Raw genomic sequence first — 42,049 nt, 5'->3', positions numbered from 1 at the left:
AATATCTTCGAGTCTGCATACCACCCATCCGGCAGGCAAGTTCTTATAATGCCCGATACATTCTCTTATATTGTAGCCGTATTCATTATAAATCAATGTAATATGGTAACAACATTCAAAAATTATCTCGCTAAGACTAACTTAGCGAAAAACACCGTTACATCGTATGTATGGACAGTGCAGTATTTCCTCAATCATTACAGGGAAGTAAGTAAAAAGAACCTTTTAACCTACAAAGGGTATTTGGTGGAAAACTTCAAGCCGCAGACTGTCAATTTACGGCTGCAAGGTATTAACAAGTATCTTGAATTTACCAAGCAAGAGAAGCTGAAGGTAAAGTTCGTCAAAGTGCAACAGAAGAACTTTTTAGAAAATGTAATCAGTGATGCTGATTATAAATTTCTGAAAGCTCGATTAAAAACTGATGGTTACGATGAATGGTACTTTGTCGTATGGTTCATGGCTGCTACCGGAGCACGTGTCAGTGAATTGCTTCACATTAAAGCGGAGCATATCCAAGTTGGCCATCTTGATCTTTATAGCAAAGGCGGGAAAATACGTCGTTTGTATATTCCAAAGAACTTGCGTATAGAAGCTACGAAATGGCTCAAAGAAAAAGGTCTTACTTCCGGCTATATATTCCTAAACCGATTTGGGGAACGCATTACAACACGCGGTATAGCACAACAACTGAAACACTTTGCAGAAAAATACGGAATGAATAAGGAAGTTGTTTACCCTCATTCATTCCGTCACCGTTTCGCTAAAAACTTTCTTGACCGTTTTAACGACCTTGCCCTGCTTGCAGACCTTATGGGGCATGAAAGCATAGAAACTACTCGTATCTATCTACGTCGTACTGCAAGTGAACAGCAAAAGATAGTGGATAAAGTGGTCAATTGGTAATCTTATTGCAGACCTTAGAAGTGCAATCATTTACACTCCTAAGGTCTTTTTGAATGTTATCAAGAACAGAGAAAAGTTCCTCTATCTTTTGAACTATACGTCGTTGTTCATTGATAGGAGGAAGTGGAAAATACATATCATTAAAGTCTGTACTATTGAATCCTGCTTGAGCCGTCCTTGAAATTTCTTTTAGTTTACCTTGATATAGGTCAGATAGATAATAATAGTATGCAAACTCCTTGTATATGAGATTATCAAATTTAAAGATGACTTTTGCCATTGCAACATTATAAGCCCCTTGTTCAGCATGAAATACTTTCCCTAAAGAACCACCATAACGTGCTAATAATATATCTCCTTTCTCGGTTTGCTTTGAAGCAAGATTAATTGGGATATAAACAGGTACTGGAGATTCCCCATAATCTCTAATCTGATAAAGCCTAATATAATTTGGTTTAGGTGTTGTTTCAAAATAATTCTTCGCAGGTTGTGACCCACCAGATATATCTAAGATAAAATTATGGCCACACCATACCCATGTCTCAGGTATCTCATAAGGTAACTTCCCACTATGCCCGTTATCAAAAGGTGTGAAGTCTGGATTTATATGCCTCAAGAGTTCAATGGCTGGCTCATCATTCGGGTCTTGCGGCACAAGTTTACCGTGAATGGCAAGGTCGAGGATTTTGTTTTTAGCTTGTTTGATGACAGTCTGCAAATCAGATTTGTCTTGCTCTATTTGGTTTATTAAGGCAAACCAATGCTCGATCTCTGTCACAATGCGTTGTTGTTCTGTAAGTGGAGGAAGTGGAATAACCATTTTATCAAGTTCACCAAGATAAACTCCAGCTTGTGCATTTCCATTACTTTTTTCTAAAAAGAAAGATTGAAAAATTTGATTCTGAAGCAAATAGAAACAAAACAGATTTGAGATACAAGTGTCAATTATTGAAATGCTCCGTTGAGCAATAACAGGCTTGTTATATTCATAAATTCCCACATTGCCTATAGACCCTCCAATAATTCCTAATATTATATCTCCTTTGTTGATTTGAGTTCTAGGATTTTCTTTTTGGAATCCGATTTCATCTGTATATCTATCTTTATCAGTGAAAACGATTCTTCCATTTTTGATATTTTGAGCACTTATAACTGTATATCCTTCTAGTTGTTTGGGAGGGGGATTATGTGATCCATCTGTCAGTTTTTTACAAATTGTTCCAAAAGTTACCCAACACCACCCCTTCGGTATTTCAAACGGCACATTCTCATAATGGGGCGTATGTATAGTAAACAATGGGCCAAACCGAAAGATGGTGTGCTGTAACTTTTTGCTACAACACACCAAAAGAGAATAACTATCTTCTTCGATAACCCCGCTTGTTTCTCATTACAATCATATTCAGAGGAAACACTCCGCCTTATTACCTAAAAGATAAAGGGAAATTGCAGGGAACCTATATTCGTGTCAGCTCGACCAATCGCCTCGCAGATGAAACGATCATTGCAGAATTGGAGCATAGAAAGCGTAATATATCTTTCGACAGTGAGGCTGTTCCGGAAAATTGGCTAAGGAACTGAGAGTCAGTTCAAATTTCAAATAAAAAACATTGGTCTTGTCATTCTGAGCATCGCGAAGAATCTGAAAGCCGTCAGAGCGATGCACTCAACAAATGTAATAGCCCCTGTTTTCAAACGTCTTGGTATCATCGACCAATGGGGTAATGGCTTGAAGTTGATAGCCGATGAACTGAAAGAATATCCTAATATCGAACTTAGATGGAAGGAGGTAGGATTATCATTTCAAGTGCAGTTTGTAAGGCTGGATTATCTACAGAACGCAGAGCGGATAAAGGATGTGCAGCAAGAGTTGCAAAAGGCGACATTATATTTGAAGGTATTGCACTGTATAGTAAATAATACTTTATCAAGGCAAGAAATATCCCTTGCCTTGGGACAAAAGAAAGTTCGGGACAATTAAATAAAGTTATTCAAAATTGATTGCCAACAACCTGATCGAAAGAATTATCCCTGATAAACCTAATCATCCTACTCAGAAGTTTCAACTAACAGAACGTGGACAGTTATTTCTTGGTTTACTTGCAAAATGAAATGACTATGATATATAGCTATTTACATTGAAATAAAACCTCGCTTCGACTATATACGTTAAAGCGAAGTTTTATTATCTCAAAAACTTTTCGAAAAACCGTTTTTAATTCCCATTTCTCTTATTACCAATATTTTATCTTTATAGCATCCTTTTCTTTCCGGAAAGCCGATCATAAATCCCCAATCTTTTTCCGTTTTCCAATTTATTATATACTTTTGCAAAGGTGTAATTAAAGAATCAAATAATCTTATGTCAGATCTTTCCGAAGTCAAGATTTTTACCGGGGAAAACAGCAAATACATTGCTGAAAATATTGCTAAATCGCTTGGTTTAGAATTAGGTAAAAAAATTTTTTTGAATTTCAGTGACGGAGAATTTGCTACCGCTTATGATGAAACGGTGAGAGGAGATCATGTATTTATCGTACAGTCTACATTTCCGCCCAGTGATAATCTCATGGAATTGCTCATGATGATTGATGCAGCTAAACGGGCATCTGCCTATAAAGTGGTCGCCGTTATTCCTTATTTCGGTTTTGCGCGCCAGGACCGGAAAGACAGGCCCCGGGTAGCTATAGGTGCAAAATTAGTTGCCAATATGCTACATGCAGCAGGAGTTGACCGAATTATGACGATGGATTTACATGCCGATCAAATCCAAGGTTTTTTCGATATTCCCGTCGACCATTTATATGGTTCCTCTGTATTAGCACCTTACATCCGCTCACTGAAACTCGACAATTTAGCTATTGCTTCTCCGGATATCGGTGGTTCTAAAAGAGCAAATTCCTGGGCCAAATTTTTCAATTCTGACCTGGTTATTTGTCATAAAACCAGGGAAAGACCGAATGAAGTGTCAGAGATGAAAGCCATCGGAAATGTAATAGGCAAAAATGTAGTGATTGTCGACGATATGATTGATACAGCCGGCACCATTTGTAAAGCTGCCGACATGCTGAAAAACATGGGAGCTAAAACTGTTCGTGCCGTAGCTACTCATGCCGTCCTTTCTGGTCAGGCTTATCAGCGAATTGAGGCATCAGCTTTGGAAGAAGTTATTTTTACCGATTCTATTCCGTTGAAACAACAATCCAGTAAAATTAAAATCATTTCTGTTGCCGATATGTTCGCAGAAACCATCCGGAATGTATACGAACACAAATCCATCAGCGATCATTTTATATTATAATTCCTTTTCATGCGAAGAAAGGATTATCTAAAATTATCTGAAATGACTCTATTGAGGGGACAATTTTATCTCCATCAGGATAAAATGAAAACGTATCCGTCCCCTATAAAGCAATAAAAGACAATTTTTTAGATAATCCCTTCTTTATATTTCGTACCTTTGCAGGAAAATGAGAGAAGGACAACTTTTAATTTAAAGTTTATATGAGTGAAGAGGAAATCCAGCAAATCACCGATTTTCAGGTAAACGAAATTACAGAACATTGCATTTATTCCCGCCTGGCTGCCGTGCAAAAAAAAAGCCATAACCGTCAGGTCCTGTCGGAACTTGCCAGGGAAGAGTTAATTCATTTTCAAACCCTAAAAAAATACACCGGACAAGCACCTGCTCCACGTAAATGGAAGGTGGAAGGTTATGTTTGGATAGCTCGCTTATTTGGTCTGACTTTCGGAATTAAACTGATGGAAAAAGGAGAAGATACCGCACAAAAAATATACCGGCAATGGGAAAATGAAGATCTGCAAAAAATGGCGACAGAAGAAGAAGTACACGAAGCCAAGCTTATTTCCCTCATCGATGAAGAAGGACTAAATTATATGAGTTCAGTTGTTTTGGGACTTAATGATGCCTTAGTGGAATTTACCGGGGCCTTAGCAGGTTACACTTTTGCTTTACAACATCCCCGATTAGTCGCTTTAACCGGAGGAATCACCGGAATTGCAGCTGCACTTTCCATGGCTGCTTCTGAATATTTGTCCACCCGGGCAGAAAAAGATAATAAAAACGCATTTAAAGCCTCCGTTTATACAGGTATTGCCTATATTATTACTGTCGCTGTACTGATCGCGCCTTTCGTATTGATGAATAATGTATACTGGGCTCTGGGAGTTTGCCTGAGCGGGGCTCTCGTTATAATCGCTGTCTTTAATTATTATTATTCAGTGGTTCGAAGCGAAAGCTTTAAAAGACGTTTCGGAGAAATGGCCTTAATCAGTCTGGGCATTGCCGCTATCAGTTTCGGAATCGGATATGCCCTACGCCTGATTACAGGCATAGAACTCTGAAACAGACTCAGTTTTTAGTTTATTTTTAACCCAAATGGCATACTTTTTGCAGAATAAAAACTTATTTTAATATTAATATATAGAATTTTAAACATTAAAGTTCAGGAAATTTTAGAGAAGCAAAGATTAAATCTAATTAAACAAAAAAACGAATATATGCGAAATTATCATATTTATATATTATTAGTGAGTCTGCTGTGCATAACTTCTTGCGAAAAAGTAGACAACCTGAGTGATGAAGCCTCTGTACTCTCATTTAAAATTACCCATGTCTCCGATGGAATTGAGATAGATAATAATAATATTACAATCACTCAAGACAGTAAAGGAAACACGATTTCAATACCTTTATTATTCGGACGAAAAAATTTTCCGTTAAAACTAACTGCCGATATTCAGTTTTCATCTACAACAGACGACATCATTAGTGTAGATGAAAACGCTTTGAATTTGAAAGAATTCACGTTTGAAGATGTTTATACCTCTTATAGTTTTTACATGATTTCAGAAAGCGGGAAGCCTCATTTGGCTACCGTTCAGCTCATTGACAATCCGAATGCTGAAATTCTTTCATTTACACCCGACTTACCCAAAGATAGTTATTCGGTAACGACTCGTGACAACAACATTTTAATTACATTGAAACAATCTCTTTCCTGGCCGATTGTGATCACTCCTGTAATCTCGAAAACAGCAACAGCCAGATATGTAGATTATAATGAAGGTGACTCCTTTACTTTCCAGTCTCCCGCTGACAATGAGAAACAGATTACATTACTGGCCGACAATGAAGACACCAAAACCTGGAACATAAAAATTGTACCTCCTATTGAAAATTGTGATTTTGAACGCTGGATCAAAGAAGGTACTAAAAATGTGAATATCGATCCAACTCCTGGAAAAGGGTTAGGATGGGCGACGGCAAACAATCAGTTTGTAGCAGGTACGACTCCTGTAGAACATAACGGCGGTAAAGCAGCTCAAATGACAACAGGCATCCAGGAATTGAGCGGTATCGGTATAGGGGACTTGATTACGGCAGGAACAATTTTCACAGGTTATTTCCAAATGAACTTGTCGGCTTTAAATGATCCTGCCAAGATGACTTATTTCGGAATTCCTTTTATCATGCGACCTGTTTCCATTTCCGTAGAGGCAAAATACACTCCTGGAAGTAAATTTCAACAATCTGTAAAAGGAGGAGACGGTAAATATAAATTGACAGACATTTCAGGAATAGATGAAGGCCGGATTTGGGTAAAACTGCTGTATTGGGGAGGAAAAGGCGACCTCGAATACCATGATAAGCCGGTGGACGGCCTGATTGAATTAGGAGCCGGAGAATTAATCTTTACGGGAGATGCCTCTTTCCGGAACTGGAGTAACCATATAATTCCCATCGAATACAACTCCACTTATAAATTTCTGGAACCGACTCATATTTCCATTGTCATGACCTCCAGTCGCCAGGGAGATTATTTCATTGGAGCTAAAGGAAGTACATTAACGGTAGATAATGTTACAATAAATTATTAATTACAAGAACATCCGCTATGAAAATCAAACTATATCTCTCAGTTCTATTTTTATGTTGTACGCTACTCGCTCTGGGCCGCTCCTCTAAAATCAGTAAAGACACTACTGACCCGCAGGAAGTTGAATATCGCTTTGCCCTGGGAGTACAACTCGGTACAGATATTGGGGGAGCTATTCCTTTCCCATTTAACAATATTCCCAAACCTTTCAATCCACGCCCGCAATTATCCCCGTCCTTAGGGGTAAAATTAACCTTTCCGTTAGTGCGTCACTGGACATTAGGGACAGAACTCACTTATAAGAAAGTGGCTATCGATGCCGATGCACGTTTCAAAAACCAGCGTTTTAATGATGAAGACCGCGGGGTTGTAGCTCGTTTCACCGGGTCAGCCGAAATGGGAATGGATTTTACAATGCTTGAAATTCCTTTATACGCTAAATATACTTTCCGGAACGAAAAAGACAGAATTTTATTCGGGGGATATTTTGCATGGATGATAAACAGTAAATTTAATATCCAGGTAAATAAAGGGTACATGATGGATGACAACGGAGTTTATTCCGGCCCTATTGTAGACGAACCACTAAAAATTAATTTCAATGATATTCTGAGTAATTGGGATGCCGGTTTAGTTCTGGGATATGAAAGAAGATTATTAACCCGCATGGAAATTGGCCTGAGGGTAAGTTGTGGTTTAAAAGACATTTTTAAGCCGGATAATCAATATTTTGATTATAAAATGCTGAATATGCGAGGGACACTTGTCCTGAGTTATAATTTATTTAATATCAAACCGTCGGGATTAAATCCGTTCCGTCATAAAACCAAAGATTTTAACTATTAACGGGAAAAGAAGAAAAACACTTTTTCAGTGTCTGGCATACATTTTGCAATTTCTTACTATTTGAAAAATTCTTTAAATCAGCCGGATTTAAAGAAAGGGAAAACAATTTTAAAAATCAATTTTAATTAAAAACAACATGAAAAAAGGATTTATTTACCTATTGTTACTTGTTTTGGGAGTAGCTACTTTCGTAAGCTGTGACGATGACGACAATGACGGCTACAAAAGAATTACTGCCCAATACACCGCTGCGAATTTAAAACTGACACTCAACGGTAAAGAAATAAGCGGTAAAACTGTTAGCATTCAGGCTTTGAACGAAACCACAGCTAACCTGATTTTAAAGAGCTTAATCCCCGGAGAGACGAATCTTTACATCAATGCTCTTCTCACCAATACCGGCGGAGATAACTATAGTCTGGAAGGGAAAAGTGAAACCACAGACCGCGTGATTACCGCAGAAGGAAATATTACGGAAGGGGTATTGACCCTGAATTGTACTTTTAAAGTCACTTCTAAAGTTGTAGGTAACTGGAAACTAATCGAACAACAGGAAAGTACGGATCCGAACGAACTTCTGGGGAAAGGCCCTTTGCATTTCAAAATCGCAACAGACATTGATTCCATAAGACTTCCGCTTATTCTTTCAGACGGATCTAAATTGTCGTTCGCTATAAAAGATAATATAGAGAAGCAGGAAGCAGGCTTCGTTAGTTTTACTAAAGCGATTTTCGCCATAATGGTTCCCAATTTTCTTTATAACATTGAGTTGCAGGAAGACGGGGATTTAACAGCTACTTATGCCGTAACAGATGAAAATATGAATCCGGTTGATACGGTTACTTTAGCAGAAGGCATAGCCCGGTATAATGTTAAAGACGGGAAAATTTACATTGCAATTGACGTAGAGGAACTGCTGCCCAGAAGTGTCGCACAGGACCAACAGCCGGTAAACATCCTGACAATACTTTCAGAAGGCTTACCCCTTATTCTCGATTTGAATGGAGATAATATGTTAGCCTATGCCGACAAGACTATGATGGTACCGTTTATGGGTATGATGGATGTTGTAAAAGCATTGGTAAAAGATATGGAACCAATGGATATTGGTTTGGGCATTGTTACTGCAGAAGCTTTACAGACATTCCTGGACGAAGTGGTAACTTTAGTGACGACATCCGAAACAATTGAGATTGGATTAAATCTGGGGAAAAATGCAAATCCTCAGCTAACCTCTCCCATACAAGGCTTTGATTGGAAAAGTGCTCTGAAGTCTTTCAACAAATAATTGAATTACAATTTTCATAAAAAGCCGTCTAAAAATTTTTGGACGGTTTTTTATTTTTACGGAATATTTCTTATGGAGAATATTCCCTGTTCTTCAAAGAAGTTTTAAGCCTTTACATTTCACCTTTTCTTTTTCCTTTATATCTTTGTGCCTCAAAATGAAATCATAAAAAAATCAAATCATGGAATATAACTTCAAAGAAGTCGAAAAAAAATGGCAAAACTATTGGAAAGAACATAAAACATACCAAGTAGAAATAGATCCGGATAAACCGAAATACTATGTACTGGATATGTTCCCTTATCCTTCAGGAGCTGGACTGCATGTCGGCCATCCATTGGGATATATCGCTTCTGATATATATTCCCGTTACAAACGCTTGAAAGGGTTTAACGTCCTGCATCCAATGGGATACGACGCTTACGGATTACCTGCAGAACAATACGCCATACAGACCGGGCAACATCCAGCCCTCACAACGGAAAAAAATATCAACCGTTATCGGGAACAACTGGATAAAATCGGTTTTTCCTTTGATTGGAACCGGGAAGTACGGACCTGCGACCCGCACTATTACAAATGGACACAATGGGCATTTATTCAAATGTTCAACAGCTTTTACAATTACGAAAAACAAAAGGCAATGCCTATAGCCGAATTAGTAAAAGCTTTCGAAACTTCCGGAACAGCAAATTTAAATGTAGCTTGTAGCGAACAGCTCCATTTTACAGCCGGAAACTGGAATGCAAAAACAGAAAAAGAACAACAGGAAATATTACTCAATTACCGTTTGGCCTATCTGGCAGAAACAATGGTTAACTGGTGTCCCCAACTGGGAACAGTACTAGCCAATGATGAAGTAAAAGAAGGGATTTCTGTCCGGGGAGGCTATCCCGTAGTTCAGAAAAAAATGCGGCAGTGGTCTTTGAGGGTCTCCGCCTATGCGCAGCGTTTGTTAGAAGGTTTAGATACGGTCGAATGGTCCGATTCTCTGAAAGATATCCAACGGAATTGGATTGGTCGTTCCCAGGGGGCAGACGTAATTTTTGAAGTGAAGGATTCAGATATAAAATTACAAATTTTCACTACCCGTCCGGATACCATCTTTGGAGTCAGCTTTATGGTCCTGGCTCCCGAAAGCGACTACGTAAAGCAACTGACTACGCAAAGCCAGCGGCATGAAGTTGAAGAATATCTGAATTATGTAGCCAAACGAACAGAACGGGAACGCCAAACGGAAGTTAAAAAAGTTACGGGGGTATTTTCCGGATCTTACGCGATAAACCCTTTTACCCAAGAATCCATTCCTATTTGGATCAGCGAATATGTTTTAGCGGGTTACGGAACGGGGGCCATAATGGCAGTGCCCGCCCATGACAGCCGGGACTATGCTTTTGCCAGGAAATTCAATCTACCTATTGTTCCGGTCATCGACAACGGGCAGGGATGCGATCTTTCTGAAAGTTCTTACGATGCGAAAGAAGGGAAAATGATCAACAGTGGCTTTATCAACGGACTAGACGTCAAAGAAGCCATCAAACAGATCGCTGAAGAAGTGGAAAAACGGGGAATCGGGAAAAGTAAAATCAATTACCGTCTGAGGGATGCTATTTTCAGCCGTCAAAGATACTGGGGAGAACCTTTCCCCGTTTATTATAAGGACGGCATGCCTTATACACTGGATGAATCCAGATTACCTTTGGAATTGCCGGAAATTGACAAATATTTACCTACAGAAACAGGAGAACCTCCATTAGGACGTGCCAAAAACTGGAAAACAGAAGAAGGATATCCCTTAGAACTGAATACAATGCCGGGATTTGCCGGCTCCTCAGCCTATTATCTTCGCTATATGGATCCGCACAATGACCAGGCCCTGGTCAGTAAAGAAGCGGATGAGTATTGGAGAAATGTGGATTTATATCTGGGAGGGGCAGAACATGCCACCGGTCATTTGATTTATTCCCGTTTTTGGAACCATTTCCTTTATGATCTGGGTTATGTATGCGAAGCAGAACCTTTCAAAAAGCTGATTAATCAAGGTATGATACAAGGCCGTTCAAACTTCGTGTATCGTATACAAGGCAGCAATACTTTTGTATCTCATGGGTTAAAAGACCAATATGAAACCACAGAGATTCACGTAAATGTCAATATCGTCCACAACGACATTCTGGACCTGGAAGCTTTCCAAAACTGGATGCCGGAATACAAAGATGCAGAATTTATTCTGGAAGACGGGAAATATATTTGCGGATGGGCAATTGAAAAAATGTCCAAGTCCATGTATAATGTCGTCAATCCCGATGACATTATCGAAGAGTTCGGAGCAGATACCCTACGTTTGTACGAAATGTTCCTTGGACCGTTAGAAGCACATAAACCCTGGGATACCCAAGGGATAGACGGAGTATTCAAATTTTTAAAAAAATTCTGGAGGCTTTACATCAATAACGATAAATTAAATGTAACAGAAGAAATTCCGACCAAAGAAGAATTAAAAATATTACACAAAACCTTGAAAAAGATCGAATCGGATATTGAAAATTTTTCATTTAACACTTCCGTTCCGGCATTCATGATTTGTACAAATGAACTGACTGCTTTAAAATGTAACAAAAGGGCTGTATTGGAACCCCTTACCATCGCCATAGCTCCTTATGCCCCCCACATTGCTGAGGAATTATGGCATCAACTGGGAAATACAGGAAGTGTCACAACGGCAACTTTCCCCCAATGGGATGAACAATATCTGATAGAAGATACTTTTGAATACCCGATTTCGTTTAACGGGAAAGTCCGTTTTAAATTGACAATACCCTTATCAGCCAGTTCCGCTGAAATTGAAACGACAGTAAAAAATGCCCCTGAAACAGATAAATATCTGGCCGGCAAAACCGTGAAAAAGATAATCATTGTTCCTAAAAAAATCGTGAACATTGTAATTTAAACACAAGCTTATTCCTCTATTCAAATAAAGTTTATTTGAATAGAGGAAAATAAACTTGTCAGAATATGCGTAAAATACTCTATATTACTCTAGGTATACTCTCTATTATTTTAGGCATTATCGGGATATTTATTCCGGGTTTGCCCACTACTCCTTTTTTGTTATTGAGTTCCTGGTTATTTTACAAAAGTTCCCGAAAATTACATGACCGGCTGCATCGTTCCAGGTGGTTGGGTAGATATATCCGGCATTACGAATCTAAAAAGGGAATAAGCCTGACTTCCAAATGGATTTCTATACTTTGTATGTGGACGATGATTAATATTTCTGCATTTATCTTTTTTGAAAACTGGCATATGCGGATTCTTTTATTTGCTTTAGGAGTAATCGGAACCGGCAGTATACTATTCTTCGTACCTACAGCGAAAAACAATCTTTTCCCGGAAGAATATAAAAAAGGAAATAAGGATTAAATCTAAAAAATCAAATTCAATATCTCCCGATAATCGTCAATTCTCTTTGCCTTCTGCAATTTTTTTCTCAATTTATAATCGGTCCCCGGCAAAAAATATTCCCAATAGGATTTCATTTTTTGTAACAATAATCTCTCATCCTTCAGATAATCCCGGTAAGCCACAAAAAGTGCCCCTATAAAATCTTTATTCCGGGTAGCGACAACAGGATCCTCCGGGCTATTGTACACATAATTTTCTGCTAAAGCAGGATCAGCTAACAAACCGCGTCCCAACATAACTCCCTTTAAGAGAGGAAATTTTTGCAAGGTTTCCTGTATTTGAGGTACAGTATTCAGATCTCCGTTATACAATAAAGGATGCTGACATTCCTGATAAAAACGCTCAAACATTTTCAGATCAGGTTCTCCTTTATATTGCTGTTTCCCTGTACGTGCATGAAGAGTAATATGAACGAGAGGACAATTGTTCAAAATAGATACCAAATTCAAACATTCCTGTTTATCCGCCCAGCCCAAACGCATTTTTACAGAAAAACGGACTTTCGGAAATTCCGTTACCGTTTCCAACACAGCTCCTACTCTATCCGGATAAGGCAACATACCTGCTCCTTTTTTCTGTCCGGCAATCAGAGGGAAAGGGCACCCTAAATTAATATCTGCCCTGGAATATCCTTTTGCGAGAAGGAAAAAAATAAAATGCTTCAATTCTTCGGGAGAACCCGGTAATATTTGAGGGATCAAATCCTGGACTTTATTATTGACGGGATCTACATCCCGCATATCCCTGTTACGGAAAGTATTCCCTTTCTCCACACGCATAAAGGGAGTATAATAAACATCTATTCCTTTAAAAAAACGGGCAAAAGTATTCCGGTAAATCCAGTCCGTATACCCCTGTAAGGGAGCAAAATGAATCTCATATTTTTTTTCCATAAAACAAAAGTAAAATAAAAAATATTCCGGACAGCAAATTGTATATGAGAAAACAAGTCCATTAAGATAAAACATTTATACAGCCTGATCACAGAGCGTAAAATATTTCTATAAAAGAAAATTGTATTGTTACTCGCAAAACAAATCTTAACTTAGCAACGAAAATAAATTTCAGATCTTTTAAATACTCCGAATATGAAAAATGTAATGTTTCTTTTAGCTTTTACTATCCTTTGTTCCGGCTTAAAAGCACAGAGCGACGACCGTGGTTATCTGGTAAAAACGGGGGATATGGCTCCTGATATCGAAATCCGGTATACGGACGGTACCGTAAAAAAATTATCCGATTTCCGGGGAAAAGTAGTAATGCTTCAATTCACGGCCAGCTGGTGCGGTGTGTGCCGGAAAGAAATGCCTTTTATTGAAAAAGATATATGGCAAAAACATAAAAACAATCCTCATTTTGCATTGATTGGCATAGACCTTAAAGAAAACCGGGAAAAAACCATCCAATTCGCTCAGGATATTAAAATAACATATCCGCTTACTCTGGATCCGGCAGGGAAATCTTTTTATACCTATGCAGAAAAGAATGCCGGTGTTACCCGGAATATTATTATTGACAAAAACGGCAAAATCGTTTATTTAACCCGCTTGTACGATCCGGAAGAATTCCAGCAAATGGTTCAGGTCATTGATCAGCTCCTTCAGCAATAAATTTTTCCGAAGCTTAAGGAGGTTCGATAATTTTCCCTCTGTAGGAGGAAAGCCATTTTGAATTCTGAATTTATAAAAACCGGGAAATTAAATCGTTTAAATAAAACAAATTTAATTTCCCGGTTCTTTAATTATGTATGTATTATTCCTGAAGTGCTTTCTGTAAAGTAGAATCAATCCTTCCTATAACAGGGTACAAACCTTCATTGTCTAAAACATCCCGGGCAATATAGGCTTCCAGATTGACACGAATGATCTCATAAGAATCCCGGATGCCCTTCCGATCTTTTTTTAAACCATGCTTTTCAGCATAATCAGCCATTTCCTCTACTAAATCGAAGTTTTTCAGATAAGCTAATATGGCCTTATAATCTTTCAAGTTTTTCATCTCTTCCCTATGTCTATCCATAAAATCGAAAGTATAGTCATACAATAACATGGTACGACGTAAATCGACCAAATATTTTGAGAAACCGCTTGTATCTGCAGGAACAAATACATCCGGCATAATCCCGCCACCGCCATATACGACCCGGCCTCCTACCGTATGATATTTTAGATTGGGATCGAAATGTATACTGTCTTTTACTTCCAACTCTCCGTGAAGAATACGGTTGTAATAATCGTCATAATATTCTTTTTTCCCTTTATCATAAGGCCGTTGTATAGAACGTCCTGAAGGAATGTAATACCGGGCTACCGTAAGCCGTAAAGCCGAACCATCCGGTAGCATACGCTGCTCCTGTACTAATCCTTTCCCAAAAGAACGGCGCCCCACTATTTTTCCCCTGTCGTTATCCTGAATAGCTCCGGCAAAAATCTCACTGGCAGAAGCACTGTTTTCATCGATCATAACGATCAAAGGCAGATTTTTATACTTGCCTTTCCCATTTGAGAAATAATCAGAACGGGGAGATGCTTTCCCTTGTGTATACAAGATCAACTTCTGGTTCTCTAGGAATTCATTGACCATCTTTAATGCTATAGGCAATATTCCTCCGACATTTCCCCGCAAATCCACAATCAGTTTTTTCATCCCTTCTCCTTCCAGTTGTTGAAGCGCTGCCATAAACTCATCGTAAGTATTCATCGCAAAAGTATTCACTTTCACATATCCTGTCGTATCATTAGCCATATAAGCGACATCCACACTTTTTATCGGAATACTCCCCCGGGTAATTTTCTTAACGAGAGGAGCTTTTTCCCCCCTTCTCACAATGGTCACTTCAACATCTGTCCCAATTTGTCCCCGCATCATTCCCATAATTTTCTGATCGTCCATTTTCACTCCTGCCACAAGACTGTCGTTAACTTTGATAATACGGTCCCCGTCCTCCAAGCCAGCATCCTGAGAAGGTCCGCCCGGTACTACTTTTATCACAGTAACAGTATCCCTGTATTTATAAAACTGTACTCCGATACCTCCAAAATTCCCCACCATATCTTCATTGACTTTTTCCATTTCTTTTACAGGAATATAGACAGTATGCGGATCCAGATCCTTTATAATTTCACTAATAGCATTTTCTTCTATTTTTTGAATATCAACGGTATCCACATAAGAATGCTCAACCATATTCAATACCATATCCAGTTTGCTCCCTTGTACCGGTAAAAACAATTCCTGCCTTTCCCGGAAATCTTTTTTCATGAAAAGAGAATTTACAAACATTCCCACCACAATCGCCAATGCCAAGATCAAAGGCATTAAAATCACCTTCCAATTGTTTTTATACATTTTTGTTCTATTATTTTACAATTAAATTTATTCCATTTCAATTAAATCAACAGTTATACCTGCTTGCTGCAATAATTGAATCCCATCCGCACAATGATAAAGTTCTGAATATACCACCCGGCAAATCCCGGCCTGTATAATGAGTTTCGCACATTCTATACAAGGGGAAGCAGTCACGTATAAGGTTGCACCTTCGCTGCTGTTGCTGGATTTGGCCACCTTTGTGATCGCATTCGCTTCAGCATGTAAAACGTAAGGTTTGGTGCGATTTTCCTCGTCTTCACAAATATTTTCAAATCCCGAAGGGGTACCGTTGTAACCGTCTGAAATGATAGACTTATCCTTTACAATCAGTGCTCCCACTTGCCGGCGTTTACAGTAGGAATTCTCCGCCCATATCCTGGCCATCCTTAAATACCTTTCATCTAATAACCTTTGCTTTGTCTGCTCTTCCATAAGCCTTCATCATTTTTTCCGGTTTCCAAGAAAGTTGATCATCTCGTAAAATCCATTTTTACGTTCTTCAGCAACAGCTACTTTCTGGATAGCCATCCGGCTTTTGTCCAGGTAATTTCCGATTGTCCCCAAAACAAGCTCCGGTATGCCCAAACGATTGTAAATTTCCGTTACGGCCTTTATTTTCTCTAAAACATTAAACTCTTTTTTATCAATCCAAGCCTGCAGCTCAGCCTTCGTCCCTGCATCCGCCAACTCCAAAGCCTTGATCAATAAATAAGTCTTTTTATTTTCAGTAATATCTCCCCCTATATTTTTTCCAAACTCCGCCACATCTCCGTAGACATCGAGATAATCATCCTGCAATTGAAATGCCAATCCCAGGTATCCTCCAAAGTCATATAAAGCATTATATTCGTGTTCAGGCGCTCCGGCAATTAATGCCCCGTGACGCAAACTACCGGCAATCAGAACAGAAGTCTTTAAATAAATCATATGTATATATTCTTCTTCCGTTACATCATTGCGCGTCTCAAATTCCATATCGTATTGCTGTCCCTTACAAACATCCATAGCGACCTGATTAAAACCATCTATTACCTGACGAAGGTACCGGTCTTCACAATTTTCAATGTACTTATAAGCAGTAATAGCCGCAGCATCCCCACTTAAAATAGCTACATTACTGTTCCATTTCTTATGCACAGTCTGTCGTCCCCTTCTCAATGCCGCATCATCCATCACATCATCATGCAATAAAGTATAATTGTGAAATATCTCGATTCCAATAGCTGACTTTAAAGCCTTCTCTATATCATCCCGGTATAAATTATAAGCCATCAAAGTCAGTACCGGCCGGAGCCGTTTTCCTCCATCTTCCAAAATATATTGAATGGGTTCAAATAAAGAATAAGGAACTTCTACATATTCCTTTTTTTCAAATTCAGCTTTGATAATATCCCTTAACTGTTCAATGGTGTACATTTCTTTTATTTTTAATAAAGTGCTAAATTATAAAAAGAAGCCGGAAAATCAGCGTTTCGCCTTGTTTTTTTAATCCTATTCCCAAAATTCCTCAACCCCTCTTATTTCTTTCATTTTAATACATAAAAAAACATTTTGCTGAATAATTACAATAAATAAACCGACCGGAAAAGATTTCCGGCCGGTTATCCATAAAATAATTTTTCAAAATTTACTTACTTACAATTTTCCAGTATTTTCCGTGCCACACTACCTGTTACGTCCTGATCTTCTCCATAAGCAGCTTCTCTTTCATTAAAACGCCTCTCTATTTCTAAAATCGTATTCTCTCCAATCTGAGCTTCGTTTAAACGCGTTGACAATCCTAAGCTCCGGAAAAAAGACTCTGTCTTTTCAATCGCCAATGCCGCACGCTCGGCCTCCGATCCTTCATTTATTCCCCAAATTCGTTCCCCGTACTGTACTAATTTCGCCTTTTTCTTCTCAAAAAGAGTACGCAAAAGTCCCGGCAGGACGATTGCCAAAGTAGCCCCATGAGTCAAACCATGTAAAGCTGTCAATTCATGACCGATCATATGGGTCGCCCAATCCTGACGTACCCCCATGGCAATAAAGCCATTCAATCCCATGGTCGCACAAAGCATAAATTCTGCCATCAATTCATAATTATTCTGTTTACGGATAATATCAGGTGCAATTTCTATAAGCGTATGCAAAATCCCCTCTGCCCAACGGTCCATTAAACGCGATTGGTCAGGAGTGGTCATGTACTGCTCCATAACATGTACAAAAGTATCGGCTATACCGCAGGCCACCTGATGTACAGGTAAGGTAAAGGTAACGGTAGGATCCAAAATAGAAAAAACCGGATACCTGGAATAGAACGGATATTTTTCAGCTGTCTCTTTCCTGGATATAACGGCACCACTGTTCATTTCAGAACCGGTAGCCGGAAGAGTAAGCACTGTACCCATTGGAACAGCTGACGCAGATCTGCCTTTCAAAACCAATTCCCAGGCGTCTCCTTCATACAACAATCCCGCTGCAATCAACTTTGTCCCATCCAATACCGAACCGCCTCCTACTGCAAGCAGAAAGTCCACTTTATTTTCTTTTCCCAATTGAATCGCTTTCCGCAATGTCTCCACCGTCGGATTTGCTTCTATTCCCCAAAACTCCACAACCTCGAACGATTTTAAAGCATCCTTCACTTGCTCATAAACTCCGTTCTTTTTTACACTTCCTCCTCCAAAGGTTACCATTATACGCTTTCCCTGTGGTATCTCTTTACTCAAATGCGCAATCATTCCCTTTCCGAAAATTAATTTTGTCGGATTTTGAAAAACAAAATTTTCCATAAAACTGATTTTAAAGTATTATTAATAACTTTCTGAGATTACCCTTGTATACTTTCCCGTACCCATCATTGCGCGTATGTATACAAATGTATAGGCGGTTTCAAAATATATGGCCCAATAACTGATCTTTATCTTTCTCTCAAAATTAAAAGAAAAGATTTTTTATTCCAAAGATAAGCTAAAAATTAAAACCAAAGTGAAGTTTTCAAAATCAAAATTATTTAAAATCCACTCCTATAAAATAAATAAAAACGGTAAGACAGGAAATAAATAACAAGAAAATTTCGATTTGTAGCCGAGCCGGGAATCGAACCCGAATTTAAAGTTTAGGAAACTTCCGTTCTATCCATTGAACTACTCAGCCAGAAAGCAGGAGCAAAAGTAAAGTAAAATATTTTCAGTTCCAAATATAGCCTTTAAAGATTAACTATTCTATTTTGTGTACATCTGCAACTTTTTTCGTTAAACATACGAAAAACTTTTGGCAGACAACTTAAATCCGGTATATTATAAACCTTTCCTGCATATTATTTTTCATTTTTATTGGATAAAATAAACATTTTAATCTTTTTGGCATATTTTTTGTTAAGAAACTATTCGTTGTTTAGAAACAGTTTTAACAGAACTTAATGAATGTAAATTATTTTAAATTAAACACTTATATTTTTTGAATTTAATAAACATTAATTCCAAAGTGACTATGAAAAAAAATTTATTATTATTATTAACGGTGATTTTTGCCATAAATTTTACATCTTGTAATGATGATGACGATTATACTCCTTTAATTCCGCCCAGCGATATTAGCGTAACGTATGGTTCAGACAACGATAACAAATTAACATTAAGTTATAGTGATGTTATTGTAAGCGGGAAACAAATAAAATTTGCCACCACAGACGGAAAAACGGCCTCATTGACTTTAATGGATATTCTTCCGGGAAAAGCAGAAGCGACTTTGGAAAATATCGCCCTGACAGAAGGGGAAGGAGAATATATTTTCAGTGGTACGTCTCCGGTTGCCCGTTCTACGGAATACAGTGTCGCTTATTCTGGTACTGTAAAGAAAGGAGAGATGACTTTAAAATTAAATGTAACTGTTCCGGATCCACAAGGATGGGCTAAGACATATACTTTAGGAGAATATAAGACGGGAGAATTCGTTATGGGGGAGACAACATATCCGGCTTGGGTGTTAAATAGTGCCTTATATGCATCCTGTACATTTGAAGATGCGGAATTGGGAGAGACTTATGCCATGTTATTTAAAGGTTTGGGTGGACTTGTTTTGCCTCAGGTATTAAAATCTGTTACTTTAGCAACAGACGGAAATATTTGTGCCCAATATTATTCAGGCGAAATTCAGATTGATCAGAATTTGATTTTCCCTATGATTGTCGGACAGGCTCCTAGTGAAGAAGTTGTAAATGCTCTAATTCCGACCAGTGGAGAAATTAGTTCACCTAAGAATTTAGCCTACTGGTTTGAAAAAGATGGCAAATTATATGTAAAACTGAATATCACAGCCATAGTTGCTCAAGCAATGAGCGAAAGCGGTACCAGCGGAGGAGATGAAACCCTGGCCACTATTATTGCTACCGTATTAAATGGAAATGCCAGCACAATCAAACAATTATTGTCTCAATTTACAGGCTTGGATTTCAGTGAAATCAGTGATGCCAGTTTTGAGATGTTATTGGATTGGATTAAAAATGGAGTACCTCTGAATGTAGCTAAAGCTGAAAGCGGGCACACTTATATGTATTTGGACAGAACTGCTTTTGATCCCATTTTTAGAGATACTGAAACCCCAGCAGATGATCCTTCTAACATAGGAGCAAAATCAGATTTATTAAAATTATGGAAATTGCTTTCAGATGCTGGAATCATCCCCGAAGATGCACAACTAGCTGTACTTTTACTGGGTGGACTTCTTCAAGAATGGCCAACGAATACTGTTTTCAACGTAGGATTAGATTTAAAATAAACAGGTAATTATTCCTAATATCAGGTTATTTTAATGAACAAAAACCATCCGGGAAATTGTTTTCCGGATGGTTTTTTATTAAAAAGTAAAACCAATAGAACACCAAATGCTAAAATAAAAGTGAGGAATAGCCTTATTTCTCTTTCTTCTTTTTAAACGAAAAGGATATCTTTGCAAACAGAAAAATAAATCCGATGAAAGTAGTCGTACAACGTGTATCTGAAGCCAGCGTAACTTTAGGTGGAAAATTATACTCTTCTATTCGGGAAGGGATGCTGATTTTAGTCGGGATACAAGCCGATGATACTGAAGAAGATATTGAATGGCTAAGCAGTAAAATCTGTAATCTACGGATTTTCGATGACGAAAAGGGAATAATGAATTATTCCATAAAAGAAAAAGGCGGAGATATTTTAGCTGTCAGCCAATTTACTTTAATGGCCCGGGTAAAAAAAGGGAACCGTCCCTCTTATATCGATGCAGCCCGTCCGGAAATCTCTATCCCGCTTTATGAAAAATTTGTACAGGCATTAGCGAAAGAAATGCAGAAAGAAATCAAAACCGGAGTATTCGGAGCTGACATGCAAGTAAGACTGAACAATAATGGCCCGGTTACTATTTTAATGGATTCAAAAAAAAGAATATAAGTGAAAATTTTCACGGCAACTCATACCTTTACACTCAATTTTAAATTATTACCTATGGATCTCAAAGAACTTCAGGCGAAAGTAGACAGTTGGATCAAAATATACGGAGTAAGGTATTTTAATGAATTGACCAATATGGCCATTTTAACAGAAGAAGTAGGAGAATTAGCCCGCGTAATGGCCAGAAAATATGGGGAACAGTCTTTTAAAGAAGGAGAAAAGGACAACCTGGCAGATGAAATGGCCGACGTTCTTTGGGTGTTGGTCTGTTTAGCCAATCAAACCGGAGTAGATTTAACTCAGGCGATGGAAACTAATTTCGCAAAAAAAACGACCCGGGACGGAAAAAGACATAAAAACAATCCTAAAATACAAGAGCATTAATATATTTCTTACTAAATTTGTTCGTTTAAATAATAAAATTTATTTTTCAAGCTGCAAATTTTCCAAATATTACTAAATGTGGACTAAAATAGCAGGAATTATTCTGCGGAATCGGATTGCGTTTATTATCGGTGTTTTACTAGGAACACTTTTCATGGGATTTCAAATGAGAAATATTCAGATGTCCTATGAAAATGCAGATTTACTCCCTAAGACCGACAATGCTTATCTCGATTATTCCCGTTTCAGGGAAACATTCGGACAAGAAGGGAATGTGATGGTTTTTGCAATTCAGGATTCCAATTTTTATGAATTAGACAAAATTAACGACTGGATAGAGATGGGGGATAGCATAAAAGCTCTGAAAGGAGTGAATGCCCTTATGTCTATCACTCATACGTTCAATCTGCACAAAAATACAGCATTAAAGAAGTTTGAAGTACGCCCTATTTTCCCCAAACATATTCAAAATAAACAGGAACTGGACAGTCTGGCGTTCATTGCTGAGAATCTGCCTTTTTACAATGGAATGCTCATTAACCCAGAGAAACATACTTATAACATGCTGATCACCGTTTCAGCCGATGTTATGAACTCTCCGGCACGGGTACAACTGGTGAAAAATGTTTTAAAAATCACAGACCGTTTTACCGGAAAATACGACCTGAAAATGCATTATTCCGGTATGCCTTATATACGGGTTATCAATGCAGAAAACATCAAAAGGGAAATGTATATGTTCATTGCCTTGTCTTTATTGATTACGGCAGTTATTTTATACTTATTTTTCCAATCTTTCCGTATCGTAGGTTTTTGCGTCGGCATTATCGGAATTAATGTCATCTGGGCAATTGGCTTTATGGCTCTATTAGGTATAAAAATTACCTTATTAACTGCTATGCTGCCCCCTTTACTTATCGTTATCGGCATTCCGAATTGTGTATATATGGTCAATAAATACCATGCAGAATACGTACGGCATAGAAATAAGATCAAGGCTTTACAACGTATGATACAAAAAATAGGAAATGCGTCCTTATTATCCAATCTTACTACTGCTGCGGGATTTGCAACTTTCATCATTACCTCCAGTCAAATATTGGTAGAATTCGGATTGATTGCTTTTATCAGTATCACCACCGTCTTTCTCATCTGTCTGATCCTGATTCCTACCGTTTTCAGTTATCTCCCTGTTCCCGATGAAAAACAGACGAAACACCTTTATAATCCCTTTATCAACAAAGTCATAGACAAACTTGTTTTTTGGGTTATGAACAGGCGCCACACCATTTACTATATTGCCGGAATATTGGTTATTGCAGGTATTTACGGGATTACGCGTATGAAAACAACGGGCTATATGGTAGACGACTTAAAAGAAACAGATCCCATTCGTCAAGACTTGTCTTTTTTTGAATCCAATTTCGGAGGACTGATGCCATTGGAAGTCACTATTGATTTCAAAAAGCCCAATCAGGTATTTAAGCTTTCAAATCTGGAAAAACTAGATCAATTAAATACGGAACTCTCGGAAGATCCGGATCTATCCCGCGCCATATCGGTCGTTGAAGCGGCAAAATTCGCCAATCAGGCTTACTACAATGGGAAAGCTTCTTATTATAAGCTTCCGAACAATATGACAAAAAATTTCATCATGAAATATGTGATGGAATCTACAGGCGGGATAGACGCGATGTCGAAATCTTTCGTCGACTCAAATATGCAGATCGTAAGACTTAGTTTTCGTGTTAAAGATATCGGAACCCAAAAAATGGAAGCCAAAGAAGATTCTTTGTATCAAAAAATCGAAAAAATATTCCCGGCAGATAAACACCAGGCAACAGTGACAGGCTCCAGTGTCATTTTTTTCAAAGGGAACCAATACCTTATTACGAATTTATTTTCTTCTTTAGCTTTGGCGATCATCCTTATTGCAGGTTTTATGGCCTGGATGTTTAAAAGCAAGCGGATGGTACTCATCGCTCTGATCCCCAACGTAATCCCTCAAATTATCACGGCCGCAATCATGGGCTATGCAGGGATACCGATCAAAGCCTCTACTATATTAGTATTCAGTGTCGCTTTCGGTATTTCTGTCGATAATACCATCCATTATCTCGCTAAATACAGACAAGAATTGCAAGCCACAAACTGGAGTATACGTTCTTCAGTCGTATTGGCCCTGAAAGAAACAGGGCAGAGTATGATATATACTTCTATTATTCTGCTCTTTGGTTTCGGTATATTCTGTCTGTCCAGTTTTGGCGGAACATTTGCATTAGGATTACTGACATCCATTACTTTATTTGCCGCTATGCTGGCCAATCTGATTTTGCTCCCTTCTCTTCTTTTGACGATGGAACATAGCATTACAAATAAAACGTTCAGGGAACCCTTATTACAAATTTACGACGAGGAAGAAGATATCGATCCGGACAAATTGGAAATTGAAAATGAAACAAATAAATCTGATTTAAATTAATCTGAAAGTTTGAATGGAATAATACCCAAGATATCTTTTAGTTTTCTGGATTTAATAATTCAGGTCAGGGGAAAATAAGGTTTGCTGATAAATAAACTTTTGGGTTCTCCGATAAAAGATGCATCAGAAATTTTACTATTTCCGCAAAATCTCTGAACAAAAACGAATCGGACACAGACAATCCTTCATCTGTTTCGTTTATAAACAGCTAAAAACTTTTAGAATAATCTGAATTTACTTTTCTAAAGCTTTGATTTCTTTCGTAAGATCATCCATCAGCTGAGAAGCTCCTATACGGAAGTACTGAGGGCTGAGCCACTCTTTTCCTAAAATGTGATTGACAATAGTTAAATAACGGACTGCATTCTGAGCTTTGGAAACGCCGCCGGCAACTTTTAATCCTACCCGTCTGCCTGAAGCAGTGTAATACTGTTTTATTGCTTCACACATAATATATACTGACTCAGGAGTTGCATTTACAGGTACTTTTCCAGTAGAGGTTTTTATAAAATCGGCACCAGCATATGCTGCAATCAAAGAAGCATTAAATATACTCTCTACGTCCTTTAATTCTCCCGTTTCCAAGATCACCTTCAAACGGACCTCACGGCAGGCCTCACGAATTTGCTTCAGTTCCTGAAAAACTTTCTCATAATTTTTTTCCAATATATCCCCTACAGTAACGACTACATCCACCTCCTGGGCTCCAGCTTCTATAGCCATTTTACATTCGCTCAATTTAATTTCAGTAAATGTCTGCGAAAACGGAAAACTTCCTGCTACTACAGCAGTTTGGATATTACTTCCCTTTAACCCTTCCCGTACAACTGATGCAAAATTAGGAAATACACATACTGCAGCTACTTCTTTTAAATCATTTTTTTTCAATTTCTTTAACAGATCAGCCACAAAATTCTGAACGGACTTTTCTGTATCCGTGACTTTCAGGGTAGTGTAATCCATACACGACATACATAATTCTAAATTTTCAATATTGTATGCCTGTTTTATTTCCTTTTCGACCACGCCATCCAGTTCAAACTGAATACGATCTTCCAAATTCGCCCAATTATGAGCTGCTAACTCTTCCGTTATATATTCCATTACTAAAATGTTTAAAATTGATTCTTGCCAGAGACTACAGTCCCCATTGCATTTTTTCCTTTTTTGTCAAACCAGCTACTACCAGTTTATATGATTTCCGGATCCACACTTTTAACATACTGTCACTGATAGACCCGTCTAATAATACGGTATTCCAATAATTTTTGTTCATATGAAATCCCGGACTTACAGCAGGAAACATTTCCCGCATTTCCCGGATTTCATCTGAAGCACATTTTATATTTATCCTTAAATCCCCTTTCAAAAAAACGAAACAAAACCACTTATTGCATACCTTAAAAACCAACACTTCCTCTTCAAAAGGCATAGCTTCCTGTACATATTCCAGAGATAAGCAATATTCCCGCAATTCCTCAATATTCATGAATGCAAAATTACACAATGTTTGCGAGCTTTTAAACTTTTCTCCGACAAAATATTTATATTTGCCTTAATAAACGTGCGTGATAAATATTTGTAACAATAAATTATTCAAACTCATATATGCCAAATAAGGAAAGTGAAGATACCCCGTTAATGAAACAGTATTTTTCGATGAAAGCCAAATATCCGGATGCAATTATGTTATACCGGATGGGTGATTTTTATGAAACTTTTGGAGAAGATGCTGTAATTACGGCTAAAATTTTGGGGATTACCCTGACAAAACGTTCACACGGTTCTCCCGGAGATGTCCCTCTGGCTGGTTTTCCTCACCATGCTTTAGACGTTTACTTACCTAAACTGGTAAGAGCCGGACAACGGGTTGCCATCTGCGAACAATTGGAAGATCCGAAATTAACGAAAAAAATCGTGAAAAGGGGAGTCATAGAATTAGTTACTCCTGGCGTATCTTACAGTGAATATTCCACTGATACCAAAAATAATATATTCCTGGCTTCTGTCTATTTTAATAAAACAGAGGCCGGTCTCACTCTTTTAGATCTTTCTACCGGAGAATTTCTCACAACAGAAGGGCCACATGCAACGATAGATAAATTATTGAACAGTTTTCAGCCCAAAGAAGTCGTTTATCCCAAAGGGCAGGAAGCCCGCTTCCACGAATGGTTCGGAAATAAATTTTATATTTATCCGATTGAAGAGTGGTTTTTTGATAAAGAAACTGCTCAGGATAAACTTAAAAAGCACTTTAATGTCAATTCTTTAAAAGGTTTTGGCATCGAAAATATGAATTGCGGCATCTGTGCGGCCGGAGGTGCTTTGAATTATCTGGAGATCACAAAACACGATATGATTTCCCATATCACCTCTATTTCCCGTATTGACGAATCGAATTATGTCCTGCTGGATAAATTTACACTCCGAAACCTGGAATTACTGTCTTCGCCATATGAAGAAGGAAAATCTCTGGCAGATATCATCGATTATACGACAACTCCTATGGGAAGCCGTACCCTCAGACGATGGATATGTATGCCTTTGAAATCTCCGGAAAAAATCAATGAAAGACTGGAAATCGTCGAAACTTTTACTAAACAGGAAAAGGAACGGCTCGAAATTGAACTTTTACTGAAAAGTATCGGAGACTTGGAACGACTTGCATCCAAAATAGCAGTAGGACGTATCACTCCAAGGGAAATGATACAATTAAAAGTAGCTCTTTCCTGTATACCGCCGTTAAAAGAACAATGTCAAAAAACTCAATCAAATGTATTGCAAAAACAAATAGAAAAACTGGAAGACTGCCAGGCATTGTTCGATAAAATAGACAAGCAAATCAATCCCAATGCCCCCAATCAGGTGAATAAGGGGAAAGTCATTGCTTCCGGGGTAAATGCAGAACTCGACGAACTCCGGGAACTCTCGGAAAATAGTAAAGAATCCCTGCTCCGGATGCAGCAGAGAGAAATTGAGATTACAGGTATCCCTTCCCTTAAAATCGGATTTAATAATGTATTCGGATATTATATCGAAGTGACCAAAACCCATAAAGATAAAGCTCCTGATACCTGGATCCGAAAACAAACCCTAGTAAATGCAGAACGTTATATCACACCTGAACTAAAGGAATATGAAGATAAAATATTAGGAGCAGAAGATAAAATCCTTTCTATAGAAACGGAACTATACAATGACCTGATAGCAGAAGCCGCCTCTTATATTAAAGCGATACAGACCAATGCCAGGATTATAGCTTCTATAGATGCTTTAATTTCATTTACAGAAGTTTCTCTGAAGAACCGATATACACGCCCTGAAATAAATGAATCCGATTGTATCGATATACAGGGCGGACGCCATCCGGTAATTGAAAAACAGCTTCCTCCCGGAGAAGAATACATTGCCAACGATGTCTATCTGGACAACAGCAAACAACAGATTATTATTATTACAGGACCGAATATGGCCGGTAAATCGGCATTACTCCGCCAAACTGCCCTGATTACCATTCTGGCACAGGCCGGGTGTTTTGTTCCCGCAGCATCAGCTAAAATCGGATATGTTGATAAAATATTTACCCGGGTAGGGGCTTCCGATAATATCTCTCAGGGAGAATCCACGTTTATGGTTGAAATGAATGAAGCCGCTAATATTCTAAACAATATATCTGACCGGAGCCTGGTACTTTTTGATGAATTAGGAAGGGGGACTTCCACTTACGACGGAATCTCTATCGCCTGGGCAATTGTCGAATTCTTACACGAGAATCCGAAATACCGGGCCAAAACATTGTTCGCTACCCATTATCATGAATTAAATGAAATGGAACGTACGTTTAAAAAGATAAAGAATTACAATGTTTCCGTTAAGGAAATAGATAATAAAGTCGTATTCCTCCGCAAATTAGTCAAAGGCGGATCCAACCACTCCTTTGGTATACAGGTAGGACGAATGGCAGGTTTACCCCAATCTGTTATAAAAAGAGCCTCAGAAATTTTAAAACAACTGGAAAATGACAGAGATAAGGACAATCAGATACAAAAACATGTAGAAACAATCGCTACGGAGCGCGAAGGTATGCAATTGAGTTTTTTCCAATTAGAAGATCCTGTTCTGATGCAAATACGGGACGAGATCGCCGGACTTGATATCAATAGTTTAACCCCTCTGGAAGCTTTGAATAAATTAAATGAGATTAAAAAAATTACGGGGATTTAGTTGATAGTATAAATTCAAAAAATATTTCTTAAAAAGCCGGCCCATACCTAAAATGCACCTCAAAGGAAGAGAAAACTTTTGAGGTGTTCTTTCTAAATGAAAAGCCGGATTTTCTTTTATTTCATCTTTACGATTACAGCATCTTTCAAAGGCCGGTCCCGTTCGTCCCTTTTTAAGGCAGCAATCTTATCCACAATTTCTTGTCCTTCTATTACTTCCCCAAAGACAGTATAATCCCCGTCCAAATGCGGAACTCCCCCGATTGTCGTATAGGCTTCTCTCTGAGCTGCTGTTAAAGTCAATTTTTCATCTTCAAACAAACGATTTGCCCGTTCACGGATATCCTGGTAAATTAAATCTAAATTTTCCCGATCCTTTATCAATTCGTAAGCCCGGATCTCGACTTCTTTTTCTTTTTTCAAACGGTCCAAAATAGCTTGCTGACGCCTTGTATTGATTTTCACTACCACAGAATCTAATTCCGAAGGACGGAATACTTTGCCCTGGACAATGTAAAAATGAGAACCACTGGACTTTTTCAAGGGATTTACGTCATCTCCTTCCCTGGCAGCAGCAAGCGCTCCTTTTTTATGAAAAAATTCAGGACGGATTTCAGCATCAATTTCATAATCAATACTGTTTCCCCCCAAAGCCTGTCCCGCCTTTGCATGCTTAGAATCAGGATCACCTGCTTGTATCATAAATTGAGGAATAACTCTGTGGAATAATATTCCTTCGTAATATTTTTCTCTTACCAATTTCAAAAAATTATTCCGGTGTTGGGGCGTTTCTTTATATAAACGAACTTTAATATCTCCCAAATTCGTTTGTACAATGACGATATCCGGATCTCTTTTTTCACATCCCCAAAACAGAAGGAGAATAAAACTTATTAAAACACATTTCATTATTTTCAGCTTTAATGGTAAAATATAAGAATGTTTGTAAATCCAGTTGTAAACGTCTAACAGATCTTATAGAAAAGATACTGAATTCCTTATTTATGCAAAAATAAAGGTTCTTATCTAAATATAAATCATTTTTTTACTAAATTTGTAACGTACTGTAACTTATTTGAATCCAAATCAGTTATATTTAGGAATGTTTAAATTCAAGGGAAATGAAAACAATCGCAATCCTTTTTATCTTATCGTTATGTTGCTTTTTCAGCAGTTGTAAAGAAAAGAAGCAAGCAGAACCTGTAGTGGAAAAACCAGTTATGGTAAATGACAGTATCGAACCGTCTCCCCTGACTGAAGTAGAGAAACCCCTTAGAAATGAAGTACAACATTATTTCCTTATCGCCGGTTGTTTTGAATACAAGGAATTGGCAGATAAATTATGTGAAAAGCTTCAAAAAGAAGGATTTGATTCTAAAATTATTCCTTATTATGAAAATTTATATCTGGTAAGTTATACCGGTTATGCTACGCAGCAAGAAGCTGAAGAGGCACTGAATACGCTGAAACACGAAAGTGGAAAAGAAAAAACCTGGATATACCATCCTAAAAATTAAAAACCTATTACATAGAAGGGTTGAAGGTGATTTTTATCGTGTAATTATTCAAAATGTATAGAGTTTTACTTTTATCAGGAATTTGTTGTTGTCTTGCAGGTGGCTGTAATCGTCAGAAAATGGATTCGAAATATTTGACGAATATAACAGTCGTACGGGATTTAAATAAACCTGTACCAACTTCAGTTAAAGATACATTAGAAAATAAAAACAACAGACTTCTGCAGAAAGACTCTATTTCCCCTGAAATACGTTCTCCCAAGAAAGGTCCTTATTATATGATCGTAGCCAGCTATACCTATGCAGAACGAAGTCAGGCTGAAAAATCCACCGAGAAATTAAAAGCCGGGGGTTACCCGGCCCTTCTGTTAGAAACAGGCAACCGTCTACGGGTCAGTATCGATAATTTCTCCACCGAAACAGAAGCAAACCGACAACGCAAAAAATATTGTGAACTGATGAAGCGGGAAGATATATGGGTTTATAAAATGCCAGATTAGTAGAGAATTGCCACCACAAAACTCAATCCGAAAAGAAATCCGGCATAGATCTGCGCCGGGCTATGTTTTTTCAAATACAAACGACAAGTAGCCAAGATTCCGGATAAAATTAAAACAATCATCAAGCTCTCCCGCACTTCTCCCCAATACCGAAACCCGATAATCGTAATAAAACCGCATACAGCCCCTGCTGCTGTCATATGCATACTCATTTTCCAACGGAGCGTAATAATTGAAAATCCGGATAAGACAATAATCAATACTAAATACAATTGCTGTACAATATTGGTGTAAGGCATTTTTCCTATCAGATAAAAACCAAGAAAGGCTGAGAAAATAGCAACTAAGGCAGGATAAACGCGTTCCTGTTTTACAGATAAATGATAATTGCTAATAAAACCCAATTTTTTAAATATAACCATCCCTAATATTGGCATTAATAACAGGGCCACAAAGGTGATGGAATAGCAATACATCTGAACAGAAAAGGGAATAATCAGGGAAAAAACGGAATCAGAATTAAAAATAAAAAATAATCCATACAAAGGAACCAGTAAAGGGTGGAACAGATAAGATATACTTTGAGCTAAAACCTTCATATATTTCGGGGTATTATATTTCTCGTCTTAACCGGGCTACAGGGATATCCAGCATTTGCCGGTATTTGGCAATGGTACGACGGGCAATTTGATAACCTTTCTGATTCATTAAATCCACCAGTTCATCATCCGTTAAAGGCTTCCTCTTATCTTCGGCATCAATAATATCTTTTAATGCATTCTTTAATTCACCTGTACTAACTTCCTCCCCACTATCCATTTGCATACTTCCAGTAAAGAAATCTTTTAAAGCATAAATACCAAACCAGGTTTGTACATATTTAGAATTTGATACCCGGGAAATAGTAGAGACATCCAAACCTGTTATATCCGCAATATCCCTTAAAATCATGGGTTTCAATAAACTCTCATCTCCTGTAAGAAAAAAAGGTTTCTGAAATTGCACAATTGCGGTCATTGTCAGCATTAACGTATTATTCCGTTGCTCAACGGCATCAATAAATGATTTTGCGGAGTTTAATTTATACTTTACAAAAGAAACGACATCTTTTTTATCTTTAGCACTTTGACCATTTTTATATCCATCCAGGATATTTAAATAAGCTTTATTGATTCTCAATTCAGGCAAATTTCCGGAATTAAGGGTCAATTGAAGTTCTCCGTCTACTAAATCCAAAGTGAAATCAGGAATAACTTTTTCTGCATTTCTTTCAAAAGAAGAATCCCCTCCGGTTCCTCCGGGTTTAGGATTAAGTTTTAGAATTTCCTCGATAGCTATTTTCAAATCTGTATCCGAGATGCGCAATTTCCGGGCTATCTTTTCATAATGTTTCCGGGAAAATTCCTCAAAACAATCCGTTAAAACAGCCTGAGCCATTTGCAAAACAGGATTAGCCGGATTTTCTGAAAGCTTATGACGGACTTGCAACAATAAACATTCTCTTAAATCCCTGGCCCCTACACCAGAGGGCTCAAATTCCTGAATAATTTTCAAAAGCTTTTCTACCTCCTGTTCAGAAATTTCTATTCCTGCTCCAAAAGCCAGATCATCGACAATATTTCCGATATTCCGCCGTAAGTAGCCGTCATCATCAATATTGCCGATAATATATTCTGCTACTTTTCTCTCCAAATCGGACAAATTCCGCATCCCTAACTGACTCATAAGATTTTCCCGGAAGGTCGTCCCCTGGGAAAAAATCAAATCCCTGGCTTCATCGTCTTTCGAAGCATTAGAAACAGACAATTTATAATCCGGAATATCGTCTTCATCATTCATATAATCTTCCAGCGTAAAATCATCTTCATTTTTCTCCTGTCCTTCTTCGTCGTCTTCCCCTCCTTCAAACTCTTCTTCATTTTCAACCGTATATTCGGATTCAGGTTCTTCTTGTCCTTCCTCCAGAAGAGGATTAGATTCCAATTCTTCTTTTATTCGCTGTTCTAATTGATAAGTAGGCAATTCCAGCAATTTAATCAACTGTATCTGAAGCGGATTTATCTTCAGCCCCAGCTTTTGTTGCAAACTTTGCTTTAGTGCCATAATGATAAAATAAAATCTTTAATTAATTAAAAATCAGCATTTTTGGGAGTACGGGGAAAAGGTATCACGTCTCTTATATTTCCCATTCCTGTTACAAACAATAACAAACGTTCAAACCCCAAACCAAAACCGCTGTGTACAGCGGAACCAAACCGGCGGGTATCAAGGTAATAAGACATTCCTTCAGTAGAAATACCGACTTCTTTCATCCGGTTAACCAGTTTATCATAGCTTTCTTCCCGCTGGGAGCCTCCGATAATCTCTCCGATCTGAGGAAAAAGTACGTCCATAGCAGCAACTGTTTTCCCATCCGGATTTTGCTTCATATAAAAAGCTTTTATTTCCTTCGGATAACCGGTTAAAATAACCGGTTTCTTAAAATGTTTTTCCACCAGATACCGTTCGTGTTCGCTCTGTAAGTCTACTCCCCAACCCGAAACCGGATATTGGAATTTACCATTTTTATTCTGTTTACTATTCATTAATATTTCAACAGCTTCGGTATAAGAAACCCGTTCAAAAGAATGAGTTAAAACAAAATTTAACTTTTCGATTAACTCCATGGAACGCTCTTCTGCTTTCTTATTTTTTTCTTCTTCCTGTAAACGGGCACTTAAGAATTTTAAATCATCCATACAATGATCCAATGCATACTGAATCAAATATTTCAGAAAGTCTTCGGCTAAATCCATATTATCCTCCAGATCATAAAAAGCCATTTCTGGCTCTATCATCCAGAACTCAGACAAATGCCTGGTCGTATTTGAGTTTTCAGCCCTGAAAGTAGGTCCGAATGTATAGATTTTTCCCAACGACATGGCTCCCAATTCTCCCTCTAATTGTCCACTCACTGTTAAATTCGTCGCTTTTCCAAAGAAATCCTGTTTGTAATCAACTTCTCCATTTTCATCTAAAGGAGGATTTTTCGGATCCAATGTTGTCACCCGGAACATTTCTCCGGCACCTTCACAATCTGAAGCCGTAATAAGAGGAGTATGTAAATAATAAAAACCATGATCGTTGAAATATTGATGAATGGCAAAAGCCATTGCATGACGAATACGGAAAACAGCTCCGAAAATATTCGTTCTGAACCGTAAATGAGCAACATCCCGCAAAAACTCTAACGAGTGCTTTTTAGGCTGTATAGGATATTTTTCCGGATCAGCTTCTCCCAATATGACTAACTCTTGAGCTTGAATTTCATGAGATTGTCCGCTACCGCTACTTTCAACCAAAACACCTTTTACATAAATGGCAGCACCGGTTGTAACTTTTTTCATCACTTCCTCCGGGAAATTAGCCATCTCTACAACGATCTGTATATTGTTTATAGTAGAACCATCATTTAACGCTATAAAATTTACCTGTTTATTTCCCCGTTTGGTCCTTACCCAACCTCTGATTTCCACTTCCTTATTGCAATCTCCCGATTGTAATAAGTCCTTTACTGTTACTTTTTGTGCTTTCATTTCTTTTTAAGTTACAACCATTAAAACAGTTATAATAAACGTCGCCGTTTTAAATTATTAATTGTTAATACAATTTATATTCCGTGAATTTGCAAAAATAAAGAATAAACAGCAAAACGACAAAAAAACCGCATATACCTTGATGCAATTTATATATTTTAATGTCATTCTTCTTTTAAAATATAGCTTTATTTCTTTTTAAATCAAAAAGTCGCAAATAAATCACAAAAAATATAGTCCGATACTAACCATCCCTGCTCCGTCAGTAATAAATGATTTCCTTTCACTTCCGCCCATCCCTGCCGAAGATATCCGGGAATATGAGATTTTGCCAAAGACCAGTATTTCTCATACGCAGACTGAAGAATATCCAGATTTACCCCCCACATTGTACGCAATCCCGTCATAATATATTCATTATATAAATCAACATCTGTTAATTCCTCAAAATCAAATTGTAAAATATCATTATCTAAACTTTCACAATATATTTTTATATTTGTAATATTCCATTGACGGGAATTTACATTAAAGGAATGAGCTGAAGGTCCAAAACCGATATAAGGCTTCCGGTTCCAATAATTAGAATTGTGAACAGCATATTTCCCTTCACGGGCAAAATTAGATATTTCATAATGTTTAAACCCCATCTCCCGCAGTAAAGCCGAAACGGTCAAATATTCTTCTGCCAGTATATCGTCCTCCGGAGGAGAAAAAATCCCTTTTTTAATTTGCCGGTCAAAAACAGAACCTTCTTCTATACTCAAAATATATACCGAAACATGGGAAACAGGTAAATGTCGGATTTGGTTTAAATCTGCTTTTACATTTTCCAGAGTATTCCCCGGCATACCGATAATAAAATCGATACTGATATTCTCAAATCCGCATTCAGCCGCACAAAAAATTCCGTCAATAGCCTGTCGGGCGGTATGAGTCCGGTTAATCTTCTTTAAAACTTCTTCATTAAAAGTTTGGACACCAATGCTCAAACGGTTAAAACCGAGTCGTTTCCATTCATTCAGTTTAGCCCGCGTCATATCTTCGGGATTTATTTCTATCGTTCTTTCTCCGCAAAGCGGAAACAATTTCGTTTCCTCTAACTTTTGCAAAATCATTTGAAGTTCATCGGAATCCAGATAAGAGGGTGTTCCTCCTCCCAAATACAACGTTTCCGGTTTATAAATGCCTAAATAATCTTTTCTTAGCTCTATTTCCCGGCACAAAGCACGAATAAAAGCCTTTTTCAAAACAACAGAAGCAACAGAATAGAAGCCACAATAATAACACTTACTCCTGCAAAAAGGTATATGTACATAGATTCCCATATGCTTTCCGAAAAAATAAATTATTACCTGTTCCGCTGAAGCAAATATATATTCCGGCTATATACCAACAAACCTGTAGATTGTCCGAGTATTAATACCGGGTCCCGCCGGTAAAGTGCATAAGCAACAATAATCAGAGAACCCGTCAGACTGATCAACCAAAAACCCAATGGTAAAACAGATTCATTTTTTCTACGGGAATACAACCATTGATAAACAAACCTCAACGTAAATATTATTTGCCCCATAGAACCAAACACCAGTAACCACAAAGGAATATCATCATTCCGGAAAAACTGATTGACGAAAGCAGGCAAATCTTTCAACATATATAGTAAGACAGCTACCGGTGTTAATAACAAAACATAACGGATAACAGCCGGACATTTTCGCCAGCTTTCCTTTTTATCCAAATTCCAGATATAAATATAATAAGAAATCAATTGTCCCAGAATAATAGCAAAATCATCCCGCAGCCAGCCATATATGAACAATAAATAAGCACCTAACAAACTAAGTTTCCAAAAAATAGAAGGAGAAACAACTTTTTTTGCTTTTTCCGACATAATCCACTGCAGCAACAAACGGGCTGAAAAAAGCAACTGTGCAAGGAAACCAACTACATAGATCATATACACATCTCCACTGAACTAAAGGATTTCACATAAATTATCCGTACTTACTTCATAATTGATATACCGTTTTTTCATCCACCGGTAGGCAAAACAATCCTTAAAAGGTCCTGCCAGACGGTTCCACAAATGATATTTCGATTTCCCGGCAATCCGGGGGAAGTGCCGGACAGGGACTTGCTTTACCTTCCCGTGCTGTAATTGTATCAAAGCAGGTAAGAAACGGTGCATTCCGGTAAAAAAGGGGATTTTCTTTGCATATTGAGTATGGAGAATTTTCAGAGGACAACCGGTATCTTCCACTCCGTCATGCGTCATAGCCCTGCGAAAGCCGTTCGCCACCCGGGAAGACATATTTTTTACAAAACTATCTTTCCTACCGGTCCGGATTCCCATCACCATTTCATAATCGTTTACATATTCTAACAGCAAATTGAAATCTTCAGGAGCCGTCTGCAGATCAGCGTCAATATAACCCACATATTCAGAAAAAACATTGTCAATACCTGCTTTCATAGCAGCACTCAGCCCTCCGTTCTTGACCAGACTTAAATAAAAAAAATCATCTTTCCCTTCACAAGCCTTTTTCAGAAGTTGTTCGCTCTGATCCGTAGAACCATCATTTACAAAAAGAATACAGGATTTAAATTTAGAGATCTGTAAAAAATGAGATAACTCCGTAGTCAAGCGTTGAATATTACCTTCTTCATTATAGACAGGAACAATAATTGTCAATTTATAATTTGCAGTTTTATTCATAACTTAAATTTTCATTCATTTCATTCAAGAATAACGCAAAATTAATTAGCTTTGCTCTACTTTTAGAGTTCTCCTTCAAAGGGAAAATAATTTTTTAATCCTCCTGAAACGGGATATTTTATCTTAATTAAATAAAGTACAAAGATATGAAATATAAACGGATTCTGTTAAAGCTAAGCGGTGAATCTTTAATGGGCAACCAAAAATACGGAATTGACGTAACTTGTGTTGAAAGTTACGCTCGCCAAATTAAAGAAATTGCAGATATGGGAATACAAATCGGTATTGTTATCGGCGGAGGCAATATTTTCCGGGGACTAAGCGGATCCCGCAAAGGTTTCGACCGGGTAAAAGGAGACAGTATGGGTATGCTGGCAACTGTTATCAACGCACTGGCCCTCAGCTCTGCATTAGATAACGAAAAATGCAAAAATAAAGTTTTGACAGCTATCCGGATGGAACCTATTGGAGAATTTTATTCTAAAAGTAAAGCCGTAGAATATTTAGAACAAGGATATATTACCATTTTTAGTGCCGGGACAGGTAACCCTTATTTTACTACAGATACCGGCAGCAGTTTGCGGGCGATTGAAATTGAAGCCGACGCCATGTTAAAAGGCACTCGTGTAGATGGTATTTATACCGCCGACCCTGAAAAAGATCCGACAGCCACGAAATTCGACAAAATTACTTATGACGAAATATACAACAGAGGATTAAAAGTTATGGATCTGACTGCCACAACCATGTGTAAGGAAAACCACCTGCCCATTCTTGTATTTAACATGGATATAGAAGGGAATCTGAAAAAATTAATGAGCGGAGAGGAAATCGGTACACTGGTATATGAAAAATAAGTATTTCAAGCCATAAGGCATATATTGCGATAAAATGCTATTCCTTACGGAACAGAGAATATAAAAATGAATAGACTGTTTATTCTCCTCTCAGGACTGATATGATTTTAGACAAGATAAATACCCCCGAAGACCTTAGGCAACTGCCGGAAGACTCCCTCTTACCATTATGTGCGGAAATCCGGCATAAGATTATTGAAGATTGTGCAGAGAATCCCGGACATCTAGGAGCCAGTCTTGGGGTGATTGAACTTACAGTCGCTCTACATTACGTTTTGAATACCCCTTACGATAACCTGATATGGGATGTAGGACACCAGGCTTACGCCCATAAAATCCTTACCGGACGCAAAGATCAATTTAAAACAAAACGCCAGTTTGGAGGAATCAGCGGTTTTCCGAAAATGTCGGAAAGTAAATACGACTCTTTTGGAACAGGTCATTCTTCCACTTCCATCTCAGCTGCCTTAGGGATGGCGATAGCTGCAAAAATGAACGGGGAAGATGACCGTCAATCCGTTGCAGTCATCGGAGATGGATCCATGACAGGAGGGATGGCTTTTGAAGCTCTCAATAATGCAGGCATTCACAACAGTAATCTCCTGGTTATCTTAAATGATAACAATATGGCTATTGATCCCAATATTGGTGGACTAAATGATTATCTCCTGGATGTCACTACTTCCAAAACCTACAACAAATTGAAGGAAGATGTATGGCATATATTGGGAAAGCTCAATCGTATCAGCCCGGGCATGAGAAGCTTTATTCAGAATATCGATAATAGCGTAAAGTCTTTATTGTTAAAACGGAGCAATTTATTTGAGGCCATGGGACTCCGTTATTTCGGACCCGTGGACGGCCATGACGTAAATCACCTGGTAAAAGTTCTCCGGGACATGAAAAAAATCAACGGTCCGAAATTATTACATTGTATCACGGTCAAAGGTAAAGGCCTCAAACAGGCAGAAACAGACCAGACGACTTGGCATGCTCCCGGAAAATACAATAAAGATACGGGAGAATTAATCAAAGAACAAAATCCATCCCCTACTCTTAAATTTCAGGATGTTTTTGGTTACACCCTTTTAGAGCTTGCCCGAGAGAACGCCAAAATTTTGGGGATAACCCCTGCGATGCCTACAGGTTGTTCTTTGAATATTATGATGAAAGAAATGCCCGGAAGGTGTTTTGATGTAGGTATAGCAGAGCAACATGCCGTGACATTTTCAGCAGGCTTAGCGGCTAAAGGATTTATTCCTTACTGCAATATTTACTCTTCTTTTATGCAAAGGGCATACGATCAGGTCATCCATGATATTGCTCTCCAAAACTTACAAGTTGTGCTTTGCCTGGATCGGGGAGGATTAGTGGGAGCAGACGGTGCTACCCATCACGGTGCTTACGATTTGGCTTATTTTAGATGTATACCGAATATTACCATCAGTGCTCCCCTCAATGAAGAAGAGCTGCGGAATCTGATGTATACAGCCCAATTACCCAGCACCAAAGGTCCTTTTGTAATCCGGTACCCCAGAGGAAATGGGTATATGATAAACTGGAAAACTCCTTTTCAGGAATTAACCGTCGGAAGAGGAAGGTGCATGATAACAGGAGAAAAAGTCGCTGTATTATCTATAGGAGCTATCGGGAATCTTGCCCAAAAGGCTATAGCCAGAATTTCCCCCTCAACAGTCGGCTGGTACGATATGCGTTTCTTAAAACCAATAGACGAACAACTTTTACATGCGGTATTCACCAAATTCAAAAAAATCATTACCCTCGAAGACGCTACAATTATAGGAGGTTTGGGTAGCGCCGTAATAGAATTTATGAATAAATATCATTATAATGCTCAGATTGTCAGACTAGGCATACCGGATAAATTCATTGAACATGGCAGTCAGCAACAACTCTATAAATTATGCGGCTACGACGAAGAGGCCATTTATAATCAAATTTGTACTTTATTGGAAGAGTAAGATTCCTTTATTAATTGTAAGATGAAAGACGAAATAAAATTACCGAATAATTTTGAATGTTGCGAAAAATTTAAAAAAACATTTAAAAATCTTTCAGCAAAAGAACTCAATTTATTATTCAGTAACGATTCTGTAAAACATTATAAAAAAGGAAATATCGTTTATTCTGAAGGGGCCCGTATGAAGGGGTGTTATTTCGTATATAGCGGTATTGTCAAAATTTTTCAGACCGGTCATGAAGGGAAGGAACAGATCATAAAATTTGAGAAAGAAGGAGATTTTTTTGGTTTCCGTTCAGTGATTTTAAAAGAGAAAGCCTGTACTTCTGTAGAAATATTGGCAGATGCCATTCTTTATTTTATTCCGGAAAAAACGCTTTTACTCCTCATTAAGAACAACCCGGATTTTGCATATGAATTGATGCAAATTGCTTGTAAAGAATTGGGAGAATCCAATCGCTATATCCGGGATATTGCACAAAAATCAGTAAAAGAGCGCCTGGCAGAAATATTATTAATGATGGCACACGATTTCGGCATTGAAAACGACGGTACCCTTAAACTGAACATCTCCAGAGAAGATTTAAGTAATTTTGTCGGTACAGCTACCGAAACAGTCATCCGTTTATTATCCGAATACAAAACCGAAGGACTTGTAGAATCAAAAGGACGAAAGATTAAACTTCTGAATATCGAAAAATTAAAAAACAGAGCCGGATTATAAAGCAATTAAAAAAACCTCATCGGCAGAAGACATTAAATAAAGTATTTCTAACAATTCCCTTATCTCATTTATTTCAAAATAATACACAGTTTCTTTATTATATATACTTTTTAAAAGAGTTCAATATTTTTATTTTTTTTATTCCTTTATCTGAAAATTATTGTAATTTAACGCGTCTTTTTAAGTCTAACTATTAATAATTAATCTAACATGCCACAAATTTCAGAAATGGGGAAAATAGTCCCGGCTTCACCTATCCGGAAGTTGGTTCCTTATGCCGACCGGGCCAAAGAAAAAGGAATTAAAGTATATCATCTGAATATCGGTCAACCGGATATAGAAACACCTCCTATTGCATTAGAAGCGGTGAGGAAAATGAAATTATCTGTTATTGAATATACTCCTTCGGGAGGGAATCATACACTAAAAGTAAAATTAGCAGGATATTACCAACATTTAGGTATTAATGTTCATGAAGAGGATATTTTAATTACGACCGGGGGATCTGAAGCAATTTTATTTGCTTTTATGAGTACCTTAAATCCAGGTGACGAAATTATCATTCCGGAACCCTTTTATGCAAATTATACGGCTTTTGCCGTTATGACCGGAGTAAAAGTAAAAACCGTAACTTCTTCCATTGAAAATAATTTCGCTTTACCTCCGATCAGTGAAATTGAAAAACAAATTACTCCCGCAACAAAAGGAATTGTAATTATAAATCCCAACAACCCAACCGGATATTTATATTCTAAAGAGGAATTGGAAGAGTTGGCTAAAATTATCAAAAAATACGATTTATATTTATATTCAGACGAAGTGTACAGGCGCTATTGTTATGACGGCTTAAAACACTTTTCTGTAATGAATTTACCAGGCATTGAACAAAACGTTATTCTATTCGATTCAATGTCCAAAAGATATAGCGAATGCGGTATCCGGGTAGGGGCAATTATTACGCGTAACAAAGAAATTCTGGCAACAGCTTTAAAATTCGGAATGGCCCGTTTGTGTCCCCCCGCACTAGGACAAATAGCAGCCGAGGCCTCTCTGGATACTACCGATGAATATTTTGCAAACGTTTACAATGAATATATAGAAAGAAGGGACTTCATGGTAGATGCTTTAAATAAAATGCCGGGAGTTATTTGTCCCAAACCGAAAGGAGCTTTTTACTCTATTGTAAAATTACCCATTGACGATGCAGACCGCTTTGCAAAATGGTTACTGGAAGATTTCAGTTTTAACGGCCAAACTGTTATGGTAGCTCCTGCCAGTGGATTTTACCATACACCAGGCTTAGGAAAAAATGAAGTCCGGATAGCTTACGTTTTAAAAATCAGTGAACTGAAAAAAGCTATGGAAACCTTGGCTCAGGCTTTGAAAGAATATCCCGGAGCACAGCAGGCATAACAGATAATTTTTCTATCTTTGCAGCTCAGTGGAGCTGCTATTAAGATTTTTTAGAAAAAACAGATATGGTATCGGATTCGGAATTTGACAGTATTAGACCCTATGTGGGAAGTGAAGTTATTGCTGCTGCTCAAAGGCTCAGTAAAGCAAAGGCATTTTTATCCGTTTTCACACAACTTACTCAAATCGATGAAAATGTGATCGCTGCCTCACTCAAAGATATCCATACAAGGGATGAATTTCAATGCAAGTTTTTCGGACCGGCGATTCAAGCTGTAATGGATCATACCTCCGGCGGGGTAACTGTCAGCGGATTGGAAAATCTGAGACAAGATACTTCCTATCTGTTCATTTCTGACCACAGAGATATTATTTTAGATTCCGCTATATTGAATCTGTTATTGAGAAAAAACGGTTTCAAATATACAGAAGCTGCTATTGGGAGTAATCTTCTGGTTAACGAGTGGGTCACTGATCTTGTAAAATTAA

Annotated in this window: 38 protein-coding genes and 1 tRNA gene (1 of these 39 running past the window's edge); 23 read left to right on the top strand and 16 right to left on the bottom strand. The window is 37.9% G+C overall.

Going from position 1 to position 42,049, the window contains the following annotated elements:
* The first annotated feature begins 102 nt into the window (after nt 1-102).
* On the top strand, nt 103-906 hold the full coding sequence (locus tag Q0465_RS00425) for a tyrosine-type recombinase/integrase (RefSeq protein WP_298611234.1): 804 nt from the start codon (nt 103-105) through the stop codon (nt 904-906).
* On the opposite strand, the gene Q0465_RS00420 is transcribed toward Q0465_RS00425, so the two are convergent.
* A complete protein-coding gene (locus Q0465_RS00420) occupies nt 896-2,170 on the bottom strand; it encodes a restriction endonuclease subunit S (RefSeq protein WP_298611231.1) in 1,275 nt (424 codons plus the stop codon). The genes Q0465_RS00425 and Q0465_RS00420 overlap by 11 nt on opposite strands.
* Nucleotides 2,171-2,566: 396 nt before the next feature.
* On the opposite strand from Q0465_RS00420, the gene Q0465_RS00415 reads away from it, so the two are divergent.
* The 9 genes from Q0465_RS00415 (at nt 2,567) to Q0465_RS00380 (ending at nt 12,363) form a co-directional block, all read left to right on the top strand.
* Nucleotides 2,567-2,887: an ATP-binding protein gene (locus tag Q0465_RS00415; RefSeq protein WP_298611229.1), complete on the top strand. Its 321-nt coding sequence runs from the start codon at nt 2,567-2,569 to the stop codon at nt 2,885-2,887.
* Between the two features lie 16 nt (nt 2,888-2,903).
* Nucleotides 2,904-3,017, top strand: a complete 114-nt coding sequence (locus tag Q0465_RS13655; protein ID WP_367274292.1) for a Fic family protein — start codon at nt 2,904-2,906, stop codon at nt 3,015-3,017.
* Between the two features lie 251 nt (nt 3,018-3,268).
* Entirely contained in the window at nt 3,269-4,207 is a 939-nt protein-coding gene (locus Q0465_RS00410; protein WP_298611227.1) for a ribose-phosphate pyrophosphokinase, read from the top strand.
* A gap of 203 nt (nt 4,208-4,410) precedes the next feature.
* A complete protein-coding gene (locus Q0465_RS00405; RefSeq protein WP_298611225.1) occupies nt 4,411-5,271 on the top strand; it encodes a VIT1/CCC1 transporter family protein in 861 nt (286 codons plus the stop codon).
* A gap of 156 nt (nt 5,272-5,427) precedes the next feature.
* Nucleotides 5,428-6,807 (top strand): PCMD domain-containing protein, encoded by a 1,380-nt coding sequence (locus Q0465_RS00400; protein WP_298611223.1) that lies wholly within the window; start codon nt 5,428-5,430, stop codon nt 6,805-6,807.
* A 17-nt stretch (nt 6,808-6,824) separates the two neighbouring features.
* Nucleotides 6,825-7,652, top strand: coding sequence for an outer membrane beta-barrel protein (locus Q0465_RS00395; RefSeq protein WP_298611222.1), 828 nt, complete (start codon nt 6,825-6,827; stop codon nt 7,650-7,652).
* Between the two features lie 136 nt (nt 7,653-7,788).
* Nucleotides 7,789-8,940, top strand: a complete 1,152-nt coding sequence (locus Q0465_RS00390) for a DUF4925 domain-containing protein (RefSeq protein ID WP_298611221.1) — start codon at nt 7,789-7,791, stop codon at nt 8,938-8,940.
* A gap of 181 nt (nt 8,941-9,121) precedes the next feature.
* Nucleotides 9,122-11,890 (top strand): leucine--tRNA ligase, encoded by a 2,769-nt coding sequence (gene leuS / locus Q0465_RS00385; protein WP_298611220.1) that lies wholly within the window; start codon nt 9,122-9,124, stop codon nt 11,888-11,890.
* 65 nt (nt 11,891-11,955) lie between these two features.
* The gene (locus tag Q0465_RS00380) at nt 11,956-12,363 is read left to right on the top strand and encodes a YbaN family protein (RefSeq protein ID WP_298611219.1); all 408 of its coding nucleotides are present in this window, start codon (nt 11,956-11,958) and stop codon (nt 12,361-12,363) included.
* A 2-nt stretch (nt 12,364-12,365) separates the two neighbouring features.
* On the opposite strand, the gene Q0465_RS00375 is transcribed toward Q0465_RS00380, so the two are convergent.
* Nucleotides 12,366-13,298 carry a tRNA-dihydrouridine synthase family protein gene (locus Q0465_RS00375; RefSeq protein WP_298611218.1) on the bottom strand — a complete coding sequence of 311 codons (933 nt, stop codon included), beginning with the start codon at nt 13,296-13,298 and terminating at the stop codon, nt 12,366-12,368.
* A 195-nt stretch (nt 13,299-13,493) separates the two neighbouring features.
* Here Q0465_RS00375 and Q0465_RS00370 point away from each other — a divergent pair, with 195 nt between their 5' ends.
* Nucleotides 13,494-14,015, top strand: coding sequence for a TlpA disulfide reductase family protein (locus Q0465_RS00370; RefSeq protein WP_298611216.1), 522 nt, complete (start codon nt 13,494-13,496; stop codon nt 14,013-14,015).
* A gap of 142 nt (nt 14,016-14,157) precedes the next feature.
* Here Q0465_RS00370 and Q0465_RS00365 read toward each other — a convergent pair whose 3' ends face one another.
* The 5 genes from Q0465_RS00365 to Q0465_RS00345 all read right to left on the bottom strand — a co-directional run bounded on the left by Q0465_RS00365 (nt 14,158) and on the right by Q0465_RS00345 (nt 18,915).
* Nucleotides 14,158-15,753, bottom strand: coding sequence for a S41 family peptidase (locus tag Q0465_RS00365; protein WP_298611215.1), 1,596 nt, complete (start codon nt 15,751-15,753; stop codon nt 14,158-14,160).
* A 27-nt stretch (nt 15,754-15,780) separates the two neighbouring features.
* Nucleotides 15,781-16,209 (bottom strand): dCMP deaminase family protein, encoded by a 429-nt coding sequence (locus tag Q0465_RS00360; RefSeq protein WP_298611213.1) that lies wholly within the window; start codon nt 16,207-16,209, stop codon nt 15,781-15,783.
* 9 nt (nt 16,210-16,218) lie between these two features.
* A complete protein-coding gene (locus Q0465_RS00355) occupies nt 16,219-17,193 on the bottom strand; it encodes a polyprenyl synthetase family protein (RefSeq protein WP_298611211.1) in 975 nt (324 codons plus the stop codon).
* Nucleotides 17,194-17,408: 215 nt separating this feature from the next.
* Entirely contained in the window at nt 17,409-18,551 is a 1,143-nt protein-coding gene (locus tag Q0465_RS00350; protein ID WP_298611209.1) for an iron-containing alcohol dehydrogenase, read from the bottom strand.
* 292 nt (nt 18,552-18,843) lie between these two features.
* A tRNA-Arg gene (locus Q0465_RS00345) sits at nt 18,844-18,915 on the bottom strand.
* 336 nt (nt 18,916-19,251) lie between these two features.
* Here Q0465_RS00345 and Q0465_RS00340 point away from each other — a divergent pair.
* From Q0465_RS00340 to Q0465_RS00325, 4 genes are all read left to right on the top strand, one after another.
* Complete coding sequence (locus Q0465_RS00340; RefSeq protein ID WP_298611207.1) at nt 19,252-20,538, top strand: DUF4925 domain-containing protein; 1,287 nt, start codon at nt 19,252-19,254, stop codon at nt 20,536-20,538.
* Between the two features lie 194 nt (nt 20,539-20,732).
* Entirely contained in the window at nt 20,733-21,185 is a 453-nt protein-coding gene (dtd, locus tag Q0465_RS00335) for a D-aminoacyl-tRNA deacylase (protein WP_298611205.1), read from the top strand.
* A gap of 54 nt (nt 21,186-21,239) precedes the next feature.
* The gene (locus tag Q0465_RS00330) at nt 21,240-21,569 is read left to right on the top strand and encodes a nucleotide pyrophosphohydrolase (protein WP_298611203.1); all 330 of its coding nucleotides are present in this window, start codon (nt 21,240-21,242) and stop codon (nt 21,567-21,569) included.
* 76 nt (nt 21,570-21,645) lie between these two features.
* The gene (locus Q0465_RS00325) at nt 21,646-24,051 is read left to right on the top strand and encodes an MMPL family transporter (protein ID WP_298611201.1); all 2,406 of its coding nucleotides are present in this window, start codon (nt 21,646-21,648) and stop codon (nt 24,049-24,051) included.
* Nucleotides 24,052-24,285: 234 nt separating this feature from the next.
* Here the strand turns inward: Q0465_RS00325 and deoC are convergent, their stop codons facing one another.
* Nucleotides 24,286-25,155 carry a deoxyribose-phosphate aldolase gene (deoC, locus tag Q0465_RS00320; RefSeq protein ID WP_298611199.1) on the bottom strand — a complete coding sequence of 290 codons (870 nt, stop codon included), beginning with the start codon at nt 25,153-25,155 and terminating at the stop codon, nt 24,286-24,288.
* 34 nt (nt 25,156-25,189) lie between these two features.
* Entirely contained in the window at nt 25,190-25,540 is a 351-nt protein-coding gene (locus tag Q0465_RS00315) for an MmcQ/YjbR family DNA-binding protein (protein ID WP_298611197.1), read from the bottom strand.
* A gap of 119 nt (nt 25,541-25,659) precedes the next feature.
* On the opposite strand from Q0465_RS00315, the gene mutS reads away from it, so the two are divergent.
* Complete coding sequence (mutS, locus tag Q0465_RS00310; RefSeq protein ID WP_298611195.1) at nt 25,660-28,275, top strand: DNA mismatch repair protein MutS; 2,616 nt, start codon at nt 25,660-25,662, stop codon at nt 28,273-28,275.
* Nucleotides 28,276-28,391: 116 nt separating this feature from the next.
* Here the strand turns inward: mutS and Q0465_RS00305 are convergent, their stop codons facing one another.
* Nucleotides 28,392-29,183: a peptidylprolyl isomerase gene (locus tag Q0465_RS00305; RefSeq protein WP_298611193.1), complete on the bottom strand. Its 792-nt coding sequence runs from the start codon at nt 29,181-29,183 to the stop codon at nt 28,392-28,394.
* 212 nt (nt 29,184-29,395) lie between these two features.
* Between Q0465_RS00305 and Q0465_RS00300 the strand changes: the two genes are divergently transcribed.
* Both Q0465_RS00300 and Q0465_RS00295 read left to right on the top strand, forming a co-directional pair.
* Nucleotides 29,396-29,791, top strand: coding sequence for an SPOR domain-containing protein (locus Q0465_RS00300; protein WP_298611191.1), 396 nt, complete (start codon nt 29,396-29,398; stop codon nt 29,789-29,791).
* 119 nt (nt 29,792-29,910) lie between these two features.
* A complete protein-coding gene (locus Q0465_RS00295; protein WP_298611189.1) occupies nt 29,911-30,291 on the top strand; it encodes an SPOR domain-containing protein in 381 nt (126 codons plus the stop codon).
* On the opposite strand, the gene Q0465_RS00290 is transcribed toward Q0465_RS00295, so the two are convergent.
* The 6 genes from Q0465_RS00290 to Q0465_RS00265 form a co-directional block, all read right to left on the bottom strand.
* Entirely contained in the window at nt 30,288-30,890 is a 603-nt protein-coding gene (locus tag Q0465_RS00290) for a PAP2 family protein (protein WP_298611187.1), read from the bottom strand. The two genes, Q0465_RS00295 and Q0465_RS00290, sit on opposite strands and share 4 nt — an antisense overlap.
* Before the next feature lie 13 nt (nt 30,891-30,903).
* Complete coding sequence (rpoN, locus tag Q0465_RS00285) at nt 30,904-32,394, bottom strand: RNA polymerase factor sigma-54 (protein WP_298611184.1); 1,491 nt, start codon at nt 32,392-32,394, stop codon at nt 30,904-30,906.
* Between the two features lie 26 nt (nt 32,395-32,420).
* Nucleotides 32,421-33,866, bottom strand: a complete 1,446-nt coding sequence (gene asnS / locus Q0465_RS00280) for an asparagine--tRNA ligase (protein ID WP_298611182.1) — start codon at nt 33,864-33,866, stop codon at nt 32,421-32,423.
* Nucleotides 33,867-34,069: 203 nt separating this feature from the next.
* On the bottom strand, nt 34,070-35,194 hold the full coding sequence (gene hemW, locus Q0465_RS00275) for a radical SAM family heme chaperone HemW (protein WP_298611180.1): 1,125 nt from the start codon (nt 35,192-35,194) through the stop codon (nt 34,070-34,072).
* A 23-nt stretch (nt 35,195-35,217) separates the two neighbouring features.
* On the bottom strand, nt 35,218-35,826 hold the full coding sequence (locus Q0465_RS00270; RefSeq protein ID WP_298611178.1) for a lipid-A-disaccharide synthase N-terminal domain-containing protein: 609 nt from the start codon (nt 35,824-35,826) through the stop codon (nt 35,218-35,220).
* Between the two features lie 18 nt (nt 35,827-35,844).
* On the bottom strand, nt 35,845-36,585 hold the full coding sequence (locus tag Q0465_RS00265; RefSeq protein WP_298611176.1) for a glycosyltransferase: 741 nt from the start codon (nt 36,583-36,585) through the stop codon (nt 35,845-35,847).
* A 146-nt stretch (nt 36,586-36,731) separates the two neighbouring features.
* Here Q0465_RS00265 and pyrH point away from each other — a divergent pair, with 146 nt between their 5' ends.
* From pyrH to Q0465_RS00240, 5 genes are all read left to right on the top strand, one after another.
* Entirely contained in the window at nt 36,732-37,442 is a 711-nt protein-coding gene (gene pyrH, locus Q0465_RS00260; RefSeq protein WP_298611174.1) for a UMP kinase, read from the top strand.
* A 101-nt stretch (nt 37,443-37,543) separates the two neighbouring features.
* Nucleotides 37,544-39,424, top strand: coding sequence for a 1-deoxy-D-xylulose-5-phosphate synthase (gene dxs / locus Q0465_RS00255; RefSeq protein WP_298611172.1), 1,881 nt, complete (start codon nt 37,544-37,546; stop codon nt 39,422-39,424).
* A 21-nt stretch (nt 39,425-39,445) separates the two neighbouring features.
* Entirely contained in the window at nt 39,446-40,147 is a 702-nt protein-coding gene (locus tag Q0465_RS00250) for a Crp/Fnr family transcriptional regulator (protein ID WP_298611170.1), read from the top strand.
* Between the two features lie 210 nt (nt 40,148-40,357).
* Nucleotides 40,358-41,560 (top strand): pyridoxal phosphate-dependent aminotransferase, encoded by a 1,203-nt coding sequence (locus tag Q0465_RS00245; RefSeq protein ID WP_298611168.1) that lies wholly within the window; start codon nt 40,358-40,360, stop codon nt 41,558-41,560.
* 65 nt (nt 41,561-41,625) lie between these two features.
* Nucleotides 41,626-42,049, top strand: partial view of a 1-acyl-sn-glycerol-3-phosphate acyltransferase gene (locus Q0465_RS00240; protein ID WP_298611166.1) — the beginning only. 722 nt of this gene lie beyond the right edge of the window; the window shows 424 of its 1,146 coding nt (coding positions 1-424); it begins with the start codon at nt 41,626-41,628; the stop codon falls past the right edge of the window.

The organism is uncultured Odoribacter sp. (assembly GCF_937966165.1).
Lineage (GTDB): Bacteria > Bacteroidota > Bacteroidia > Bacteroidales > Marinifilaceae > Culturomica.
This window is presented reverse-complemented; position numbering and strand designations above follow the sequence as displayed.

What these genes read in the sequence shown, in the direction of transcription:
- Q0465_RS00425 (WP_298611234.1), top strand. Translation starts at nt 103, where the DNA reads ATGGTAACAACATTCAAAAATTATCTCGCTAAGACTAACTTAGCGAAA.
- Q0465_RS00415 (WP_298611229.1), top strand. Translation starts at nt 2,567, where the DNA reads ATGCACTCAACAAATGTAATAGCCCCTGTTTTCAAACGTCTTGGTATC.
- Q0465_RS00410 (WP_298611227.1), top strand. Translation starts at nt 3,269, where the DNA reads ATGTCAGATCTTTCCGAAGTCAAGATTTTTACCGGGGAAAACAGCAAA.
- Q0465_RS00405 (WP_298611225.1), top strand. Translation starts at nt 4,411, where the DNA reads ATGAGTGAAGAGGAAATCCAGCAAATCACCGATTTTCAGGTAAACGAA.
- Q0465_RS00400 (WP_298611223.1), top strand. Translation starts at nt 5,428, where the DNA reads ATGCGAAATTATCATATTTATATATTATTAGTGAGTCTGCTGTGCATA.
- Q0465_RS00395 (WP_298611222.1), top strand. Translation starts at nt 6,825, where the DNA reads ATGAAAATCAAACTATATCTCTCAGTTCTATTTTTATGTTGTACGCTA.
- Q0465_RS00390 (WP_298611221.1), top strand. Translation starts at nt 7,789, where the DNA reads ATGAAAAAAGGATTTATTTACCTATTGTTACTTGTTTTGGGAGTAGCT.
- leuS (WP_298611220.1), top strand. Translation starts at nt 9,122, where the DNA reads ATGGAATATAACTTCAAAGAAGTCGAAAAAAAATGGCAAAACTATTGG.
- Q0465_RS00380 (WP_298611219.1), top strand. Translation starts at nt 11,956, where the DNA reads ATGCGTAAAATACTCTATATTACTCTAGGTATACTCTCTATTATTTTA.
- Q0465_RS00375 (WP_298611218.1), bottom strand. Translation starts at nt 13,298, where the DNA reads ATGGAAAAAAAATATGAGATTCATTTTGCTCCCTTACAGGGGTATACG.
- Q0465_RS00370 (WP_298611216.1), top strand. Translation starts at nt 13,494, where the DNA reads ATGAAAAATGTAATGTTTCTTTTAGCTTTTACTATCCTTTGTTCCGGC.
- Q0465_RS00365 (WP_298611215.1), bottom strand. Translation starts at nt 15,753, where the DNA reads ATGTATAAAAACAATTGGAAGGTGATTTTAATGCCTTTGATCTTGGCA.
- Q0465_RS00360 (WP_298611213.1), bottom strand. Translation starts at nt 16,209, where the DNA reads ATGGAAGAGCAGACAAAGCAAAGGTTATTAGATGAAAGGTATTTAAGG.
- Q0465_RS00355 (WP_298611211.1), bottom strand. Translation starts at nt 17,193, where the DNA reads ATGTACACCATTGAACAGTTAAGGGATATTATCAAAGCTGAATTTGAA.
- Q0465_RS00350 (WP_298611209.1), bottom strand. Translation starts at nt 18,551, where the DNA reads ATGGAAAATTTTGTTTTTCAAAATCCGACAAAATTAATTTTCGGAAAG.
- Q0465_RS00340 (WP_298611207.1), top strand. Translation starts at nt 19,252, where the DNA reads ATGAAAAAAAATTTATTATTATTATTAACGGTGATTTTTGCCATAAAT.
- dtd (WP_298611205.1), top strand. Translation starts at nt 20,733, where the DNA reads ATGAAAGTAGTCGTACAACGTGTATCTGAAGCCAGCGTAACTTTAGGT.
- Q0465_RS00330 (WP_298611203.1), top strand. Translation starts at nt 21,240, where the DNA reads ATGGATCTCAAAGAACTTCAGGCGAAAGTAGACAGTTGGATCAAAATA.
- Q0465_RS00325 (WP_298611201.1), top strand. Translation starts at nt 21,646, where the DNA reads ATGTGGACTAAAATAGCAGGAATTATTCTGCGGAATCGGATTGCGTTT.
- deoC (WP_298611199.1), bottom strand. Translation starts at nt 25,155, where the DNA reads ATGGAATATATAACGGAAGAGTTAGCAGCTCATAATTGGGCGAATTTG.
- Q0465_RS00315 (WP_298611197.1), bottom strand. Translation starts at nt 25,540, where the DNA reads ATGAATATTGAGGAATTGCGGGAATATTGCTTATCTCTGGAATATGTA.
- mutS (WP_298611195.1), top strand. Translation starts at nt 25,660, where the DNA reads ATGCCAAATAAGGAAAGTGAAGATACCCCGTTAATGAAACAGTATTTT.
- Q0465_RS00305 (WP_298611193.1), bottom strand. Translation starts at nt 29,183, where the DNA reads ATGAAATGTGTTTTAATAAGTTTTATTCTCCTTCTGTTTTGGGGATGT.
- Q0465_RS00300 (WP_298611191.1), top strand. Translation starts at nt 29,396, where the DNA reads ATGAAAACAATCGCAATCCTTTTTATCTTATCGTTATGTTGCTTTTTC.
- Q0465_RS00295 (WP_298611189.1), top strand. Translation starts at nt 29,911, where the DNA reads ATGGATTCGAAATATTTGACGAATATAACAGTCGTACGGGATTTAAAT.
- Q0465_RS00290 (WP_298611187.1), bottom strand. Translation starts at nt 30,890, where the DNA reads ATGAAGGTTTTAGCTCAAAGTATATCTTATCTGTTCCACCCTTTACTG.
- rpoN (WP_298611184.1), bottom strand. Translation starts at nt 32,394, where the DNA reads ATGGCACTAAAGCAAAGTTTGCAACAAAAGCTGGGGCTGAAGATAAAT.
- asnS (WP_298611182.1), bottom strand. Translation starts at nt 33,866, where the DNA reads ATGAAAGCACAAAAAGTAACAGTAAAGGACTTATTACAATCGGGAGAT.
- hemW (WP_298611180.1), bottom strand. Translation starts at nt 35,194, where the DNA reads ATGGGAATCTATGTACATATACCTTTTTGCAGGAGTAAGTGTTATTAT.
- Q0465_RS00270 (WP_298611178.1), bottom strand. Translation starts at nt 35,826, where the DNA reads ATGATCTATGTAGTTGGTTTCCTTGCACAGTTGCTTTTTTCAGCCCGT.
- Q0465_RS00265 (WP_298611176.1), bottom strand. Translation starts at nt 36,585, where the DNA reads ATGAATAAAACTGCAAATTATAAATTGACAATTATTGTTCCTGTCTAT.
- pyrH (WP_298611174.1), top strand. Translation starts at nt 36,732, where the DNA reads ATGAAATATAAACGGATTCTGTTAAAGCTAAGCGGTGAATCTTTAATG.
- dxs (WP_298611172.1), top strand. Translation starts at nt 37,544, where the DNA reads ATGATTTTAGACAAGATAAATACCCCCGAAGACCTTAGGCAACTGCCG.
- Q0465_RS00250 (WP_298611170.1), top strand. Translation starts at nt 39,446, where the DNA reads ATGAAAGACGAAATAAAATTACCGAATAATTTTGAATGTTGCGAAAAA.
- Q0465_RS00245 (WP_298611168.1), top strand. Translation starts at nt 40,358, where the DNA reads ATGCCACAAATTTCAGAAATGGGGAAAATAGTCCCGGCTTCACCTATC.